Origin of the sequence: Luteibacter sp. Sphag1AF, from assembly GCF_014192715.1 — a bacterium.
Classification (GTDB): Bacteria; Pseudomonadota; Gammaproteobacteria; order Xanthomonadales; family Rhodanobacteraceae; genus Luteibacter.
On sequence record NZ_JACHYH010000003.1, the window covers coordinates 114308 to 169352 of the forward strand.

Below are 55045 nucleotides of genomic sequence, written 5' to 3' on the forward strand. Positions count from 1 at the left end.
GCTCTTCGCGCACGCCCAGGCTCAGCCGTGACTGGCTGTTGGACATCGGCCATGACGCGGCGGCAGCCGCCGGCTGCGGCCGGTGCTCGAAACTTCCGCTGCCCGCCATCGGTGCGGCGTGCACGGATTCCGGGACGGCGATGCCCGCGCGCGTCTGCGCCAGTGCTTCGTGCAGCGTGCGGAACAGGAAATCGTGGACGAGGCGCTGCTCACGGAAGCGCACTTCGTTTTTCGCCGGGTGCACGTTGACGTCCACGCCGGTGGGGTCCAGCTCCAGGAACAGCACAAACGCCGGATGGCGACCGTGGAACAATACGTCGGCATACGCCTGACGCACCGCATGAGCAACGACGCGGTCGCGCACCAGACGGCCATTCACGTAGAAATACTGCTGATCGGCCTGCGCGCGCGACGCGGTGGGCAGACCCACCCAGCCAGACAGGCGCAGGCCCGCTGCCGCATGCTCCACGCGCAGACTCTGTGCCGGAAAATCAGGGCCCAGCACTTCGGCCACACGACCGAGTGCGGCGGCTTCGTCACGCGCCGGTTTCAGCAGGCGCACCGGACGACCGTTGTGGCTGAGCCGGATATCAACGCCTTCACGGGCGAGTGCCAGCGACTTCAGCAGATCGTCGATATGGGCGAATTCGGTGCGCTCGGCACGAAGGAATTTCCGGCGGGCGGGCACGTTGTAAAACAGGTCGCGCACTTCGATGGTGGTGCCGGGCGGATGCTGCGCGGGACGCGCTTCCTGCAACTTGCCACCATCCACTTCGATGCGGAACGCGGCGTCCTGGCCCTCGTATCGGGAAGTCAGCGAGAAACGCGCCACAGAGGAAACGGACGCCAGCGCTTCGCCACGGAAGCCCATGCTGGCCACGCGCTCCAGATCATCGAAGCTGCCAATCTTGCTGGTGGCGTGCGAGGCAACGGCCAGCACGAGTTCGTCGCGGGCAATGCCGCAGCCATCGTCACGCACGCGGATGAGACGCGAGCCGCCCATTTCGATGTCGACTTCGATACGCCGGGCGCCTGCGTCGATGCTGTTCTCGACAAGCTCTTTCACCACCGAAGCGGGACGCTCGATGACCTCGCCCGCAGCGATCTGGTTGATCAGCTCAGGCGGCAGAGGACGGATAGACGGCATGATTGAAGACCTTCGTACGCAAGGTCCAAGAATAACGGAAAGGCCCCGGGGGCCGCGAATCAGCCGGACGGGATGGCGAGCACTGCGCCAATGCGCACGGTGTTCTCGCTCATGTTGTTGGCCGTCTTGATCGCATTGACGCTCACCCCGTACTGCTGGGCGATGCCGGTCAGCGTCTCGCCGCGGTTGACCCGGTGCAGGTCACGGACGTTTTCATCAGCACGCCCGGCATTTGCCTTGGTCCTGGGGACGTCCTTCGCCGGCGTCGGAGGCTTATCGACCTTCGCGACCGTGATTTCGCTGGACGCGGGCCGCTTGTTACCGGCTGCGTCAGGGTTGGACGCCGAGATTTCCCTGACGGCCGGCTTTACCGGTGCCTTGCGCGCAGGCTCAGGCGCCGCATCGTCGTTGTCGGTATCACGCATGGCCAGACGCGTCACCGGCTTGGGCGGCGGCGTCCTGGAGGCGGCTTTCACGGCATCGGCAGCAATGGCCGTGGCATCCGATGCCACGGCGGGCGCGACCGGCGCAGCGGCGGCCGTCGTGGCAAGCGCCGTACCGTTGCGGCGCGCGGCCTGCGCGGCAAACCAGGTGCCCGGAGGTGGCATGGATTCAAAGTAGTTGCGGACACCGCCCAGCACCGCAGAGGCGAGCTGGCGCCGATGCGCATCGTCGCGCAGGCGGCGCTCTTCTGCCGGATTGGTGATGAAGGCGGTTTCGACCAGGATCGACGGGACGTCCGGCGAGCGCAGCACAACGAAGTTGGCACGCTCTACATAACCGCGATGCGTGGGGCCGAGCACGCCCAACGCTTTCAACACGTTACCAGCGATGGACTCGCTGGCCTGCATGGCATAGCCCTGCTGGAGGTCCAGCAGCACGGCAGCAAGCGTGTCGTCCTTGTCGTCCAGGGAAACGCCGCCGACCAGATCGGCCCGGTTTTCGCGATCAGCCAGCCAGCGGGAAGCCTCGCTGGTCTTTCCGCGCGGCGAAAGCACCCATACGGACGATCCCTTTGCGTCGCCGTTCTTGAAGGCGTCGGCGTGAATCGACACGAACATGTCGGCATTGTGCTCGCGCGCAATCTGATAACGGCGCTTGAGCGGAATGAAGTAATCACCGTTTCGGGTCAGCACGGCCTGCATGCCCGGCTGGCGGTTGATCTGGTCGGCCAGTTCGCGGGCCACCTGCAAGGTGACGTCCTTTTCGCGCAAACCGGTGGGACCACGCGCACCCGGATCTTCGCCACCATGACCGGCGTCGATGGCCACCACGACCTTGCGGTCGCCGCCCGGCAACGCTGGCGCTGAAGCTGCCGCGGAGCCACGACGGTTGCGCGAACCACGGGCAGGCGTGACGACCGCCGCGCTGGCTGTTGCGGACGCCGACGCACCACCGTCGTCGGACGACGCCACTTCATCGCCGGGATCAGCGCCGTTGCCCGGGTAAAGATCGAGGACCAGGCGATAGCCGTAGTCACCGGCAGGCTTCAGCAGGAAGCTCTTGGGTTTGGCTTTGGCGTCCACGGAAGCAACGATGCGGGCACGATCACCCTGCTTCTCGGTACGCATGGACTTGAACAGACCCTGCCCGCCAGGTGCGGCGAAGCCGCCCACCACCACGCTCTTGTCCAGGTCGAGGACTACGCTGCCCGGGGTGTCGCCCTGGGACAGCTTGTAGCCCGCCGGGCCGGACAAATCGAATACCACTCGGGTGTACTCGGGGCCGGCCCAGACGCGCGCAGCCTTGACGTCCGCAGCGCTGGCGAGCGGCGCGCAGAGGCCCGCGGCGGTTGCCGCGAGCGCGAGAAGGCCATGTTTAAAAGAGATTCCCCTCATAAGGCACGGATTGAACTGCAATCGCCCCTTGAATGCAAGGCAAATGCCTTGTTAATCCATAACCTGCGAAGACTTCGTCAAGATTCGTACAGGTTTGGTCAGCCAGCGGAGGACGCGTCTGGCACATTGACCGCGCCGCTCAATCCGTCCAGCACACGGCGACCGCGATCGCCATGGGCCTGCCAGGAGGCCGAACGGCCCGATCCCTCGCGGGTCAGATTCAGCACGAGGTCGGCTGCAGGCAGGGCGCCGGTACCTCGTTCGGGCCACTCCACAAGCACGATGGCGCCCGGCTCGGCCAGCGCGTCCAGGCCCAGCCATTCCAGCTCGCCGGGGTCAGCGATGCGGTAAAGGTCGAGATGAAACGCCGGACGACCATCCACCTCGTAGCCTTCCACCAGGCTGTATGTGGGGCTTTTGATGCGCTCACCGACACCGATGGCCCCAAGGAACGCACGCGCGAACGTGGTCTTCCCCGCACCCAGATCGCCATGCAGATAGAGCACGAGGCCGCCGGGGACGAGCGTTGCGAGCTGGCGCCCCAGCGCCATGGTGGCCGCTTCGTCGGCCAGTGGAACCGTCAATGTGGTCATACGGGAAGTCCATTGATGAGGCGGCGCAACGGCACCAGAAGATCCATGGCGAGCAGGCCGCGCTCCCCATCGCGGGCCGCGACATCGGCCGCACGGGCATGCAGGCCAACGCCGAGGCAGGCCGCGTCCCATGCGCTCAGCTGCTGAGCCATCAGGCCCGCCAGAATGCCGGTCAAGGTATCGCCCATGCCGCCACTGGCCATGCCCGGATTACCCCAGGGGCACACCATGACGCAGCCATCCGGTCGTGCAACGAGGCTGCCATTGCCCTTCAGCACCACCACCGACCGGTACTGCCGGGCCAGCGCCCGGGCCGAATCGAAGCGATCCGCCTGAATATCTGCCGTCGTCACACCAAGCAGTCGAGCGGCCTCACCCGGATGAGGCGTCAGGATGGTCTGGGACGGAAGCTCGCGCTGCTCCTTCGCGAGCAGGTTCAGGCCATCCGCATCAAGAACCAGGGGAAGGCCAGCGTCCAGAGCCGTGGTCCACAATGCGTGGCCCCAGGCACCCTGCCCCAGTCCTGGCCCCACGGCAAGAACGCTGGCGCGAGCCAGCAAGGGCTCCAGCGCCTGTGGGCCGTTGACGCCATGCGCCATCAACTCAGGGCGCACGGTGTTGATGGACGGCACGTTTTCGTCGCGGGTGGCGACACTGACCAGCCCGGCGCCAGTACGCGCCGCCGCCTCGCTGGCCATACAGATCGCCCCGGCCGTGCCGTGGTCGCCGCCCACGGCCAGCACGTGGCCGTTGTCACCCTTGTACGAGTCACGCGGCCGCGGCGGCAAGGCGGATTCACTGAGCAGGCGAGCATCCGGCTCCATGGAAGACACCATCGCGTCAGGCAGGCCCAGACGGGCAAGCTCGACGGTGCCGGCCAGCCCGCAGCGCCCCGTGAAAAGGCCGCGCTTGTACGCAATGAACGTGACGGTCACTGACGCCTGCACAGCGACGCCCGGCGCCGTACCGTTGTCTGCGGTCAGGCCCGAAGGGATATCCAGCGCGAGCACCGGACGTCCTGCCGCATTCAAAAGACGGATGAGTTCGGCCGCCACGCCCTCGGGCGCCCGATTGAGGCCGGTGCCATAGAGCGCATCCACCACGACGTCGGCATCGTTCCAGGCGTTCTGACCCTGCGACGCATCGCGAACGGGGCCACCGGATGCCTCAAAGTGGCGGCGTGCTGCTCGCGCGTCATCCCCCGCCGGCGGCCCCAACGCCAGTACATCCACCTGCCAGCCGGCCTCGCGGGCGAGCGCCGCCAGCAGGTAGCCATCGCCACCGTTATTCCCGGTACCGCACAGAACGGCAATGCGTCGCGCATCGGGCCAATGACGGCCCAGCGTGCTGAAAGCCGCATGCGAGGCGCGCTGCATCAGCTCATAGCCGGACAGACCGCCATCACGACTGGCACGAACATCAAGTTCGCGCGATTGCGCGGCGGTGAACAGGGCGGTATCGACGAGGGAGGCGGTCATCTGCCGATTATAGGAGTCACCCGTAGAATAGAGACATGTCCACGCCCCCTTCCCCGCCCATCGACTACGATGCGCTCGCCCTCGACATCAAACGCTGGGGGCGTGAGCTCGGCTTTGCCGACGTCGGCATTTCGGGCACGGACCTCGGCAGCGACGAGGCTTACCTGGAACGCTGGCTCGCCGATGGCCATCACGGCGAAATGGACTACATGGCCAGGCATGGCACCCGCCGCAGCCGCCCTGCCGAACTGGAACCGGGCACGCTGCGCATCGTGTCGGTGCGCATGGATTACATCCCGCCCGGCACGCGCGATGCGTGGGACGTCATCAACGACGGTGACGCCGCTTATGTGGCGCGGTACGCGCTGGGGCGCGATTACCACAAGGTGATGCGCAACCGCCTTCAGAAATTGGCCGGCCGCATCGCCGAGGTGGTGGGTGATTTCGGTTATCGCGCGTACGTGGACTCGGCTCCCGTGCTTGAGAAGGCCCTGGCCAGAAACGCCGGACTCGGGTGGATCGGCAAGCATACGGTCGTCATCAACAAGCGGGCGGGCTCCTATTTCTTTCTTGGCGAGCTCTACACGGATCTGCCGCTGCCTGTGGACACGCCCGCCACCGCGCACTGCGGCAGTTGCCGGCGATGCATCGACATCTGCCCGACCCAGGCCATTGTGGCGCCGTACCGGCTGGACGCACGTCGCTGCATCTCGTACCTGACGATCGAACTGCGCGGCAGCATTCCGGAAGAGTTTCGCGCCCCGATGGGCAACCGCATTTTCGGTTGCGACGACTGCCAGCTGATTTGTCCGTGGAACAAGTTTGCCCAGGACGCCAGCGAGCCGGACTTCGCACCCCGCCACAGCCTGGACGGGCCACGACTGGTGGACCTGTTCGCATGGAGCGAGGAGGAGTTCATGAAGCGGACGGAAGGCATGGCCATTCGCCGAACCGGCTACGAGGGCTGGCTGCGCAATCTGGCGGTGGGCCTTGGCAATGCACCGACCTCGGAGGTCGTGATGGCGGCACTGCACGCACGCGCGGATTATCCGTCGGAAATTGTCCGCGAGCACGTGGCATGGGCCCTCGGCCAGCATGCCACGCGCGGATGACATGGACGTCCATTCGGCAAACGCGAATGGACATCCGGATGATTTACACCATGCCGCCCGACTTGCGAACGATGAGCATGGCCAGCTCCAGCGACTGCTCGTAGTTCAGGCGTGGATCGACCATCGACTTGTACGCACGATTCAGGTCCTGCTCGACCAGATCGCGTGCACCACCGAGGCATTCGGTCACGTCTTCGCCGGTCAGTTCGAGATGCACGCCACCCAGACGCGTGCCTGCCGCGGCATGAATATCGAATGCCTGGTCCAGCTCGCCTGAGATATTTTCAAAGCGGCGCGTCTTGAAGCCATTGGATGTGCTTTCCGTGTTGCCGTGCATCGGATCGGCTACCCACAGCACGCGACGACCTTCCCGCTTCACCGCTTCCAGAAGCGGCTGCAACGCGGTGCCGATCTGGCCATTACCCATGCGATGAATCAGCGTGAGGCGGCCGGGTTCTTCGTGCGGATTCAGCACGTCGATCAGACGAAGGAGGTCATCGGCCTTTACCGTCGGACCCACCTTCACGGCGATGGGATTGCGGATGCCACGGAAATATTCCGTGTGCGCGCCATCCAGCGCGGCCGTGCGCATGCCGATCCACGGGAAGTGGGTAGACAGGTTGAACCAGCCATCCTGCCGCGGCACGCGGCGCGTCAGCGCTTCTTCGTAATGAAGCAGCAGCGCTTCGTGCGACGTGTAGAAATCAACGCGCGAATAGCTCGAGATCGACTGGCCCGCCAGCGTTTCCATGAAACGCAGCGAATCGCCGATGCTGGCCACCATGCGACGGTATTCGGCGGCGAGCGGGGAGTGCTCCACCCACGCCAGATCCCAGTATTCCGGGTGATGCAGATCGGCGAAGCCGCCATCGATCAGCGCACGCACGAAGTTCATGGTCATGGCCGACCGGGCGTGCGCCTTGATGAGGCGTGCCGGATCGGGACGACGAGCTTCGGGAGTGAATTCCGGGCTGTTGACCAGATCGCCTCGAAACGCCGGCAGCGTGACGTCACCGCGCGTTTCTGTATCCGCCGAGCGAGGCTTCGCGTACTGGCCGGCAAAGCGGCCCACGCGCAGCACAGGCTTCTTCATGCCGTGCACGAGCACGAGGCTCATCTGCAGAAGCACCTTGAGGCGGTTGGAGATGATCGGGCTGGTGCAGTCCGCAAAACTCTCTGCGCAATCGCCACCCTGCAACAGGAAGCGCTCACCATTCTGCGCTTCAGCAATGCGCTCTTTCAGTGCAAGCACTTCCCAGGAGGTCACCAGCGGGGGCAAGGCGCCCAGGCGGTCGAGCGACTCGCGCAGCTCGGCCGCGTCCGTATACGTGGGCTGCTGCAAAGCGGTCTTGCCCTGCCACGAACCGGGAGCCCAATCGGAGGCTTCGTGATGTACCGCTTTGAGAGAGTGCTGCATGACTTTACTTACCTTCGGGAGGCGCCTTCGGCGCGATGAATCAACGAACGGAACGGCGGGCGGCCAGGATGGCCCATATGCCGAGAACAACGAACCAGATCAGCGTCCATGCGGGCATGGGAAGACCAAGCACCGGCTCGATCTTTGCGCATTCGCCTGATCCAGTGAATGCGAGCTTCAACATTTTGAGGAACGGGAAGGCATCCCACAGATAGTTGAGGCCGGGACCGCAGGCAGGCACCTGGTCGGGCGGCAACGTCTGCAACCACAAATGTCGACCCGCCACGACGATGCCGGCGATGGCACCCACGGTGGCGAGCACCGCGCCAGTGATCCGGCCACCGCGCTTGCGAGGCCCGATGAGGCCCACGATGAGAAAAACCAGACCCATGAAACAGACGGCCACACGCTGGAAAATGCACAGCGGGCACGGATCGAGATACATCTCGTATTGCGCGTAGAGGGCAAAGCCCATCAGCCCGGCGCATACGAGGAAGCCGGCAAGAAAACGCGTACGGAACGACCAGGAGAACGGGTTCATAGGGCGCTGCTGCAATGCGGGACAACCACGTTAACGCTTTGTGTAACGCGTGTCAGCCTGTAGATCAGGAAAATCGGCGTTTCCTCACAGGCTCGGGGGGCAACGCCGTAAAGGCCTCCCCTGGATGGGGGAGTTCGTTTGGCCGCCAAAACGAGAAAGCCCCGGCCGGTGAGGGCCAGGGCTTCTCGAATCACGCGATGAACTGCGCTTATTCGGCGTCGACTGCCGCGGCAGTTGCCGGGCGATCCACCAGTTCGACATACGCCATCGGCGCGTTGTCGCCCGGACGGAAGCCGCACTTGAGGATACGCAGGTAACCGCCGGGACGCTCGCGGTAGCGAGGACCCAGCTCGACGAAGAGCTTACCGACGGCCTGCTTGTCACGCAGACGCGCGAAAGCGAGACGACGATTGGCAACGCCATCGGTCTTGGCGAGCGTGATAAGCGGCTCGGCGACGCGACGCAGTTCCTTGGCCTTCGGCAGGGTCGTGCGGATCAGCTCGTGCTTCACCAGCGACGATGCCATGTTGCGAAACATAGCTTCGCGATGGCTGCTGGTGCGGTTGAGTTTGCGTCCGGATTTTTGGTGGCGCATGGTCTTATTCCAGTTCTATAAAGGGCGGAGCGGGGCTCAGCCCAGCTGCATGCCGTGCGAAAGGCCCGGCGGCGGCCAGTTTTCGAGTTTCATGCCGAGTGCGAGACCACGCCCGCCCAGCACATCCTTGATTTCGGTCAGCGACTTCTTGCCAAGGTTAGGCGTCTTCAGCAGCTCAACTTCGGTTTTCTGAACCAGATCACCGATGTAGTAAATGCTTTCAGCCTTCAGGCAGTTCGCCGAACGCACCGTCAGTTCGAGGTCATCGATCGGACGAAGCAGAAGCGGATCAAACCCACCCTTCTCAGCCTTGGTCGAATCGCTCTCACGGCGCGAGAAATCGCCGAAGACCGACAGCTGATCGTTGATGATCTCAGCGGCTTTGCGGACTGCGTCCTCAGCGCCGATGGTGCCGTTCGTTTCGATGTCGAGCACGAGCTTGTCGAGGTTGGTGCGCTGCTCGACACGAGCTGCGTCCACTTCGTAAGCCACGCGCAACACCGGCGCGAACGATGCATCCAGCTGCAGACGGCCGATGGGGCGCGTCTCGTCGTCAGGATGCTGGCGCGCGCTGGCCGGCTGGTAGCCGACACCACGACGCACCTTCAGGCGCATGTTCAGGGCCACATCCTTGGTGAGGTGGCAAATCACATGCTCGGGGTTCACGATTTCCACGGAGTGATCAACCGCGATATCGCCCGCGGTGACCACGCCTTTACCTTTCTTCGACAGCGTCAGGGTGACTTCGTCACCACTGTGCTGGCGAATGGCCACATCTTTCAGGTTCAGCAGGACTTCGATCACGTCCTCCTGCAGACCCTCAAGGGTGGTGTATTCGTGCAGGACACCGTCGATTTCTACTTCGACGATGGCGCTGCCGGGAATCGACGAGAGCAGCACGCGGCGCAGCGCGTTGCCCAGGGTGTGGCCGAAACCACGCTCGAGCGGCTCGACCACCACCTTCGCGCGGTTCGATCCAAGCTGCTCGACGCTGAGGCCGCGAGGCCGCAGCACGCTAGTTGACGAAACTGCCATGCAAGGCTCCGATGGATTACTTCGAGTAAAGCTCGACGATCAGGGCTTCGTTGATGTCGGCCGGCAGGTCGCCGCGATCCGGCACTGCCTTGAACGTACCAGCGAATTTCTTGCTGTCGACTTCGACCCAGGACGGACGGAGGTCCATCGTGTCGTAGACGGTAGCGGCTTCCTGAACGCGCAGCTGGGCGCGGGCCTTCTCGGTCAGCGAAACTTCGTCGCCCGGACGGACGTTGTACGAAGGAACGTTGACCTTCTTGCCGTTGACCGTCACTGCCTTGTGGGCAACGAGCTGGCGAGCCTGGGCGCGGGTGACCGCAAAACCCATACGGTAGACGACGTTGTCAAGGCGGCACTCCAGGAGGCGCAGCAGGTTTTCACCCGTGTTGCCCTTCTGGGTCGATGCCTTGGTGTAGTAGTTGCTGAACTGACGCTCAAGCACGCCGTAGATGCGCTTGACCTTCTGCTTCTCACGCAGCTGAACGGCGTAGTCGGACAGACGGGCGCGCTTGTTGGCGCCATGCTGGCCGGGCTTGTTCTCCAGCTTGCACTTGGAATCCAGCGCGCGCGCCGGGCTCTTCAGGCCAAGGTCGGCACCCTCACGACGCGCAAGTTTGCAGGTAGCTCCACGATAACGGGCCATGGTTAACTCCTTAGACTCGACGCTTCTTGGGGGGACGGCAGCCGTTGTGCGGAATCGGCGTGACGTCAATGATGTTGAGCACTTTGTAGCCCAACGCATTCAGGGAACGCACGGCCGACTCACGGCCCGGGCCAGGGCCCTTGATGCGAACTTCAACGGTCTTCACACCGTAATCGCCTGCAGCGCGGCCAGCCTTTTCGGCGGCAACCTGGGCAGCGAACGGCGTCGACTTGCGCGAACCGCGGAAACCCGCGCCGCCAGCCGTCGCCCACGACAGGGCGTTGCCCTGACGGTCGGTGATCGTAACGATGGTGTTATTGAAAGAAGCCTGCACGTGGGCCACGGCATCCGTGACGACGCGCTTGATCTTCTTCTTAGTCTTAACCGGCTTAGCCATAATCGGTATCCGTTACTTCTTGATCGGACGACGCGGACCCTTGCGGGTACGGGCGTTGGTACGCGTGCGCTGACCGCGCACCGGCAAGCCACGACGGTGGCGAAGGCCACGGTAGCAACCGAGATCCATCAGACGCTTGACGGCCATGCCGACTTCGCGGCGGAGGTCGCCTTCCACGGTGTACTTAGCGATTTCGGCGCGGATTTTCTCCACCTCGCCTTCGCTCAGCGACTTGATGGGAGTGGTCGGAACCACGCCAGCATCGACACAAACCTGCTTCGCCCGCGAACGGCCGATACCGAAAATGCTCTGCAAACCAACCCAGACATGCTTCTGGACCGGCAAATTGACACCCGCGATGCGCGCCATGATGTACTGTCTCCGATGCGTTTCGTGCGCGGTAAACGCGCAATTCTAACCTGAATTAACCTAAACGGAAAGCCCTGCGGCGCCAGGCGCCGCGGCCTCCCCTACCTGGGGCATGCGCCGGGGTCATCCCCGACGCAAGTTGGACTTCTTAAGCAGACTCTCGTACTGGTGGCTGACAAGATGGGCCTGGACCTGAGCCGTAAAGTCCATCACCACCACCACCACGATCAGCAGCGAAGTGCCGCCGAAATAGAACGGTACGTGCCAAGCGTTCTGCATGAACGACGGGACAAGGCAGACCAGCACGATGTAGAGCGCGCCAACACCGGTAAGCCGGGTCATTACGCCATCAATGTAGTCTGCGGTAGCCCGACCCGGACGGATGCCCGGAATCAGCGCGCCCGAACGTTTGAGGTTGTCGGCCGTTTCCTGCGCGTTGAACACGATCGCCGTATAGAAGAAGGCGAACGAGATCACCAGCACTGCGAACACCAGGTCGTACACGGGCTCACCCGGAGTCAACGCCGTGGTCAACCACTGAAGCCAGCGCGACTGGTGTGCACTGCCGAACCACGTAGCAGCCGTTGCCGGGAACAGCAGCAGACTGCTTGCGAAGATCGGCGGAATGACGCCCGCCATGTTGATCTTGAGCGGCAGATGCGAGGTCTGGTTCATGTACTGACGCTGGCCACCCTGCTTCCGCGCATAGTTCACGGTGATGCGCCGCTGGGCGCGCTCCATGAACACCACGAAAGCCGTAACCGCCAGAATCAGCGCAGTTACCATGAGCAGCTTCAACACCGAGAGCTCGCCGTTGTTCGCCATGGTCAGCGTGTGCGCGATGGCACCCGGCAGACCCGCGACGATACCGGCAAAGATCAGCATCGAGATACCGTTACCGATACCGCGCTCCGTGATCTGCTCACCCAGCCACATCAGGAACATCGTGCCAGCCGTGAGGCCAACCACCGACGCCATGACGAAGCCGGCACCCGGCATGTAGACCACCGGCGCACCACCCGCTGCGACCTGCTTCTGCAGGGCCACCGCGATGCCGAAGGCCTGGAAGGCCGCGAGACCCACCGTGCCGAAGCGCGTGTACATGGTCATCTTGCGACGACCCGACTCGCCTTCCTTGCGAAGCTGCTGAAGGCTGGGAATCACCGAGCCCATCATCTGTACGACGATGGACGCGGAAATGTACGGAACCACGCCGAGCGCGAATACCGAGAAGCGCGACAGCGAACCGCCCGAGAACATGTTGACCATGTTCAGGAGGCCACCGCCCTGCTCGATCAGGCTGGTCATCGCTTCCGGGTTGACACCCGGAACAGGGATGAACGAACCGAGGCGGAAGACAATCAGCGCACCAATAAGGAAAAAGATGCGCTGGCGGAGTTCCGTCAGTTTGCCCAGCGAGCCGAGCGTATTGCCCTGCGCTGCTGCCACCTGATTACTCCACGCTGCCGCCGGCAGCTTCAATAGCTGCCTTGGCGCCGGCGGTGGCGAGGAGGCCCGAGAGCTTCACCGCACGAGTGATTTCGCCCTTGAGAACAATCTTCACCTTCTTCGCGCGGCTGGTCACGAGACCGGCTGCATGAAGAGTAACGAGGTCGATCGTGTCAGCCTTGAGGGCAGCCAGCTGGTACAGCATGACCTGCTGCGTGTCGGCCTTCTTCAGCGAGCGGAAGCCCACCTTCGGAAGACGACGCTGCAGCGGCATCTGACCGCCTTCGAAACCAACGCGGTGCGTGTTGCCCGCGCGAGCATGCTGACCCTTGTGACCACGACCGGCAGTCTTGCCGAGGCCGGAGCCGATACCGCGACCAACGCGAAGCTTGGTCTTGCGGGCGCCCTTACCGGGACGAAGTGAATTAAGACGCATGATGCTTACTCCTCGACCCGAACCAGGTAGTAAACCGTGTTGATAAGACCACGGACCTGGGGGCTATCTTTCAGTTCGCGCACATCGTTGAGCTTGCTCAGGCCAAGGGCCTTCACGCTCAGACGATGACGACCCTGCACACCGCGGAGGCCCTTGACGAGGCGAACCTTGACGGTGGCGTTAGCAGCGGTTTCGTTCTTCTTAGCCATTGCCGAGAACCTCTTCGATCGTCTTGCCACGCTTGGCGGCGATGCGCTTCGGCGAAGCGACGGCCTGCAGGCCCTTGATCGTGGCGCGAACCAGATTGATCGGGTTACGCGAACCGACGGCCTTGGCGAGGACGTTCTTCACGCCGACCACTTCGAGAACAGCGCGCATCGCGCCGCCGGCGATAACGCCGGTACCCTCGGAAGCGGGCTGCATGTAAACACGGGCTGCGCCGTGGTTAGCCTTGATGGCGTACCAGAGCGTGCCGTTGTTGAGTTCGATGGTGACCATGTTGCGGCGAGCGCGCTCCATCGCCTTGGAGATGGCAACCGGCACTTCGCGTGCCTTGCCATAACCGAAGCCGACGCGGCCTTCGCCGTCGCCAACAACCGTCAGCGCGGTGAAGCTCATCTGGCGGCCACCCTTGACGGTCTTGGCCACGCGGTTGACGGCGATCAGCTTTTCAAGCATGCCGTCCGAATTTTCGCGATCTGTCGAGGACATCTCTTTTCCTGTTACGCCCGGACTTCCGGGACTTCAATTACGGCTTGAGCCGCTTGGAGTTGTAGGTACATCGGGTGACGCCGGCCGTAGCCGGCATCACGGCCAGATCTCTTAGAACTTGAGACCGGCCTCACGAGCCGCTTCGGCCAAAGCCTTGATGCGACCGTGGTAACGGAAACCCGAGCGATCAAACGCGACGGACTGGACGCCCGCTGCGATGGCGCGCTCGGCAACGATCTTGCCAACGGCAGTCGCTGCTTCGAGGTTCTTCGTGCTCTTCAGACCTTCAGCAACGGACTTCTGCAGCGTGGAAGCCGCAGCGAGAACCTTGCCATCCGCCGCAAAGACCTGGGCGTAAAGGTGCTGACCGGTGCGATGCACGCTCAGGCGGGACACCGCGAGCTCACGGATGTGGGCACGGGTGGACTTGGCGCGGCGCAGACGGGATTCGTTCTTGTTCATCGTGTCATCTCCAGGAAGCGGATAGGCCGATTAGGCCTTCTTGGCTTCCTTCAGCAGGATCTTCTCGCCGCTGTAACGCACGCCCTTGCCCTTGTACGGCTCCGGCTTGCGGTACTGACGGATCTTCGCGGCAACCTGACCCACCAGCTGCTTGTCGGCGCCCTTGACAAGGACTTCCGTCTGCGTCGGCACTTCGAGGGTGATGCCTTCCGGCGCCTCGAAGACGATCGGGTGCGAGAACCCGAGCGACAGGTTCAGGGACTTGCCCGTGATAGCAGCGCGGTAGCCGACGCCGACGAGCTCGAGCTTGCGCTCAAAGCCTTCGGAAACACCGACAACCATGTTGGCGATCAGAGCGCGGGCCGTACCACCGAACTTGTCGTCAGCGCCTTCGGCGACAACGATGTTCACGATACCGGCATCCTGCTGCAGGCTGACGCCCGGCAGCGCGTGGGTCGTCAGGGTGCCCTTCGGGCCCTTGACCGTGGTCGTGCCATCAGCACCGACCGAGACTTCAACGCCCTTGGGCAGGGAAATCTGTTTCTTGGCAACGCGGGACATAGCGGGCTCCTTATGCCACCTGGCCGATGACTTCGCCGCCGAGGCCGCGCGAGCGGGCCTGTGCGTCGGTCAGCAGACCAGCGGAAGTGGAGATGATCGAGATACCCAGGCCACCAAGGACCTTCGGCAGCTCGTCCTTGCCGCGGTAAACGCGGAGACCCGAACGGCTGACACGGGAAATCGATTCGATGGCCGGGCGGCCTTCAAAATACTTGAGCTTGATTTCGAGTACCGGCTTGCCCGCTTCGTCGGCGGACTTGGCATCGAGGATGAAGCCTTCATTCTGGAGAAGCTTGGCCAGGGCCAGCTTCATTTTCGACGACGGCATACGTACAACCTGCTTGCCCGAAGCCTGGGCATTGCGGATGCGCGTAAACAGATCGGCGATGGGATCAGTCATGCTCATAGAAAAAAACCCTTGAGAGTGCACCGATATCCGAATTACCGGAGTATCAAATTGTATTTTTCAGCCGACAGTCGCCGGCCTGCATTGCGCAGACCGACGACTATAACAGCTTGTTTCGCCAAAGGCGAATTATTACCAGCTAGCCTTACGCAGACCCGGCACGTCACCGCGCATGGTTGCTTCACGCAGCTTGTTACGGCCGAGGCCGAACTTGCTGTAGACGCCGCGCGGACGACCAGTCAGTGCGCAGCGGTTACGCTGGCGAGACGGGCTGGCATCGCGGGGCAGCTTCTGCAGCTTGCCCTGCGCTTCCATCTTCTCTTCGAACGACGCCGTGGCGCTCAGAACAATCGCCTTCAGTTCAGCGCGCTTGGCGGCGAACTTCTTGACGAGCTTGGTGCGCTTGAGGTCGCGCTCGACCATAGAGGTCTTAGCCATGTTCTACCTGTAATCAGTTGCGGAACGGGAAGCTGAAAGCTTCCAGCAGCGCTTTGGCTTCTTCGTCGGACTTGGCGGTCGTGGTGATGGAGATATCCATACCGCGCAGCGCGTCAACCTGATCGAAGTCGATTTCCGGGAAGATGATCTGCTCTTTGATACCGAAGTTGTAGTTACCACGGCCATCAAAAGCGCGACCCGAGACGCCACGGAAGTCGCGCGTACGCGGCAACGAGACGTTGATCAGGCGATCCAGGAATTCCCACATCTGTGCACGGCGCAGGGTGACCTTGCAACCGATCGGCCAGCCGTCGCGGATCTTGAAGGAGGCGACGGAAACGCGCGCCTTCGTCGTGATCGGCTTCTGACCGGCGATCTTCGCCATGTCGGCCACGGCATTTTCAAGAATCTTCTTGTTGCCGGCAGCTTCACCCACGCCCATGTTCAGCGTGATCTTCGTGATGCGCGGAACCTGCATCACATTCTGGTAACCGAAGCGCTCAGTGAGCTTCTGCATTACCGACTCTTTGTAAAACGTTTCAAGGCGGGTCATGACTTCGATTCCTTACGCGTCGACCACTTCGCCAGAGACGAACACGCGCACCTTGCGCCCGTCCTCGAGCGTCTTGGTAGCTACGCGCTCGCCCTTGTTCGTGGCGGAGTTGAAGAGCTGTACGTTGGAGATGTGGATCGAAGCTTCACGCTCGACGATCCCACCCGGCTGGTTGGCCTGGGGGTTCGGCTTGGTGTGACGCTTGATCAGGTTGACGTTCTGCACGACAACGCGATCGCCATCCACGCGCAGCACGTCGCCGCGCTGCCCCTTGTTTTTACCGGTGATCACGACGACGTGGTCACCCTTGCGGATACGGTTCATGGTCTGGTCTCCGCTCAGAGCACTTCGGGCGCGAGCGAGACGATCTTCATGAACTTCTCGGTGCGCAGCTCGCGAGTGACCGGCCCGAAAATACGGGTGCCAATCGGCTCGAGCTTGTTGTTGAGGAGAACGGCCGCGTTGCCGTCGAAACGGATCAGCGAACCATCAGCGCGGCGCACACCCTTGGCGGTACGAACCACCACGGCGTTGTACACCTCACCTTTTTTCACCTTACCGCGGGGAATTGCATCCTTCACGGTGACCTTGATGACATCGCCGACGCTGGCGTAACGGCGCTTGGAGCCGCCCAGCACCTTGATGCACATCAGTTCTTTAGCGCCGCTGTTGTCCGCCGCGGAGAGCGTGCTTTGCATCTGAATCATGGCTGCACCTCCTCTTAGACTTCAGCGCGCGTGATGATTTCGACCACGCGGTGATGCTTGGTCTTCGACAGCGGACGGCACTCGGCGATACGCACCAGGTCACCTTCGTTCGCACCCGTTTCATCGTGTGCGTGAAGCTTCGTGGAGCGGCGGATGATCTTGCCGAGCAGCGGATGCTGCACCTGACGCTCGATCAGAACCGTTACCGTGTGGTCCATCTTGTTGCTGATGACGCGGCCCGTCAGGGTGCGCGCCGTCTTCGTGTTATCGCTCATCTTCGCCGTCCTTACTTCTTGCCGCCGAGCACAAACTTCGTGCGGGCGATGTCACGCCGAACGCGGCGTAGCTGGTGCGGCTGCGTAAGCTGACCGGAGCCCTTCTGCATGCGCAGATTGAACTGCTCCTTGCGAAGGTCCAGCAGGTGCTGTTTCAGCTCTTCCGCCGACTTCTCTTTGATTTCTTTCGTGGCCATTACATCACCGCCCTGGAGACGAACTGGGTCTGCACGGACAGTTTGGCTGCTGCCAGACGGAACGCTTCGCGTGCCGTCGTCTCGTCGACACCTTCGATTTCATAAAGCATGCGGCCGGGCTGGATCGGAGCGACCCAGAACTCGACGCCACCCTTACCTGCACCCATTCGAACTTCGATGGGCTTACGGGTGATCGGCTTGTCCGGGAACACGCGAATCCAGAGCTTGCCACCACGCTTCACGAAGCGCGTGATGCAACGACGGGCGGCCTCGATCTGACGTGCGGTCAGCTGACCGTGCGTCGTCGCCTTCAGGCCGAACTCGCCAAAGCTCACGAGATTGGAGTTGAATGCCAGGCCGTCATTACGGCCCTTATGCATCTTGCGGTACTTGGTACGCTTGGGTTGCAACATGGCAACGCTCCTTACTTGGCAGTCCGCTCGCGGCGGTTTTCACCACCCTCGCGACGCGGCTGCTGAGGCTGCTGTTCTTCCTTCGATTCCTGCGACACTGCCGCAAGGTCAAAGATCTCGCCCTTATAGACCCACACCTTGACACCGATGATGCCGTAGGTGGTCTTGGCTTCGGCGGTGCCGTAGTCGATATCCGCACGCAGGGTATGCAGCGGCACGCGACCTTCACGGCTCCACTCGGAGCGGGCGATTTCAGCACCGTTCAAGCGACCGGAAACGTTGATCTTGATGCCCAGTGCGCCGAGGCGCATGGCATTGCCGACCGAACGCTTCATAGCGCGACGGAACATGATGCGACGCTCAAGCTGCTGAGCAATCGACTCGGCGACAAGCTGGGCATCGAGCTCCGGCTTACGGACTTCGCTGACGTTGATGTGCGTCGGAACGCCCATCATGTCGGTGACTTCCTTACGCAGCTTCTCGATGTCCTCGCCCTTCTTGCCGATCACAACGCCCGGACGGGCGGTATGGATCGTGACACGGGCGGTCTTGGCCGGGCGCTCGATCTGAATCTTCGAGATACCGGCGGCGGCGAGCTTCTTGCGCAGCATCTCGCGGACCTTCAGGTCTGCAGCGAGGTACTGTGCATATTCGCCCTTATTGGCGTACCACTTCGAGTTCCAGTCCTTGGCAATGCCGAGGCGGATACCGGTGGGATGAACTTTATGACCCATCGTTTCTTACCCCAGTCAGTTGCCAACAACCACAGTGATGTGGCTGGTGCGCTTCAGGATGCGCGAACCGCGGCCTTTGGCGCGGGCGGACATACGCTTCATCGCCGGACCTTCGTCCACGAAGATGCGGGCCACCTTCAGCTCATCCACGTCGGCGCCGAGATTGTTTTCGGCGTTGGCGACAGCAGACAGCAGAACCTTGCGAACAAGGAGAGCGGCTTTCTTGTTGGTAAAGGCAAGCACGTCGCTGGCCCGGCCCACGGGGAGACCGCGGACGAGGTCGGCCACCAGGCGTGCCTTCTGCGCCGAGATGCGGGCGCTACGCAGGATCGCTTTGGCTTCAGTGCTCATCACTTGCCCTTCTTGTCGGCAGCGTGGCCCTTATACGTGCGGGTCACCGCGAACTCGCCGAGCTTGTGCCCGACCATGTTCTCGTTGATCAACACGGGGACGTGCTGGCGCCCGTTATGGATGGCGATCGTCAGACCGACCATCTCCGGGATAATCATCGAACGGCGCGACCAGGTCTTGATCGGACGCTTGTTATTGGCGGAAACGGCGGCTTCCACCTTCTTATTAAGGTGCAGGTCGACGAACGGACCTTTTTTTAGAGAGCGCGGCATAATCGTTTCCTAATTACTTGCGACGACGCACGATGAACTGCTGAGTGCGCTTGTTGTTGCGCGTCTTGTAACCCTTGGTCGGCGTGCCCCACGGGCTGACCGGGTGACGGCCGCCGGAGGTACGGCCTTCACCACCGCCATGCGGATGGTCGACCGGGTTCATGACCACACCGCGAACGGTCGGACGGATGCCCTTCCAACGCTTGGCGCCGGCCTTGCCGAGCTTGCGCAGGCTGTGCTCCGAATTACCGACTTCACCGATGGTGGCGCGGCATTCGACCGGCACGCGACGCATTTCGCCGGAGCGAAGACGCAGCGTGGCGTAACCCTGTTCGCGTGCGACGAGCTGGACCGAGGCACCGGCGGAGCGTGCGATCTGCGCACCCTTGCCCGGCTTCATCTCGATGCAGTGAATCGTCGAACCCACCGGGATCGCACGAAGCGGCAGGCAGTTGCCAGCCTTGATGGGAGCATCTGCGCCCGACACCAGACGATCACCAACCGCCACGCCCTTGGGCGCGATGATGTAGCGACGCTCGCCGTCGGCGTAGCACAGCAGCGCGATGTGCGCCGTGCGGTTCGGATCGTACTCAAGACGCTCGACGACAGCAGCAATGCTCTCTTTGTCGCGCTTGAAATCGATGATGCGATACGCCTGCTTATGACCGCCGCCGCGATGACGCGTGGTGATGCGACCGTAGTGGTTGCGGCCACCCGTCTTCGACTGCGATTCGGTCAGGGGTGCGTACGGTGCGCCCTTGTGCAGACCTTCGGTACGTACGCTGACAGCGTCGCGACGTCCCGGAGAGGTCGGCTTGTGAGTGATCAGTGCCATCTCAATTCAACTCCTGGCTCAGGCCTTGGCCGACACGTCGATCGTGTGACCGTCGGCGAGGCGCACGTAGGCCTTGCGCTTACCCTGGCGGCTGCCAGCGCGGAAGCGGAACGACTTGACCTTGCCCTTGGTGTTCACCAGGTTCACGTTTTCAACCTTGACGGAGAAAAGGTGTTCCACAGCGGCACGGACATCAGCCTTCGTCGCCTCGGGGGCTACTACGAAAACATACTGGTTGTTTTCCGCAAGGCGTGCTGCCTTTTCGGAAATGTGCGGCGCGCGCAGCGTAGTAAGGGTGCGTTCGTTGCTCATGCCAGCCACTCCTCGACCTTCTTCACCGCATCCACCGTCATGACGACGTAGTCGGAACCGACGAGGCTGACCGGGTTCAGGGCCAGCACGTCAACGACGTGGATATACGGAATGTTGCGTGCAGAAAGGTAGAGCGCTTCGGTGGAGTCTTCCGACACCAGCAGCACGCGACCCTTCACTTCGAGCTCGGCCAGCTTCGCGATCATGCCCTTGGTGCTCGGGGCTTCCATCGACAGCTCGGAGACGACCTTCAGGCGATCCTGACGGTTCAGCTCGGCAATGATGGAACGGATCGCGACGCGGTAAGCCTTGCGATTGACTTTCTGTTCAAAGCTGCGCGGCTTCGCGGCAAAGGTGACACCACCGCCGACGAAGATCGGAGCGCGGTAATCGCCGTGACGAGCGCCGCCGCCCTTCTGCTTCTTGAACTTCTTGGTCGTACCGGACATCTCACCACGCGACAGCTGTGCCTTGGTACCGGCACGGCCAGCCGCCTGGTAGGCAGTCACGACCTGGTGAACGAGGGCCTTCTTGTACTCACCGCCGAACACTTCGTCCGACACGTTGAGCGACTTGGCGCCAATAACATTGAGTTCCATGGCGTCTCTCCTCAGCCCTTGGTCGTCGGACGGATGACAACGTCACCGCCAGGCGCACCCGGGACAGCACCCTTGACAGCAATCAGGTGACGCTCGGCGTCGACCTTGACCACTTCCAGGCCCTGCGCGGTGCGGTTAACGGCACCCATGTGACCCGACATCTTCTTGCCGGGAAACACGCGACCCGGGGTCTGACGCTGACCGATCGAGCCAGGGGCGCGATGCGACAGCGAGTTACCGTGGGTAGCGTCGCCCATCTTGAAGTGATGGCGCTTGATGGTGCCCTGGAAGCCCTTACCCTTCGACACACCGGCGACGTCAACCGTCTGCCCGACGGAGAAAACATCGTCCGCCTTGATTTCAGTGCCGATGGGGTACTTGCCAGCGTCGTCCGCGGTGACGCGGAATTCCCACAGGCCACGGCCCGGCTCAACCTTAGCCTTGGCGTAGTGACCCTTTGCCGGCTGCGTGAGAAGCGAGGCACGCTTCACACCGGTGGTGACCTGCACCGCCGAGTAGCCGTCGTTTTCTTCGGTCTTCACCTGCGTCACACGATTCGGGGTCGCTTCAATCAGCGTCACCGGAATCGAGCGGCCGTCTTCGGTGAAGAGCCGGCTCATGCCGCACTTGCGGCCAACCAGTCCGATACTCATCTTCGTATCCTGTAATTCGCTCAACCGAGCTTGATCTGCACGTCAACACCGGCAGCAAGATCGAGCTTCATGAGCGCGTCCACGGTCTTGTCGTTGGGGTCAATGATGTCCAAAACGCGCTTGTGAGTACGGGTCTCGTACTGGTCGCGGGCATCTTTGTCGACGTGCGGCGACACCAGAATGGTGTAGCGCTCAATCTTGGTCGGCAGGGGGATCGGGCCGAGAACCGTTGCGCCAGTGCGCTTGGCCGTCTCGACGATCTCGCTGGCCGAACGGTCGATCAAACGATGATCGAACGCCTTGAGCCGAATGCGAATTTTTTGGTTCGCCATAAAAACCGTGTCCTGTTATCGAAAGAACATTCTGTAATCGGAGTGGCTTCTCACCGCTCCGTACAACCATTGCACAGCACTTACAACAACGGACCAGCTTCAAATGCGATGTTTCGCACCGAGGCCAGCCCTAAAATGCTGGGCAGACCGCGAAAACGGTCTGCCCAGACAGAAAAGTATAAAATACGCGAACGCCATGGTCAACAGAGCTCACGCCCTGTCAACACAGTCATTCCCGTAACGTCCATGTAAGCGAACTCGAAGCACATTCCGTGCGCCTCATTTCGCGGTGTGGCCACTCATGCCACTTAAGGCTGGTGACACATAACCCGTCGACTATACCCAATCCACATTCAAATTGGAAGCCCTTTCTTCCAAAAAAAACGGAGGCCGAAGCCTCCGTTTTTTTCAGCCGTTAAACTGGCTAATTACTTGGTGATCTTGGAGACCACGCCGGCGCCGACGGTACGGCCACCTTCGCGAATGGCGAAGCGCAGACCTTCGTCCATGGCGATCGGGAAGCCCAGGGTGACCGAGAACTTCACGTTGTCGCCCGGCATCACCATCTCGACACCGTCCGGCAGCTTGATCGAACCGGTCACGTCCGTGGTACGGAAGTAGAACTGCGGGCGATAGTTGCTGAAGAACGGCGTGTGACGGCCACCCTCGTCCTTCGACAGGATGTAAACCTCACCCTCGAACTCGGTGTGCGGCTTCACGGTACCCGGCTTGGCCAGAACCTGGCCACGCTCCACGTCTTCACGCTTCAGACCGCGGACCAGCACGCCGACGTTGTCGCCAGCCTGACCCTGATCCAGCAGCTTGCGGAACATTTCCACGCCCGTGACGGTCGTGTTCTGCGTGTCCTTCAGGCCCACGACTTCAGCAGCGTCGCCAACCTTGATGACGCCGCGCTCAACGCGACCGGTCAGAACCGTGCCGCGACCCGAGATCGAGAACACGTCTTCGACGGGCAGCAGGAACGGCTTGTCGACTTCACGAACCGGCTCCGGGATCCAGCTGTCGAGCGCGTCGACGAGCTTGATGACGGCGGGGACGCCGATGTCGGACTGGTCGCCGTCGAGGGCCAGACGAGCCGAACCCGCGATGATCGGGGTGTCGTCGCCCGGGAACTCGTACTTCGACAGCAGTTCGCGAACTTCCATCTCGACGAGCTCAAGGAGCTCGGCGTCGTCGACCATGTCGGCCTTGTTCAGGAACACGACGATGTACGGCACGCCGACCTGGCGCGAGAGCAGGATGTGCTCACGCGTCTGCGGCATCGGGCCATCAGCAGCCGAGCAAACCAGGATCGCGCCGTCCATCTGCGCCGCACCCGTGATCATGTTCTTCACATAGTCAGCGTGGCCCGGGCAATCGACGTGACCGTAGTGGCGGGTCGGCGACTCATATTCAACGTGCGCGGTCGAGATCGTGATACCACGAGCCTTCTCTTCCGGAGCAGCGTCGATCGCGCTGTAATCCTTGAATTCGCCACCGAAGCGCTCTGCGCCGATCTTGGTCAGCGCTGCGGTCAGGGTGGTCTTGCCGTGGTCGACGTGACCGATGGTGCCGACGTTGACGTGCGGCTTGGTGCGCTCGAAAGTCTTCTTTGCCATGACTCTTAAAAAACCTCTGAATATCTGATGCTTAGACTAGTAAAGAGGGGCCGATCAGCCCTTCTTCATGACCTGTTCGGCGATGTTGGACGGCGCCGGCTCGTAATGATCGAATTCCATCGTGAACGTTGCGCGACCCTGAGTCTGCGAACGCAGCGAGGTAGCGTAACCGAACATTTCGCCAAGCGGGATCATCGCATTGACGGTTTTACCCGACGGCGTTTCTTCCTGACCGGTCAGCATGCCACGACGACGACTGATGTCGCCCATGACGTCACCGACGTAGTCTTCCGGCGTCACGACCTCAACCTTCATGATCGGCTCGAGCAGAACCGGCTTCGCCTTGCTAAAGCCCTGCTTGAATGCCATGGAAGCGGCGAGCTTGAACGCCATTTCCGACGAGTCGACGTCATGGTACGAACCGAAGACAAGCTTCACCTTGACGTTGACGACCGGGAAGCCAGCCAGCGGGCCGCTGGTGATGGTTTCGCGCAGACCCTTTTCGACTGACGGGATGAATTCCTTCGGAATCACACCGCCGGTGATGTCGTTGATGAACAGGAAGTCGTCCTTGATCGTCGGCCCGATCTTCGGGTCGTTACGATCCTCATCGGTGATCGGCGACAGCTCGATCACAACGTGACCGTACTGACCCTTACCACCCGACTGCTTGGCGTGCTTGTAGTCCGACTTGACGTCCGCGAGCTGAATCGTTTCGCGGTAAGCCACCTGCGGCTTGCCCACGTTGGCTTCAACGTTGAATTCGCGACGCATGCGATCAACCAGGATGTCGAGATGAAGCTCGCCCATGCCCGAGATGATCGTCTGACCCGACTCTTCGTCCGTCTTGACGCGGAAGGACGGATCTTCGCCAGCCAGACGGCCGAGCGCGATACCCATCTTCTCCTGATCCGACTTGGTCTTCGGCTCGACCGCCATCGAGATCACCGGCTCCGGGAACGTCATGCGCTCCAGGGTGATGATCTTGTCCTGCGAGCACAGCGTGTCACCGGTCGTCACGTCCTTCAGGCCGACAGCAGCGGCGATATCGCCGGCGCAGACTTCCTTCAGTTCCTGACGGTCGTTGGCGTGCATCTGCAGAATACGGCCGATACGCTCTTTCTTGCCCTTGACCGGGTTGAACACCTGGTCGCCAGCGTTGAGCATGCCCGAGTACACACGGAAGAACGTCAGCGCACCAACGAACGGGTCGGTCATGATCTTGAACGCAAGCGCCGAGAACGGAGCCGCGTCGCTCGCCTGACGGGTGTCCGGCTTCTCGTCTTCGTCCACACCCTCAACCGGCGGACGATCCGCAGGCGACGGCAGCAGTTCGACGACGGCGTCGAGCATGGCCTGCACGCCCTTGTTCTTGAACGCCGTACCGCAGTAGACCGGGATCACGTCGTTGGCCAGCACACGCGAGCGCATGCCAGAGATGATCTCTTCTTCGGAGAGGTCGCCCTCTTCGAGGTACTTGTTCATCAGGTCTTCGTTGGCTTCCGCGGCGGACTCAACCATGAAGCTGCGAGCTTCCTGGGCGATTTCCTGCAGGTTGGCCGGGATGTCCTGGTATTCGAACTTCATACCCTGGGACGGCATGTCCCAGATGACAGCCTTCATCTTCAGCAGGTCGACAACACCTTCAAAGTTGTCTTCGGCGCCAATCGGCACCTGCATCGGGACAGCCTTAGCACCCAGACGGGCCTTCAGCTGCTCGACAACCTTGTTGAAGTTGGCGCCGGTGCGATCCATCTTGTTGACGAACGCAAGACGGGGCACCTTGTACTTGTTGGCCTGGCGCCAGACAGTCTCAGACTGCGGCTGGACGCCACCGACGGCGCAAAGCACGAACACCGCACCATCGAGCACGCGCAGCGAACGCTCGACTTCGATCGTGAAGTCGACGTGTCCCGGGGTGTCGATGATGTTGAAGCGGTGCTGCGGCTTCGAGCCATCCATGCCCTTCCAGAAGCACGTGGTCGCAGCGGACGTGATGGTGATACCACGCTCCTGCTCCTGCTCCATCCAGTCCATCGTGGCCGCACCGTCGTGCACTTCGCCGATCTTATGGCTGACACCGGTGTAGAACAGGATGCGCTCGGTGGTCGTGGTCTTGCCGGCATCAATGTGAGCCATGATGCCGAAGTTACGATAAAGCTCGATGGGCGTAGTGCGTGCCACGGTCTTTCCTCGAAATCTAAGCTGGTATTACCAGCGGTAATGCGAGAAGGCCTTGTTGGCCTCCGCCATGCGGTGCGTCTCTTCGCGCTTCTTGACTGCGCCGCCGCGGCTTTCGGAAGCCTCGAGCAGTTCAGCGGCAAGCTTGCGCGGCATGGACGTCTCACCACGCTTGCGCGCGGAATCGATCACCCAGCGCATGGCAAGAGCCATACGACGACCGGGACGAACTTCGACGGGCACCTGGTAGGTGGCACCACCGACGCGGCGGGACTTGACCTCAACCGCCGGAGCGATATTGGCCAGAGCCTTCTCAACGAGCTGCACCGGCTCGGCGTGCTTTTCGCCGATGTGCTGCAGAGCGCCGTAGACAATGCTTTCGGCAACGGACTTCTTGCCGCTCTTCATCACCATATTGATGAAGCGGGCAATCAGCTGGCTTCCGTGCTTCGGGTCCGGGAGGACCACACGGGCGGGATGGGAACCTTTACGCGACATAATTCTTGTCCTTTACTCAGCTCTTCGGGCGCTTGGCGCCGTACTTCGAGCGCGACTTGCGACGCTTGGTCACGCCGGCGCAGTCGAGACTGCCGCGAACCGTGTGGTAACGCACACCCGGAAGATCCTTGACGCGACCGCCACGGATCAGAACAACCGAGTGCTCCTGCAGATTGTGACCTTCGCCACCGATGTAGCTGATGACCTCGAAACCATTCGTCAGGCGCACCTTGGCAACCTTACGCAGGGCCGAGTTCGGCTTCTTCGGGGTGGTCGTGTATACGCGCGTGCAAACACCGCGGCGCTGCGGGCTGCTCTGCAGGGCCGGGGAAGCGCTCTTATACGCCTTCGGGCTGCGGGATTTGCGCACCAACTGGTTGACTGTCGTCATGCGAAGCTATTCCTGAGAAACATAAAGGCAGACCGAGGGTTCGGTCTGCCAGGAAACGGGTTGTTAACATGGGCCGTCTGCCAGGCAGACCGACACCCATCATCCATGAACCGAACACGAGGCGCCTCCGTGCGCCTCATTTCGTATGTACGAGCATTGCCCTTGGCGGGCGTTACTCGGCGCTATCGTTGGAGCCGGCAGGAGCCTCTTCGAAGCTTGCGACCGAAGCCGAACCCGAAAGGGTTTCAAGCTCCGAAGCGGTCAGACCGCCCTGGTTACGACGCGCAGCGTGGTAAGCCAGACCCGTACCTGCAGGGATTAGCCGCCCAACAATAACATTTTCTTTCAGGCCACGCAACGTATCGCGCGTACCACGGACTGCCGCTTCGGTAAGGACGCGGGTGGTCTCCTGGAACGAGGCTGCCGAGATGAACGACTCGGTGGCCAGCGATGCCTTGGTGATGCCCAGCAGCACCGAATCGAATTCCGCACGACGCTCACCACGAGCCTCGGCACGGTCATTCTCTTCGTTTATGCGAACGCGCTCGACCTGTTCACCGCGCAGGTACGTGCTGTCACCCGCCTCGGCAATTTCGACCTTGCGCAGCATCTGACGAATGATCGCCTCGATGTGCTTGTCGTTGATCTTCACGCCCTGCAGGCGATAGACGTCCTGAATCTCCTTGACCAGGTAGGAAGCCAGCGGCTCCACACCCAGCAGACGCAGGATGTCATGCGGATTCGGCTCGCCGTCGACGACGGTTTCGCCCTTCTCCACGTGTTCGCCTTCGAACACGATGACCTGACGCCACTTCGGAATCAGCTCTTCGTGCTCGTTGCCGTCCAGATCCTTGATGATCAGACGCTGCTTGCCCTTGGTGTCCTTGCCGAAGCTCACAATGCCCGAACGCTCGGCGAGAATCGCCGGTTCCTTCGGCTTGCGGGCTTCAAACAGATCGGCAACGCGCGGAAGACCACCGGTGATGTCACGGGTCTTCGACGTTTCCTGCGGGATACGGGCGACGACGTCACCCACGCCCACTTCGGCGCCGTTCTGGATCGAGACGATCGCACCGGCCGGCAGGAAGTACTGCGCAGCGATGTCGGTGCCCGGCAGCTTGAGCTCACGGCCCTTGCTGTCTTCCAGGCGCACGATCGGGCGCAGATCCTTCGCCTGCGTACCGCGACGCTTCGGATCGGTAACGACAGCGCTTTCCAGACCCGTAAGTTCGTCGGTCTGCGACTGGACGGTCACGCCATCAATGAAGTCGATGAAGCGAACCACACCGGCCACTTCCGTGACGATCGGATGGGTATGCGGATCCCAGTTGGCAACCGTCTGGCCAGCCTTGACCGGATCACCATCCTTTACAGCGATGGTTGCACCGTACGGCACCTTGTAACGCTCGCGCTCGCGACCGTTGACGTCGATGACGCTGACTTCGCCGGAACGCGACACGGCCACGAGGTGACCCTGCGAGTGCTGTACCGACTTCAGGTTGTTGAACTTCAGGGCACCGGTCGTGCGGACGGTGACGTTATCCACGGCGGCAGCACGGGAAGCCGCACCACCGATATGGAACGTACGCATCGTCAGCTGGGTACCCGGCTCACCGATGGACTGCGCGGCGACCACGCCCACAGCCTCACCCATGTTCACCAGGTGACCACGGGCCAGATCGCGGCCGTAGCACAGGGCGCACACGCCGTGGCTTGCACGGCAGGTGATCGGCGAACGGACCTTGATCAGCTGCACGCCAGCCTTGTCGAGCTTGTCGACCAGGCCTTCGTCCAGCAGCGTGTCGCGGGTGACGATGGCCTGGTCGTCGTCGCCGGGGGCGTAGACGTCCTCGACCACAACGCGACCCAGCACGCGCTCGCGCAGCGGCTCGACCACGTCACCGCCTTCAACGATCGGCGACATCATGACGCCGTCTTCCGTGCCGCAATCGTGCTCGGTGATGACAACGTCCTGCGCCACGTCAACGAGACGACGGGTCAGGTAACCGGAGTTCGCGGTCTTCAACGCCGTATCCGCCAGACCCTTACGGGCACCGTGGGTCGAGTTGAAGTACTGCAGAACGTTCAGACCTTCGCGGAAGTTCGCCTTGATGGGCGTCTCGATGATCGAGCCATCCGGGCGAGCCATCAGGCCGCGCATACCAGCCAGCTGACGAATCTGAGCCGCACTGCCTCGGGCACCGGAGTCAGCCATGATGTACAGCGAGTTCATGGACTTCTGGTTGACCGTCTTGCCGTCGGCATCGACCACCTTCTCGGTGCCGATACCGTCGATCATGGCCTTGGCGACCAGTTCGTTGGTACGCGACCAGATGTCGACGACCTTGTTGTAGCGCTCACCAGCGGTCACGAGACCCGACTGGTACTGCTCCTGGATCTCGACGACTTCCTTCTCGGCTTCCTCAAGGATGCCCTTCTTCTCAGCCGGGATCTTCATGTCGTCGATGCCGATGGAGATACCGGCACGCGTAGCGAAGCGGAAACCCGTGTACATCAGCTTGTCGGCGAACACGACGGTCTCTTTCAGACCGAGCAGACGGTAGCTCTGGTTGATCAGGCGCGAGATGTTCTTCTTGGTCAGCTCGGTGTTGACCAGCGCGAACGGCAAGCCGCTCGGGATGATCTCCATGAGCAGCGCGCGACCGACCGTCGTGTCGACGATGGCCATGCGCTCGGAGAGCTGGCCGCCCTCCTCCGCCAGTTCGACGAGGCGAACGCGGACCTTGACCTTGGCATGCAGCTCGACAGCGCGGTTGTCGTACGCACGGCGCACTTCAGCCACGTTCGCGAACACCATGCCGGTGCCCTTCGCATTGATGAGCTCGCGGGTCATGTAGTACAGACCCAGCACCACGTCCTGCGACGGAACGATGATCGGCTCACCGTTCGCGGGCGACAGGATGTTGTTCGAGGACATCATCAGTGCGCGGGCTTCGAGCTGAGCTTCGATCGACAGCGGCACATGGACGGCCATCTGGTCACCGTCGAAGTCGGCGTTGAATGCCGTACAGACGAGCGGATGCAGCTGGATGGCCTTGCCTTCGATCAGCACCGGCTCGAATGCCTGGATGCCCAGACGGTGAAGCGTCGGCGCACGGTTCAGCATAACCGGGTGCTCGCGGATCACGTCCTCGAGGATGTCCCAGACCTGCGCTTCTTCGCGCTCAACGAGCTTCTTCGCGGCCTTGATGGTGGTGGCTTCGCCACGCGCCTGCAGCTTGGCGAAGATGAAGGGCTTGAACAGCTCAAGCGCCATCTTCTTCGGCAGACCGCACTGGTGCAGCTTCAGCGTCGGGCCGACCACGATGACCGAACGGCCGGAGTAGTCGACGCGCTTGCCGAGCAGGTTCTGACGGAAGCGACCCTGCTTGCCCTTGATCATGTCGGCCAGCGACTTCAGCGCGCGCTTGTTCGTGCCGGTGATGGCACGACCGCGACGGCCGTTGTCGAGCAGCGCATCGACCGATTCCTGCAGCATGCGCTTTTCGTTGCGCACGATGATGTCGGGCGCAGCGAGTTCAAGCAGACGCTTCAGGCGGTTGTTGCGGTTGATGACGCGGCGATACAGGTCGTTCAGATCGGACGTGGCAAAACGGCCACCGTCCAGCGGAACGAGCGGACGCAGATCGGGCGGCAGCACCGGAAGGACGGTCATGACCATCCATTCGGGCTTGTTGCCCGATTCCAGGAACGCTTCGATCAGCTTCACGCGCTTGGTGAGGCGCTTGAGCTTGGTTTCCGAATTGGTCGAAGTGATCTCTTCCTTGAGGCGAATGACTTCGCCCGGCAGGTCGAGGCTCTTCAGCAGCTCGTAGACGGCCTCGGCACCCATGCGGGCATCGAACTCGTCGCCGTGCTCTTCGGTGGCTTCCAGGTACTGGTCTTCGCTGAGCAGCTGGCCGCGCTCAAGCGCGGTCAGGCCCGGATCAATCACGACGAAGGCTTCGAAGTACAGGATGCGCTCGATGTCACGCAGCGTCATGTCCAGCATGAGGCCGATGCGCGACGGCAGCGACTTCAGGAACCAGATGTGCGCGGTCGGGCTGGCGAGCTCGATGTGGCCCATGCGCTCACGGCGCACCTTGGCCAGCGTCACTTCCGTGCCGCACTTCTCGCACACCACACCACGATGCTTCATGCGCTTGTACTTGCCGCACAGGCACTCGTAGTCCTTGACCGGACCAAAGATCGCGGCGCAGAACAGACCGTCACGCTCAGGCTTGAACGTGCGGTAGTTGATGGTTTCCGGCTTTTTGACTTCACCGAACGACCACGAGCGGATCAGCTCTGGCGAAGCCAGAGCGATCTTGATCGCGTCGAAGTCCAGCGTCTGTCGCTGCTGGTTAAACAGATTGAGCAGGTCTTTCATGCGTAATCTCCGGTAGCCGCGACGATCACTTGATCTCTTCCAGCTCGATGTCGATAGCGAGCGAACGGATTTCCTTCACGAGCACGTTGAAGGATTCCGGCATGCCCGCCGCCATCTCATGGTTGCCGTCGACAATGTTCTTGTACATCTGGTTGCGGCCCTGAACGTCATCGGACTTGACGGTCAGCATTTCCTGCAGCGTGTACGCCGCGCCGTATGCCTCGAGCGCCCAGACTTCCATTTCGCCGAAGCGCTGGCCACCGAACTGCGCCTTACCACCCAGCGGCTGCTGCGTGACGAGCGAGTACGGGCCGGTCGAACGGGCGTGCATCTTGTCGTCGACCAGGTGGTTCAGCTTCAGCATGTGCATGTAGCCAACGGTGACCGGACGATCAAACGCTTCACCGGTACGACCGTCGAACAGGATCGTCTGACCCGATTCCGGCAGGTCTGCCAGCTTCAGCATGTGCTTGATCTCGGACTCTTCCGCACCGTCGAACACGGGCGTTGCCATCGGCACGCCGTCACGCAGGTTGTTGGAGAGCTCCACGATTTCGCGATCGGTCATCGACTTCAGGTCCACGTGACGCACCGCGCCTTCGGCACCGGCATTACCGTGGTTGTAGACCTCGTCGAGGAACTCGCGCAGCTGCGCAGGCTTCTCATTGGCTTCGATCATGCGCTGGATCTTGTGGCCCAGGCCCTTGGCGGCCCAACCCAGATGCACTTCCAGAATCTGACCGATGTTCATACGCGAAGGCACGCCCAGCGGGTTCAGCACGATGTCCACCGGACGACCGTCCGCGGAGAACGGCATGTCCTCGACCGGAACGATCATGGACACCACACCCTTGTTACCGTGGCGACCGGCCATCTTGTCACCGGGCTGGATGCGGCGTTTGACGGCAAGGTAAACCTTGACCATCTTGAGCACGCCCGGAGCGAGGTCGTCGCCCTGGGTGATCTTGCCCTGCTTTTCCTTGAAGCGCTTCTCGAAGGCTTCCTTGTGGCGACGGACCTGATCGGCCGCGCGCTCGAGGAACTCGGCAACGTCTTCTTCCTTGACGTTGACCTTGAACCAGTCGTCCTTCTTCAGCGTGTCCAGATACGCATCGTCGATGACTGCACCGCGCTTCAGGCCACCCGGACCACTCATGGCCGTCTTGCCGTTCAGCTGGCTGCGCATACGCGCATAGATAGCGCCTTCGAGGATGCGGAACTGGTCGTCAAGATCCTTGCGGATACGCTTCAGTTCGGTTTCTTCGATCTGCTTGGCACGCTTGTCTTTCTCGATACCGTCGCGGGTGAAGACCTGCACGTCGATGACATTGCCGTCCATGCCCGGGGGCACTCGCAGCGAGCTGTCCTTAACGTCGGAAGCCTTCTCACCGAAGATGGCGCGCAGGAGCTTTTCTTCCGGCGTCAGCTGGCTCTCGCCCTTGGGCGTGACCTTGCCGACCAGGATGTCGCCTGCCTTCACTTCGGCACCGATGTACACGATGCCCGATTCGTCCAGACGCGCGAGCGCCTGCTCGCCGACGTTCGGAATATCCGCGGTGATTTCTTCGGCACCCAGCTTCGTGTCACGGGCGATGCAGGTCATTTCCTCGATGTGGATCGAGGTGTAACGATCTTCCTGCACGACGCGCTCGGAGATGAGGATCGAGTCTTCGAAGTTGTAGCCGTTCCACGGCATGAACGCGACCAGCATGTTCTGACCGAGCGCGAGCTCGCCCAGATCGGTCGACGAACCGTCGGCCAGCGTGTCACCCACCGCCACGATGTCACCCACATTCACCAGCGGACGCTGATTGAGGTTGGTGTTCTGGTTGGAACGGGTGTACTTGGTCAGCGTGTAGATATCGACGCCGGCGTCGTTATCACCCACTTCTTCCTCGTTCACGCGCACGACGATACGTGCGGCATCGACCTGGTCGATAACGCCGCCGCGCTTCGCGGACACAGTGACGCCCGAGTCACGGGCCACTGCACGCTCAATGCCGGTGCCGACAAGCGGCTTCTGGCTGCGCAGGGTCGGAACGGCCTGGCGCTGCATGTTCGCACCCATGAGTGCGCGGTTCGCGTCATCGTGCTCCAGGAACGGAACAAGCGCCGCTGCGACCGACACCGTCTGCATGGGCGAAACGTCCATGTAGTTGATCTCGGCGGACGGACGAAGTTCGGACTCACCGCGGAAGCGGCAGGACACGAAATCTTCGATGAACTTGCCTTCCTTCGTCAGGGGCGAGTTCGCCTGCGCGATGACGTGATCACCCTCTTCGATGGCGGACAGGTAATCGACCTTGTCGGTCACCTTGCCGTTCTCGACCTTGCGGTACGGCGTCTCAAGGAAGCCGTAAGCGTTGGTGCGGGCGTACACAGCCAGCGAGTTGATCAGGCCGATGTTCGGGCCTTCCGGCGTTTCAATGGTGCAGACGCGGCCGTAATGGGTCGGATGAACGTCGCGCACTTCGAAGCCTGCGCGCTCACGCGTCAGACCGCCCGGTCCAAGAGCCGAAACACGGCGCTTGTGGGTCACTTCGGAGAGCGGGTTGTTCTGATCCATGAACTGCGAAAGCTGCGACGAACCGAAGAACTCCTTCACCGCGGCCGCAACGGGCTTCGCGTTGATGAGTTCCTGCGGGGTCAGGCCTTCCGATTCAGCCAGCGACAGACGCTCGCGCACGGCACGTTCCACACGGACCAGGCCAATGCGGAAGGTGTTCTCAGCCATTTCACCGACCGAACGGACGCGACGGTTACCGAGGTGATCGATGTCATCGACCGTTCCGATACCGTTGCGGATGTCGATCAGCACGCGCAGCACGTCGAGGATGTCGGAGGTCTCGCCCTGCTCGGCGACCAGACGCTGCGACTCTTCTTCCTTGCGCTCGCTGAAGTACTTGTGGTCGTAGAGCACGCCCGGACCAATGACGTCCTTGCGGCCCACGCGGCGATTGAACTTCATGCGACCCACGGCCGACAGGTCGTAACGGTCAAACGTGAAGAACAGGTTGAAGAACAGGTTCTGCGCGGCATCCTTGGTCGGCGGCTCGCCCGGACGCATCATCCGGTAGATTTCGACCAGGGCTTCGAGCTGCGTGCGCGTGTTGTCGATGCGCAGCGTGTTCGAGATGTACGCACCACGATCCAGATCGTTGACGTACAGCGTCGGCACCGTCTCGATACCGCCCTTGCGGAACTTCTCGAGGTGCTCGGCCGTCAGTTCGTCGTTGGCCGCGGCGATGATTTCGCCCGTGTCCTTGTCGATCATGTCGATGGCCACGATGCGGCCTACCGGGTAATCGTCCGGCACTTCGAGCGTGGCAATCTTTTCGCTGGCCAGCTGACGCACATGGCGCGCCGTGATGCGCTTGCCGGCTTCCACCAGCACCTTGCCATCGACCACGAGGTCGAACGACAGGGTTTCACCACGCAGACGCTCGGCAACGAGATCCAGGGTAGTGCCGCCCTTGCGGCCGAGGTGGAAGGTGTTGTGCTCGAAGAAGATCCGCAGGATTTCTTCGTTTTGATAGCCGAGCGCGCGCAGCAGTACCGTCACCGGCAACTTGCGGCGACGGTCAATACGCGTGAACAGCGCATCCTTCGGGTCGAACTCGAAATCGAGCCACGAACCACGGTAAGGAATGACGCGCGCGGAGAACAGCAGCTTGCCCGAGCTGTGCGTCTTGCCACGGTCGTGGTCAAAGAACACGCCCGGCGAGCGGTGCAGCTGCGAGACGATGACGCGCTCGGTGCCGTTGATGATGAAGGTGCCGGTGTCGGTCATGAGCGGAATTTCGCCCATGTAGACTTCCTGCTCCTTCACGTACTTCACGGCCTTCTTCGACGCCGGGCTGTCCTTGTCGTAAATGACAAGGCGCACGGTCGTACGCAGCGGCGCGCCGAACGTCATGCCGCGGTTGCGGCATTCGCGTTCGTCAAAAGCAGGTTCGCCCAGGCGGTACTCAACGTACTCAAGGGCAGCGTTGCCGGAATAGCTGGAAATCGGGAACACAGACTTCAGGGCAGCATGCAGCCCCTTGTCTTCGCGCTGCTTGGGCGCGGTCTGTTCCTGGAGGAATTCCTTATACGAGTCGGTCTGGATCGTCAGCAGATTGGGCACGCCCAGTACGGGGGGCCGCTTGCCGAAATCCTTACGGATGCGCTTCTTCTCGGTAAACGAGTAGGTCATGGTGGGAGCCGCCTCGGTTCGCAGTGACGCCGGTGGTGCACACACCGGCTAATGGTGGTTCGGTAATCGGAGATCGGGAATCGGCGTGAATCCCGATGTCCCATTACCGACGGACAAAAACACAAACTTGGCTTTGGAACAGGCAAAGCCCGGGGGCTTACGCCCCCAGGCTTGCTTGACGCTAGATCGAATAAGCGACGCGCAAGGCGTCGATTACTTCAGTTCGACCTGGGCGCCTGCGTCTTCCAGATCCTTCTTGAACTTGGCAGCGTCTTCCTTGCTGGCAGCTTCCTTGACGGTGCCGCCGGCTTCGGTCAGATCCTTCGCTTCCTTCAGGCCGAGACCCGTGATGGCGCGGACAACCTTGATGACGTCGATCTTCTTGGCGCCAGCATTCTTCAGGATGACGTCGAACTCGGTCTGCTCTTCAGCAGCAGCAGCCGGGCCAGCAGCAGCAGCGGCAGCAACCGGAGCAGCGGCCGAAACGCCGAACTTCTCTTCGATAGCCTTCACCAGCTCCATCACTTCCATGAGCGACTTGGCGGCAACTGCTTCAACGATCTCGTTGGTCGAAAGGGACATTTGATTTACCTCTGGAAATTGATTCGGTTAGAAAGTCGGCGAACTTAGGCGGGCTCGGCTTCAGCCGGGGCTTCGGCGGCAACTTCGCCACCACCCTGCTGATCGGCCACGGCCTTGACGGCGCGTGCGAACATCGCAGCCGGTTCGGACAGCACACGGGCCAGCATAGCCAGCGCTTCTTCGCGGGTCGGCAACGAGGCGAGCACGTCGACGTGAGCAGCGGGAAGGAGCTTGCCTTCCACCGACACGACCTTCGGGATCAACTTATCGTTGGTCTTCGCGAATTCCTTGATCAGGCGCCCGGCTGCACCGGGTTCCTCGAGCGAGAACGCATACAGGAGGGGACCGACCAGCGCATCTTTGACGACGGCGAAATCGGAGCCTTCCACAGCGCGCGCTGCCAGGGTGTTCTTGACAACTTTCAAGAACACGCCGGATTCGCGAGCCTTCTTACGCATCGCGGTCATCTGAGAGACCGTGGTGCCAGCGTACTCGGCGGCGATCAAGGAGTGCGCCTTAGCTGCGACTTCTGTCAGCTCGGCGACTACTTCTTTCTTCTGAGACAGATTTAGAGCCATTGCACTCCTCCAAATGAACTCCGCTTACGGCTCCTGCCGCTTGCGGTCCTGAGCGACGCCGTCCATGACGTCGGGGACACGGGGTGCCCCGGGTGGTGGCCTTTCCAGAAAACAAACACTTCCAGAAGGGGCAGCACCATCTGCGCAGGCCGGATTTACAAGAAACCCGATTAAGCGAACCCGTTGGCGATGACGGCGTTTCCTTGCCTACACGAGCTCCCTGCTCGTCGTCGTCGCGCGCTGTTCGCGCCTGCGGTCTTTGACGGCGGCTACGGTCGTCTGACCGTTGCTGCCTTCAAAAACGTGCCCACGCTGGTTTGCACCAGCGTGGGGCTTAATACTTACTTGGTGTTGACAGTCGAGTTATCGACAACAACGCCCACGCCCATCGTGCTCGACAGCGAGATCTTCTGCAGGTACTGGCCCTTGGCAGCAGCCGGCTTGGCCTTCAGCAGATCGGCAATCAGGGCATTCAGGTTGTCGGCCAGCTGGGCAGCCTCGAAGCTGGCCTTGCCGATCGTGGCGTGAATGATGCCGCCCTTGTCGTTACGGAACTTGACCTGACCTGCCTTGGCGTTCTTGACTGCCGTGGCAACGTCGGCCGTGACCGAGCCGTCCTTCGGGTTCGGCATCAGGCCACGGGGGCCGAGCACCTGACCGAGCTTACCGACAACGCGCATCGCGTCCGGCGTAGCAATGACGCGGCCGTAGTTCAGATCGCCAGCGGCCATCTTCTCGGCGAGGTCGTCCATACCAACGGCGTCGGCACCAGCGGCGAGCGCTGCATCAGCCTTTTCGCCAGCCGGCACGAACACGGCAACGCGGATGGTCTTGCCGGTGCCGTGGGGCAGCAGCGAGGAACCACGGACGCCCTGGTCGGACTTCTTCGCGTCGATGCCGAGGCGGATGGCAACATCCACCGACTCAGCGAACTTCGCCTTGGCGTTGTCCTTGACGATCTTCAGAGCTTCGTCAAGACCGTAGATCTTGCCGTGCTGCACAGCAGCCGTAGCTGCCTTCATACGCTTCGTGAGCTTTGCCATGTCTTAACCCTCCACTACCAGACCCATGCTGCGCGCGCTGCCGGCGATCGTACGCACGGCGGCATCCAGATCAGCAGCCGTGAGATCCGGCTCCTTCTGCTTCGCAACATCTTCCAGCTGGGCACGGGTGACCTTGCCCACCTTATCGGTGTTCGGCTTCGACGAACCCTTCGCAACGCCCGTGATCTTCTTAAGAAGAATCGTGGCCGGCGGGGTCTTCGTGATGAAGGTGAAAGTACGGTCGGAGTACGCCGTGATGATCACGGGAATCGGGAGACCCGGCTCCAGCTTCTGCGTGGCGGCATTGAACGCCTTGCAGAATTCCATGATGTTCAGGCCGCGCTGACCGAGGGCAGGACCCACCGGCGGCGACGGGTTGGCCTGACCGGCCTTGACCTGCAACTTGATGTAACCAATGACTTTCTTTGCCATTCGACTTTCCTCGCGAGTTCAGGCGCCTCTCGGCTCCTCGCTGTTAAGACTTCCCTGAATTTTTCGGATTCGCAGCCTGCGAACCCCTTAAACACGGACACGCCGGGCCCAAAGGCGCCAGCGTGAACCGAGCATTATAGGCATCCGGCCGGGGTTAAGCAAACCCTGTGCCGGAGGGGAGGCCGTCAGGCCTTCTCCACCTGGCCGAAGTCGAGTTCGACCGGAGTCGAGCGACCAAAGATGAGCACCGCAACGCGCAGACGGCTCTTCTCGTAGTTCACTTCCTCAACCACACCATTGAAATCGTTGAACGGGCCATCCGTGACGCGGACCATTTCGCCCGGCTCGAAAAGCACCTTCGGACGCGGCTTTTCCACACCCTCGCGAACGCGACTCAGGATATTCTCAGCCTCGGTATCACGGATCGGCAGCGGACGATCCGCCGTACCACCAATGAAGCCCATGACCTTAGGCGTTTCCTTGACCAGATGCCAGGATTCGTCGTCGATTCGCGGGGTCTTGCCCTCGGTGTTCGTCTCGATCTGAACCAGGACGTAGCCCGGAAAGAACTTGCGCTCACTGCGACGCTTCTGGCCGCCGCGCATTTCGATGACTTCCTCGGTCGGAACCAGGATTTCACCAAAGCGATCTTCCATGCCCTCACGCTTGACGCGATCGTCAAGGGCACGCTTTACCTGATGCTCAAAACCCGAATAGGCGTGAACGACGTACCAGCGCTTGCTCATGCCTTACCTCAATGTCCGATCTTAAGCAGCCAATCGAGCACGATCGTCTTCAGCAGGAAGTCGATCAGCCCCATCAGCAGCGAGAGAATGATGACGACCACGATAATGATACCGGTGGTCTTCAGCGTTTCGTCGCGCGACGGCCAGACGACCTTGCGCAGTTCAAACTGGGATTCAGCGAAGAAGCCGCGCAGCTTGCGGCCGGGCTGGGTAAATGCACCAATCGCGAAAGCAGCGGCAATGGCCGCGATGACGCCAATAACACGCACCGCCTGGGGCACGTTGGGGTCGTTGCTGAAGTAGTAGAAGCCGACGATGCCGACAACAAGCACGATAGCCGCAAGCGCAAGCTTGCCGATGTCGGCCGGACCCATACCCTTGGCTTGTTCTGCCTTAGTGTTCATACGCACTGGGCGGGATTCGGCGGGACGCCGTGGGCCACGAGGCCTCACTTCCGTCCGTCGTCACCCACCCTTGGTCCTCTGGAATGGCACGCCAGGAGGGACTCGAACCCCCAACCTGCGGTTTTGGAGACCGCTGCTCTGCCAATTGAGCTACTGGCGTACTGATAAAACGGTAAACGCGGTAGCGGGCAGGCTTGGCGCCTGTCCGCCCCGCGATCGGTATTTTTTACTTGAGAATCTTTGAGACCACGCCGGCGCCGACGGTACGGCCACCTTCGCGAATGGCGAAACGCAGACCTTCGTCCATGGCGATCGGGAAGCCCAGGGTGACCGAGAACTTCACGTTGTCGCCCGGCATCACCATCTCGACACCGTCCGGCAGCTTGATCGAACCGGTCACGTCCGTGGTACGGAAGTAGAACTGCGGGCGATAGTTGCTGAAGAACGGCGTGTGACGGCCACCCTCGTCCTTCGACAGGATGTAAACCTCACCCTCGAACTCGGTGTGCGGGGTCACGCTGCCCGGCTTGGCAACGACCTGACCACGCTCCACGTCTTCACGCTTCAGACCGCGGACCAGCACGCCGACGTTGTCGCCAGCCTGACCCTGATCCAGCAGCTTGCGGAACATTTCGACGCCCGTAATGGTCGTCTTCTGCGTAGCCTTCAGGCCAACAACTTCAGCTTCGTCGCCAACCTTGATGACGCCACGCTCAACGCGACCGGTCAGAACCGTGCCGCGACCCGAGATCGAGAACACGTCTTCGACGGGCAGCAGGAACGGCTTGTCGACTTCACGCATCGGCTCCGGGATCCAGCTGTCGAGCGCGTCGACCAGCTTGATGATAGACGGGACGCCGACGTCGGACTGGTCGCCCTCAAGGGCCTTACGAGCCGAACCCGAAATGATCGGCGTGTCGTCGCCCGGGAAGTCGTACTTCGACAGCAGTTCGCGAACTTCCATCTCGACGAGCTCAAGGAGCTCGGCGTCGTCGACCAGGTCGGCCTTGTTCAGGTACACGACGATATACGGCACGCCGACCTGGCGCGAGAGCAGGATGTGCTCACGCGTCTGCGGCATCGGGCCGTCAGCAGCCGAGCAAACCAGGATCGCGCCGTCCATCTGCGCCGCACCCGTGATCATGTTCTTCACATAGTCAGCATGGCCCGGGCAATCGACGTGGCCGTAATGACGCTTCGGCGATTCATATTCCACGTGCGCGGTCGAGATCGTGATACCACGAGCCTTCTCTTCCGGAGCAGCGTCGATCGCGCCGTAATCCTTGAATTCACCACCGAAGCGCTCTGCACCGACCTTGGTCAGCGCGGCGGTCAGGGTAGTCTTGCCATGGTCGACGTGACCAATGGTGCCGACATTGACGTGCGGCTTGGTGCGTTCGAAAGTCTTCTTTGCCATGCGCGCTAACCCCGGTGGAGTCAAACAAGGAGAGGATTACAACGAGAATCGGAATCTTTTAGAGATGGTGCTCATGACTGGAATCGAACCAGCGACCTCTTCCTTACCAAGGAAGTGCTCTACCGACTGAGCTACATGAGCAACGAACACAACGCGCGAGATATCAATGGAGCGGGAGACGGGAATCGAACCCGCACAATCAGCTTGGAAGGCTGAAGTTCTACCATTGAACTACTCCCGCACTGCGCGGAACTCGTCTGGTGGAGGAAGGTGGATTCGAACCACCGAAGGCGTAAGCCAGCAGATTTACAGTCTGCCCCCGTTGGCCGCTTGGGTATTCCTCCAACATAGAACGCCTATTGTCGCGAGCGCCTCACAAACTGTCAACAGCTCTGCACATGTTCTGAACGTGCTGATGACGAGGCCAAACCACGACAACTGCCTGACGGACGGGTGGACCGTCGGGCGGCCGCGAAGTGTAGCGGCGCTTTAACGAATTGGGAAGCTCAAGCTGACGGTTTTTGCCGAATGGCCGTCACCAGGGGCTCGGTGGCCCGGGTCATTTCCAGCAGCTTCAATGCATATTCCTGAAGGCGCCGATCGGAATCGTCTACCGGCAGCCACGGCGGAACCGGCGTGGGCTTGCCCCCGTCCGGACGATCCAGCGCCACGAACACCATGACGCAGCTGGTCGCCAGGCGCTCATCCCCGCTGCGCAGATCGCGTGCCAGGACGTCCACCGCAAGGTGCATGCTGGAGGTGCCGGTGTGGATCAGGCGGGCGCGCACCGTTACCAGGTCGCCAATGAGGATGGGCGCCAGGAACTGGATGCCGCTGACCGAGGCCGTGACGCAGTACGCCCCGCTCCAGCCCACGGCACAGGCGTAACCGGCCTGATCCAGCCACTTCATGGCCATGCCGCCGTGGACCTTGCCACCAAAATTCACATCCGTTGGCTGGGCGAGGAAGCGGAAATTCACCTCGCGTTGCGTACCCGGCATGTTTCGATCCTTAAGTATCGACAAACCCCCATTATGCCTCGCGTCGCTGCTTGCCGAGCGACCACAGCTCGCTTAGATTCGGCCAAAGGCCGCAGGGAACCTCTCATGGTGTTGCGCAGTGTGGCGTCTCGACTGGCGATGGGCGTCGTGCTCGGGTCAGCGATTGTCCTGCTGACCACTGGCGGACTGCTGCTGATCCACACCCGCGAGCAGGTACTGGACCAGACCCAGCAGGAATACCTCGCCCTGGCCTCCTCCGCCGCCCAGCGCATCCAGAACCGCATCGACGGCGTCGGCGGCGTAGCACGCGTCCTGGCTGGCGCACTGGAGTCACGCCGGGCAGAGGCTCCTGCACTCATTCGCGACGTCCTTGCCACCAACGCCGACATCGTGAATATCACGGCCGCCTTCGTACCTCGCGACAGCGGCGCGCTCGTTCCCGCCGACGCGCCCGTGGCCCGACGGGACCGCGAGGGCCACATCGAGCTCACCAGCCGCGTCGGGGAGCCGGAAATCTACTGGTCCGCCCCGTGGTTCATCCGTGGCCTCAATTGCGACCGCGGGTGCTGGCAGCCCCCATTCCGCCCGACCGACCGCGACGAGCGCCTGATGGGCTATTCGGTCGCCATCCCCGGCACCACGGTCCCCGTCCAGGGCGTGGTTGACGTCACTGTCAGCATGGCCTGGCTGCAGACGGTGCTCACCGAGTTGGAAAAGACCCCGCACGCCTACGCATTTGTTCTGGACGGCCACGGCAACTTCCTGGCCCACGAATGGATGACCTATATCAACACCCAGGCCAGCCCGGCACTGCTCAAGGCCATGGCCGGCAGCCGTGGGCGGCCCGTCCGGATCACACCGGAAGACGGGGCGCGCATCAGCGAGCCGGTATGGGTGTATTTCGTGCCCGTGAAGGGCACGGACTGGACCTTTGGCCTCACCGTGCCAGAACAGCAGATCTACGCTGGCGTGCGCCGCAATTTCATGGTCGACGTCGGACTTGGCATGGTCACGCTGCTTGGCGTGTTTCTCATCGCCATCGTGGCCGCGCGGCGCCTGATGGCACCGCTTGGCGTACTGGCCGACCGCGCCGAACACGTGGCGCGCGGTGAACTGGATTTTGCGCTGCCCACGTTGCGCGGCGACGATGAAGTGGCACGACTCAACCGCGCGTTCGACGACATGCGCCGGCAATTGGCCGTCCATATCGACGGCGCCAAACGCATCGCGCGCGATCAGGCACGCATGGCCAGCGAACTTGAAATTGCCCGGCAAATCCAGCTTGCGCTGCTGCCGGATGCTCATTACGTGGCCGATAACGGCCAGCTCGAACTGTACGCCACACTGCGTCCGGCAAGCGCTGTCGGCGGCGATCTCTACGCCTATTTCGCGCTCGGCGCCCAGCACCTTTGCGTCATGGTGGGTGACGTTTCGGACAAAGGCATTCCCGCTGCCCTCTTCATGGCGCGCACGATCACCCTGGCCCGCACGATGGCCACCCATGCACGCTCCCCGAAAGACATCCTCGCCGTCCTCAACCGCGAACTGTGCAAGGGCAACGACACCTGCATGTTCGTCACCCTGCTTTGCGGCGTGATCGAAACCGGCACAGGCATGCTGACGCTGGCCAGCGCCGGCCACGAGCAGCCGGTGCTGCATGCCGGCGGCACGGCGATACTGGTGGACGTGGAAACCGGGCCTGCGCTCGGGCTGGACCCGGAAGCGAGTTATCCTGTGCGCGTACTCACCCTGCTGGAGGGAGATACGCTCCTCATGTACACGGATGGCGTAAGCGAGGCACACAACGATACTCAGCGCCTCTATGGCGCTCAGGCGCTGCTGGACAGCGTGGCACGGGTCGAGGGAGGGGCAACCCCTGAGGCCTATGTGGAACGCATCCTGAGTGACGTGGACAGCTACGTGGACGGTCAGGCGCCCTACGACGATATTGCGCTTCTGGCCCTCACCTGGCGGGAAGCACGCAGCGAAGGGGTCCGCATCCATGCGGTTGCACATTCGTAATCGTTTGCACGAAGTTTTCGACGCGCTGGACCGCGCCGACGACGCTCTGGACGTCGACTCGCTGGACCCGTCATTCCGCGCCGACATCCGGCTGGTACTTGAGGAACTGATGGTCAATACCGTTCGCCATGGCTATCCGGACGGCCGCGAAGGCTCCATCGTGATCCACCTCGACATCTCTCCGCCGCGCGTCAAGGTGGAACTGCGCGATGACGCCATGCCGTTCGATCCCTTAAGCACCGAGGCACCCGACCTCCCCGGCGACCTCGCCTGGCGCGAGACGGTAGGTGGGTTGGGCGTGCACCTCGCCCGCAGCATCGCCAGCGACATTCAGTACGCACGCGACGGTGACAGAAACCACGTCACCCTCCTCTTCGACCAATCCCAATCTGAAGAATCCCCCGCATGAGCCTGAACCTTCGCAGCGAAAGCCCCACACCCCAGCGAAGCATGGTCTGGATGGACGGCCGGCTGGACGCGGAAACCTATGCCCAGTTCGACGAAGCCATGCGCGATGTCACGCCCATGGTGGACAACGGCGGCACGCTGGTACTGGATCTTTCCGGCCTTGAATACATCAGCAGCGCCGGCCTGCGCAGCCTCGCCCAACTGCGCAAGGCGATGCACGACCGCGCGGGCCGCACACTGCTTCTCAATCCCACGCCACAAGTGCGCAAGGTGTTTGAAATCGTGAAGGCCGTGCCCATCGCGGAAGTGTTCGCAGATGTGGCAGAACTGGATCAGTATCTGGACCTGATGCAGAAGCAGGTCACGGCACAGCAGGCGGAACTGCCCAAGCCCTGACGCGACCGGGTTGTCAGACAAAAAAATGGCCCGTTTCCGGGCCATTTTTTTTATACGTTGAAGCGGAAGTGGAGAACGTCGCCTTCTTTCACGATGTACTCTTTGCCTTCCAGCCGGAGGCGCCCCGCTTCCTTGGCGCCGGCCTCACCCTTGAACTTGATGAAGTCGTCATAGCCGATCGTTTCCGCGCGAATGAAGCCGCGCTCGAAGTCGGTGTGGATGACGCCAGCCGCCTGCGGCGCGGTGGAGCCTGCGCGCAGCTGCCATGCGCGCACTTCCTGCACGCCAGCGGTGAAGTAGGTCTGCATGCCCAGCAGGCGATAGCCCGCGCGGATCACGCGATTGAGGCCCGGCTCTTCAATGCCCAGCGAGGCAAGGAATTCGTCGCGGTCGGCATCTTCAAGCTGCGAAAGCTCTTCTTCGATGGACGCACACACCGGCACCACTTCCGCGCCTTCGGTCTGCGCGCGCGAACGCACGGCATCGAGATGCGGATTGTTTTCAAAACCGTCTTCGGCCACGTTGGCGATGTACATCACCGGCTTGAGCGTGATGAGGAACAGGTCGCGAACAAGCGCCTTTTCTTCCGCATCCAGGCCCAGCGAACGCGCGGAACGGCCCTGGTCGAGGCCCGCCTGCAGCTTTTCGAGCACGGGCTTGCGGGCCATCGCTTCCTTGTCGTTGGCTTTGGCCGCGCGGGTGGCACGATCCAGCGCCTTTGCCACCGACTCAAGATCCGCCAGCGCCAGTTCGGTATCAATGGTGTCGATATCAGCGAGGGGATCGACCTTGTTGGCCACGTGGATGACATTGCCATCCTCGAAGCAACGCACCACGTGGGCGATGGCATCCACTTCGCGAATGTGCGCGAGGAACTTGTTGCCCAGGCCCTCACCCTTCGATGCGCCAGCCACCAGACCCGCAATATCCACGAACTCCATCGTGGTGGGAATGATGCGCTGCGGCTTCACGATGTCCGACAGCGCATTCAGGCGCGGATCGGGCACGGGCACGATGCCGGTATTCGGCTCGATGGTGCAGAAGGGAAAATTCGCCGCGGCGATACCGGCCTTGGTGAGCGCGTTGAACAGGGTGGACTTGCCGACGTTAGGCAGGCCGACGATGCCGCATTTGATGCCCATGAGGTGCTTCCGGTGATTTGACGGGTAAAGGGGCACGATGGCCCCGATGTATCGACCGTCGCACGCAACAAGCAGCGCCCGCCGATACAGGTTGTGAGGAAATCAGGCTTTAGTGTGCAAGCGTTTCATCGCTTCGTCGAAGCGCCCATCCACCGCAAGCGGCAGCACATCAAAGGCGCGGCCAATGCCGTGCATGATGGCGTCCTCATCGGTGGCCGACGGGCGACCAAGCACCCAGGAAGTGACTTTGTCCTTGTGTCCCGGATGGCCGATACCGACACGCAGCCGGTGAAATTTGCCGTGCCCCAGGTGCGCCATGATATCGCGCAGGCCATTCTGGCCGCCGTGGCCGCCATCGAACTTCAGGCGGATGGTGCCCGGATCGAGATCAAGCTCGTCGTGGGCCACCAGGCATTCTTCGGGTTCGATCTTGTAGTACCGCAGCGCCGAGGCGACAGCGATGCCACTTTTATTCATGAAGGTGGACGGCTTCAACAGCCAGACCATTTCGCCATTCAGACGCAGCTTGCAGGTTTCCCCGTGCAGCTTGCCGTCGAAGCCAAAACGCTCCCCCTGATCCATTGCCAGGGCGTCAACAAACCAGAACCCGGCGTTATGCCGGGTTCTGATGTATTCGGCCCCGGGGTTGCCGAGGCCGACGATGAGACGAAGTCCCGCCATGCGTGACGAAGATCGTTGGTGGCCCGCCGTGCCGTGAGGCGAAGCGGGCCACCGCGGATTACTTCTTGTCCGCCGGCTTGTCTTCGGCAGGAGCAGCGTCGGCCGGAGCCGCGTCCACTTCTTCCTGCACCGAAGCCACGGTGACAACCGCGACGTCGTGTTCCTTGCCCAGCGCCAGTTCGGGAACCGTCACGCCCTTGGGCAGCTTCACTTCCGACAGGTGAACGATGTCGCCAGCCTTCAGCTTGGCCAGGTCCAGCTCCAGGAATTCCGGGAGGTCCTTCGGCAGGCACGACACGACGATTTCCGTCAGGTTGTGCGAGATAACCAGACCAGCGGTCTTGGCGGCCGGCGACTTTTCCTGGTTCAGGAAGTGAACCGGAACAGCAACCTTGACGGCTGCGTTTTCGTCAACGCGCAGGAAATCCATGTGCAGCATCTGCTGCTTGAACGGATGCTTCTGGAATGCCTTGATGAGAACCTTCTCAACCTTGCCTTCCAGGTGCAGGTCCAGGACCGACGAACCAAAAGCTTCGTTGTCGTAGCCGCGCAGGATGGAGTTGTGCAGGATCTGGATGCTTACGGGAGCCTTGCCGGCGCCGTAAACGACCGCAGGAACGTAAGCCGCACGACGCAGGCGGCGGCTCGCACCTTTCCCCTCGTCATTGCGGAGTTCCGCTTCAATTTTGATGTTAGCCATGGTGTTGCCTCACTGAAAAAGACCACCTCACGGTGATCGGTCGACTCCCCCGCGACCAGGGAAGTCGTTGAAATCAATCAATATATAGCGAACTGACCGACTCGCCGAATGCAATGCGCCGAATGGTCTCGGCAAGCAGTTCGGCAACGGACAACTGGCGGATTTTCGCACAACCCAGGGCATCAGCGCGCAGGGGGAGCGTATTGGTCACGATCAGCTGGTCGAGTCGGGAGTTCTCGATATTGGAAATCGCGGCGCCCGAAAGCACCGGATGGACACAGTATGCCACGACCTTGCGGGCGCCCTTGTCTTTCAGGGCAGCGGCGGCGGCGCACAGGGTGCCGGCCGTGTCCACGATGTCGTCCACGAGGATGCAGGTTTTGCCTTCCACGTCACCGATGATGTTCATGACCGTGGCCACATTCGCCTTCGGGCGGCGCTTGTCGATGATGGCCAGATCGGCGTCATCCAGGCGCTTGGCCAGTGCGCGGGCGCGCACCACGCCACCCACGTCCGGGCTGACCACGATCAGGTCATCCATGCTGTGATGGCGCCAGATGTCGGCCAGCAGCACGGGCGAGGCGTACACGTTGTCCACCGGGATATCGAAGAAGCCCTGAATCTGGTCGGCGTGCAGGTCAACCGTCAGCACGCGGTCCACACCGGCCGTGGCGATCATCTTCGCGGCCAGCTTGGCCGTGATGGGCACACGGGCCGAACGCGGGCGACGATCCTGGCGCGCATAGCCGAAGTACGGCATCACGGCCGTGACGCTGCCGGCCGACGCACGCTTGAGCGCATCCACCAGCACCAGCAGGTCGAACAGGTTTTCCGCGCTGGGCGCACCCGTCGGCTGAATGACGAAAACTTCCTGTTTACGTACGTTTTCTTCGATCTCAATCTGAGCTTCGCCGTCGCTGAAGCGACCGATCAGCGCCTTGCCAAGCGGAACGCCAAGGCGCTGGGCGACATCTTCGGCAAGCACGCGATGAGCATTGCCGGTGAAGAGCATCGGGGTGGACGTATCCACAGGTAACCTCTTGGAATCAGTTGAAGGGGGTGTGTAAGCCACCTCGTGTGAAGTGGCTGGGGCGGCAGGATTCGAACCTGCGTATGCGGGAATCAAAATCCCGTGCCTTAACCAGCTTGGCGACGCCCCAACATGGCACTCGGCGAAACCTTTTTCGCCGTTACTCACCGCCAACCGCGGCTGACTTCCTCTTCGTTAACCTTTGGCCATCCGGTGCGCGACGATGCGTTGCCGCGCAGAATGCAGCGGCGACGGATCCACGCCTGCCGCCACATGGGCGACAAAGGGTTCCGGACAGCGCAAGGCGACGGCAAGCGCCGCCTCGTATGTTCGTGTTTCCAGAAAAACACAGCCGCCGCTGCCTGAAAGGCGCGCGCGACCATGTCGACCCAGCCAGTCCAGAGCCGCTGCCACCCGGGGGTGACGCGCGCGGACAACCGGCTCGAAGGCATTTTCAGCCGAATCGCCGGAAACAAAGGACGAAATTGTCGCTGGCGGCGCATTTCGTGTCAATTCGGGAGATTGGAAAAGAGCAGCCGTCGGCACGTGTTCGCGAGGGTCCAGCACCACGTACCAACGCTTCGGGAGCTTGATCGGCGACAATTTTTCGCCCACCCCTTCCGCCCATGCCGAGCGGCCACGGACGAAAACAGGCACGTCCGCACCCAGCGAAAGACCCAGACCGGCCAGATCATTCTCACTGAGATTCGTTTCCCACAACGCATTCAGGGCCACCAGCACCGTGGCCGCGTCAGAACTGCCCCCGCCCAGACCGCCGCCCATGGGAATGCGCTTGCGTACTTCGATATCGGCGCCCAGGGGCGTGCCCGTGTGCCTGGCAAGCAATCGGGCCGCGCGCACGGTCAGGTCGTCATCTTCCGAAACGCCGGGCACTGGAATCGGACGCGAAATGACGCCATCCGCCCGCACCCGGATGCGGACTTCATCACCCCAGTCCAGCAGCCGGAAAACGGTTTGCAACTCGTGATAACCATCCGGACGCCGGCCGGTGATCCGCAGGAACAGATTGAGCTTGGCCGGCGCGGGCCAGACCGTGCCATCGCCGGGCGCCAGAGGCGCCAGCGCACGACTCATGAACACACGCAGGTGATCGGGAAAGCCGTTTTCCCGGTCGCGCTCCAGCGCGAAGGCAAACTCAGGCAGGCTTTTGTCCATTTCGACAAAACCGTGCTTCGCATAGAACGGCGCATTCCAGGGCACGTCAGCCAGCGTGCCCAGATCCACACGACGATAACCCGCCTCGCGCGCCCACTCGCAGGCATGCTCAAGCAATGCCGCACCAATGCCGCGGCGACCATGTGATGGCAGCACGTCGATCTCGGCGATGCCCAGCGTGTCGCCGCCGTTTTCCACGTCCAGGCACACAAAGCCGACAACCGCGTCGCCATCCACCGCCACCCACACGAAACCGCGCGTGATGAGATGACGAACAACGTCCACCGGCAGGGTCACCGCCGAGTACGACGCCCACGCTGCGTGTCCGCGAAACAGCTGCACCGCTTCGCGCTCGATGGCACAAAGCAGCTCAGCCTGGGACGGATCGGCGCGTTCGATTCGGATAGACATGTCGGGGCCGGGCAAAGACGCCGATTATAGGGCGCCGATCCAATGTCAGTCAGACGTCCAGTTGTCGATCGACAGGCGCACCTTGTACGGCGGATGTTCGGCAAACACCTTTGTGGGAAGCGCAGGCTCGAGCGTGGCATTCCACGCGCGGTACTCCACCTGCCAGCCATCCTGCTCGATGCGCGACGGCAAGCCGTCAGCGCCGAATGCGATGTCGGCCGGACCACTGTCGGCGCGCAGGCCGCGCACCCAGGCTTGCAGATCGCGCATGGGAAGTTTCCAGCCCAGCGCACGCTCCATCAGCGACTCGGCGTCGGCGCCCCGCTGGGGACCGCCATCAAGCCCTTCCAGCGTCGCACCGGCGGGACCGCCGCTCAGGCGGAAACTCTTGCCGGTGACAGGACCACGCACGGTGAAGTCGTAATCGTCACCCGACTGACGCCAGGTGAGCGTGCCGCTGCCGCCATCCTGCCCGTTCGATACAGAGAGCTTGCCCTGCACCGTCCAGTGGTCCTTGCCCGAAAGCGCGCGTTCGCGGCTCTCCTGCGCCCCCAGCGTGGCGGCGTCGCCCTGCTGGCGGATGAGCGGTTTGGTGGTACAGGCGGTCATGAGCGCAAGCGGCAACAGCAGAAAACAAAGCCGCATCCTCATGGTTTCAGCCTCTGCTCGGTACTGCGAAGAGACGCGTTGTCCGGATCAAGCTTGCGGACCTCGTCCAGCACGCGCTTTGCTTCGCCGTGCTCGCCCCGCTTCCAGAGCACTTCGGCCAGGTGAACGCCGACGTCGGCGTCTTTGCGGGCGCCCCAGGCGCCACGAAGCGTCTGCTCCGCGCCGTCGAGCTGGCCCTTGCGGTATTGCAGCCAGCCCCAGGAATCGGCGATGGCCGGGTCGTTGGGACGTGCCTTTCGGGCCGCCTGAATAAGCGACGCGGCCTCGTCCAGATCACGATCACTGTCGGCCAACGTGTAGCCCAGCGCATTGCTGGCCTCGATATCGCCGGGCTTGAGTTCCAGTACGCGGCGGAAATCGGCTACCGCCAGATCAATCTTGTTCGCCTGCGAATAAGCCAGGCCGCGACCGTAAAGCATCTCCGGGTCGTCAGCCTTCACCCGCAGCGCGCGGGAATAGGATTCGGCTGCCTGATCGTAGTCACCGTCGCGCATGTACAGTTCGGCATCCAGACCGAACGCCTTGAGCAGGAACTCCGGCTGGTCGGCGTAGGCGGTTTGCAGGTCGGCCACCAGCGAGTGGGCATCGTCTTTCTTGCCCTGCCCGTCGAGGATCACCGCGCTGCGAACGGACGCGTCAAACGCATGCGGGCTTTCGTCTGCCACATCGCCGTACCAGTCCAGCGCTTCGGCGGGCTTGTCGAGCATTTCGGCGAGCTGGCCCATCGTGAACGCGTTGTCCGCCTGCTGATCGTCCGGCAGGCGCTGAATCTGCGCGTAAAGCCGCTGCATGCCTGCCTTGTCGTTGGCGCGGGCTGCCAGCGTCGTACGCAGCGTGTAGGTGTCAGCGTCCTGTGCGCCCGTGGAAAGGAAACGGGCCGCACCGGCCTCGTCCCCGCCCTGTGCCAGCAGCGTGGCGTAAGCCAGCCGCAGGTGGGCGTTCTTCGGGTCTTTGGCAATCGCCTTCTGGAACAGCGCCTTCGCGCCAGCCGGATCTTTGGCCCGATAACGCTGTTGAGCAGCCCAGGCGTAGGTCTCGGCGCTATGGAAACGCGCCATGGCTGCCTGCCCCGTACGGGTGGCGTAGTCATGTCGGCCCAGGCCCTCGCCCAGCTCCGCCATGGCCAGCCAGGCGCCGGCATCGTTCGGCAAGCGATCCGGGGTCGCCACCTGTTCGAGCAACTGGCCAGCCTGAGCGGCGTCCCGGGCAGACAGGATGATCCGGCCAAAATCGCGCCAGGCGTCCGTGTCGCCGCTGGAGACAAGGATTTCGAGCTGGCGCTTCGCTTCGGCGGTGTCGCCGCGATCCAGAGCCAGTCGGGCACGCGTACCGGCCAGCTGCCCCGGGGTTGCCCCCAGGGCCTGCCAGCGCGTCAGCGCGGCCTGCGTGGCGGCGCCATCACGAATGGCCAGGGCCAACTCCACAGCTCGCTGAGCGACCTTCGGGTCATCGGTCAGGCCGGCGGCCCGGCCATAGGCGGCCGAGGCACCCGGCAGGTCATTGCGGGCCAGGGCGAAATCCCCTTCCAGCAATTGCGCCGTAAGATCACGCTCAGGTGGCAGAATGGCTACCTGCAGATGATCCAGCGGCTGGGCGCTGGCCGGGGTGCGGGAAACCGGACGCTCCGGCGCCGTGGCGCAGCCCGCCAGGGCGGCCAAAGCGATGAGCCCCGCCACAAAATGCCGCACTTGCTTGAACTTGGACCGGCCGCTCCGCACAATTGTTCTCCGTAACCTGTTTATTGCCCATCTGTTCGTTGGGTGGCATCCCGTTCAAGACGGGTACCGCGCTCACAGCTTAGCCTACGTCACACCGACCCCAAGCATCCGCCGACAACCGCGCACGTCATGCCACTCATCGCCCTCGGGCTCAATCACCTCACCGCGCCGGTCAGCCTGCGCGAACAGGTGGCATTCGACGCCACGGCAGCTCCGGAGGCGCTGGGCGACCTCGCCCGGCAACCGGGTGTGGAAGAGGCGATGATCCTCTCCACCTGCAACCGTACCGAGTTGTATGTCAGCGTGGCGGAAGGCGCCGAAGCGGTTCCTCAGGCATGGCTTTCACGTCAACACCGATTGACCCCACAACGCCTGGACGAGTTCCTTTACAGGCACGATGAAGGCGACGCCGTTCGTCACATGTTCCGTGTGGCCACCGGGCTGGATTCGATGGTGCTGGGCGAGCCGCAAATTCTTGGTCAGGTGAAAGACGCCTACCAGCAGGCACGCAGCGCACAGGTGCTTCGCGCCCCCATGGAACGCCTGCTTCAGCACACCTTTGCCGTGGCCAAGCGCGTACGCACCGACACGCGCATCGGAGCGCACACCGTCTCGGTGGCCTACACCGCCGTACGCCTCGCCGAGCAAGTGTTCACCGACCTCAAGCAGGCGTGCGTCCTGCTCATCGGCGCAGGCGAGACCATCGAGCTTGCCGCACGCCATCTGGCAGACAAAGGCGTTCGCCGCCTGATCGTCGCCAACCGCACACTCGAAAACGCCCAGGAACTGGCCTCCCGCTACAGTGGCTACGCCATCGCACTGGCTGATCTCCCTCAGCACCTGGCCGAGGCCGACATCGTCATCACGTCCACGGCGTCTCGCTCCCCTGTGGTCACCCGTGACATGGTGTCTCGCGCCATCACGGCGCGTCGTCGCCGCCCGATGTTCATGGTCGACATCGCCGTGCCCCGCGACATCGAGCCTGACGTGGCGAAGCTGGACGACGTGTTCCTGTACGGAATCGACGATCTGAAGCAGGTAATCGACGAAAACCGCCGCTCGCGGGAAACCGCCGCCCGCGAAGCCGAAGCCATCATCGACCTCCAGGTGGACCGCTACATGTCCTGGCGCCGCGCGCTCACCCTGCGCAACCCCGCCGTGGATATGCGCCAGGCGGCCGAAGCGCATCGCGACGAAGTGCTGAGCAAGGCGCAGGCCATGCTGGCTCGTGGCCGCAGCCCTGATGAAGCCTTGGCATTCCTGGCCAACACGCTCACCAACAAGCTGCTGCACGTGCCCAGCGCACGCCTTCGCGACGCCGCCCTGTCGGGCGATCTGGACCTGCTGCATGCGGCAGGCCGGCTCTACGGACTGGACGCGGAAGACGACGTTTCCGCATGATGGCGGGTCCGCGCACGTACGCACCCGGTCGATAAGACCCGCGCACGCGCCCCACACGCCTCCCCCGATTGCGAGACGCATGACGCCCTCGATCCGCCGCAAACTCGAAGCCCTCGCCGAACGACACGAGGAAATCGGCCTGCTGCTTGGCCAGCCCGATGTGCTGGCCGACAACAACCGTTTCCGCGAGCTGTCGCGCGAATACGCGCAACTGGAGCCCGTGGCCCTGTCGTTGCGCGAACACGACCAGGCCGAGCGCGAACTGACCGATTCGCGTGCCATGCTCGACGACCCCGAAATGCGCGACATGGCCGCCGACGACATCAGCCGGATCGAGGCTCGCCTCACCGAACTGGATGCAGAGCTTCAGGTACTGCTGCTGCCGAAAGATCCGCGCGACGAAGGCAACGTGTTCCTTGAAGTGCGTGCCGGTACCGGTGGGGATGAAGCCGCCCTGTTCGCGGGCGATCTTTTCCGCATGTACGCCCGTTACGCGGAGCGTCAGCGCTGGCACGTGGAAATCCTGAGCGCCAGCGAAGGCGAGCACGGCGGCTACAAGGAAGTGGTCGCCCGCATCGAAGGCCGCGGCGCCTATTCGCGCCTGAAATTCGAGTCGGGCACCCATCGCGTGCAGCGCGTGCCGGACACCGAGTCGCAGGGCCGAATCCATACGTCCGCCGCCACCGTCGCGATTCTTCCGGAGGTGGAGGAAATCGACGACATCGAACTGCGCGACGCGGACCTGAAGGTAGACACTTTCCGCGCCTCGGGTGCTGGCGGTCAGCACGTCAACAAGACCGACTCGGCCATCCGCATCACGCACCTGCCCACGGGCACGGTGGTGGAATGCCAGGACGAGCGCAGCCAGCACAAGAATCGTGCCCGCGCCATGAGCCTCCTGAAAGCCCGCCTGCTGGACGTGGAGCGCAGCAAGCAAAGCGCGGCCCAGGCAGAGTCGCGCCGCCTCCAGGTGGGCAGCGGTGACCGCAGCCAGCGCATCCGCACCTATAACTTCCCGCAGGGTCGCATTACGGACCACCGCATCAATCTCACCATCTACCAGCTGGCCGAGACCATGCAGGGCGATCTGGCCGAACTGATCGACACCCTCACCCGCGAATATCAGGCCGACGAGCTGAAGTCGCTCACCGCATCGTCCTGACGTCCTCACTCCCCACCCACGCGGGGAAGTGCTAAACAGTGCGCATCCCGCCGGAGGAATACGCACGTGGCCCATTCGCGCAAGAAAGAATACGAAAAGACGCTCGAAGCCCTGCAGATCGAGCTGGTCGGTCTCACGCGATGGCTGCGATCTACCGGAAAGCGCCTGATCGTGCTGTTCGAGGGCCGTGATGCCGCTGGCAAGGGCGGCACCATCAAGGCCATCACCGACAAGCTGGACACTCGCGCCGCCCGCGTCGTGGCCCTGGGCAAGCCCAGCAGCGAGCAGGAAACCCAATGGTATTTCCAGCGCTACGTGGAGCATTTTCCTGCGGCCGGCGAGTTCGTGCTGTTCGACCGCAGCTGGTACAACCGTGCCGTGGTCGAGCCGGCCATGGGCTTTTGTACCGACAAACAGGCAGAGGCTTTCCTTGAGGCCTGCCCCACTTTCGAAAAGCTGATTACCGACGACGGCATCATCCTCATCAAGTACTGGCTGACGGTCGATCAGCAAGAGCAGGAAAAGCGCTTTGCCGAACGCGCCGATGACCCGCTCAAGCGCTGGAAGCTGTCACCCGTCGACATGCGGATGCGCGAGAAATACGGCAAAGTCGGCAAGCTTCGCAATACGATGATCGAGCGTACACATCGCGAGAACGCTCCGTGGTTTGTGGCCGATTTCAACGACCAGAAAGTTGGCCGGCTGAACCTGATCCGCCATCTTCTGGATCAGATCCCCGACCGCCACTGCGATGACAAGGCCGTGAAGTTGCCGAAGCTGAAAGAAAAGCC

The 55045-nt window shown here is 62.2% G+C and carries 61 protein-coding genes and 5 tRNA genes (2 of these 66 cut by a window edge); 7 read left to right on the forward strand and 59 right to left on the reverse strand.

Translation table 11 applies throughout. The features are described 5' to 3' along the window. The 4 genes from mutL to FHW69_RS09970 form a co-directional block, all read right to left on the reverse strand. A protein-coding gene (gene mutL / locus FHW69_RS09950; protein ID WP_183422913.1) for a DNA mismatch repair endonuclease MutL crosses the window boundary here: on the reverse strand, positions 1–1147 show its 5' portion. Its footprint begins 680 nt before the window's first position; only the first 1147 of its 1827 coding nucleotides appear in the window; the start codon lies at positions 1145–1147; the stop codon falls past the left edge of the window. A gap of 59 nt (positions 1148–1206) precedes the next feature. Continuing rightward, positions 1207–2985 (reverse strand): N-acetylmuramoyl-L-alanine amidase, encoded by a 1779-nt coding sequence (locus FHW69_RS09960; protein ID WP_343204006.1) that lies wholly within the window; start codon positions 2983–2985, stop codon positions 1207–1209. A gap of 98 nt (positions 2986–3083) precedes the next feature. Further along, on the reverse strand, positions 3084–3578 hold the full coding sequence (gene tsaE / locus FHW69_RS09965) for a tRNA (adenosine(37)-N6)-threonylcarbamoyltransferase complex ATPase subunit type 1 TsaE (protein WP_183422914.1): 495 nt from the start codon (positions 3576–3578) through the stop codon (positions 3084–3086). Beyond that, positions 3575–5056: an NAD(P)H-hydrate dehydratase gene (locus FHW69_RS09970; RefSeq protein WP_183422915.1), complete on the reverse strand. Its 1482-nt coding sequence runs from the start codon at positions 5054–5056 to the stop codon at positions 3575–3577. Before FHW69_RS09970 ends, tsaE begins: the two co-directional genes overlap by 4 nt. A gap of 35 nt (positions 5057–5091) precedes the next feature. Between FHW69_RS09970 and queG the strand changes: the two genes are divergently transcribed. Next, the gene (gene queG / locus FHW69_RS09975) at positions 5092–6168 is read left to right on the forward strand and encodes a tRNA epoxyqueuosine(34) reductase QueG (RefSeq protein ID WP_183422916.1); all 1077 of its coding nucleotides are present in this window, start codon (positions 5092–5094) and stop codon (positions 6166–6168) included. Between the two features lie 43 nt (positions 6169–6211). Here the strand turns inward: queG and FHW69_RS09980 are convergent, their stop codons facing one another. From FHW69_RS09980 to FHW69_RS10210, 47 genes are all read right to left on the reverse strand, one after another. Further along, the gene (locus FHW69_RS09980) at positions 6212–7585 is read right to left on the reverse strand and encodes a 3-deoxy-7-phosphoheptulonate synthase class II (protein WP_183422917.1); all 1374 of its coding nucleotides are present in this window, start codon (positions 7583–7585) and stop codon (positions 6212–6214) included. 40 nt (positions 7586–7625) lie between these two features. Beyond that, a complete protein-coding gene (locus FHW69_RS09985; protein WP_183422918.1) occupies positions 7626–8126 on the reverse strand; it encodes a disulfide bond formation protein B in 501 nt (166 codons plus the stop codon). Positions 8127–8334: 208 nt separating this feature from the next. Then, entirely contained in the window at positions 8335–8721 is a 387-nt protein-coding gene (gene rplQ / locus FHW69_RS09990) for a 50S ribosomal protein L17 (RefSeq protein ID WP_183422919.1), read from the reverse strand. A gap of 36 nt (positions 8722–8757) precedes the next feature. Further along, a complete protein-coding gene (gene rpoA, locus FHW69_RS09995) occupies positions 8758–9756 on the reverse strand; it encodes a DNA-directed RNA polymerase subunit alpha (RefSeq protein WP_183422920.1) in 999 nt (332 codons plus the stop codon). Between the two features lie 16 nt (positions 9757–9772). Beyond that, complete coding sequence (gene rpsD / locus FHW69_RS10000; RefSeq protein WP_183422921.1) at positions 9773–10399, reverse strand: 30S ribosomal protein S4; 627 nt, start codon at positions 10397–10399, stop codon at positions 9773–9775. Between the two features lie 10 nt (positions 10400–10409). After that, on the reverse strand, positions 10410–10796 hold the full coding sequence (rpsK, locus tag FHW69_RS10005; protein ID WP_007513384.1) for a 30S ribosomal protein S11: 387 nt from the start codon (positions 10794–10796) through the stop codon (positions 10410–10412). Positions 10797–10808: 12 nt separating this feature from the next. After that, positions 10809–11165, reverse strand: a complete 357-nt coding sequence (gene rpsM / locus FHW69_RS10010) for a 30S ribosomal protein S13 (protein WP_036115440.1) — start codon at positions 11163–11165, stop codon at positions 10809–10811. A gap of 123 nt (positions 11166–11288) precedes the next feature. Next, on the reverse strand, positions 11289–12614 hold the full coding sequence (gene secY / locus FHW69_RS10015) for a preprotein translocase subunit SecY (protein ID WP_183422922.1): 1326 nt from the start codon (positions 12612–12614) through the stop codon (positions 11289–11291). A 4-nt stretch (positions 12615–12618) separates the two neighbouring features. Continuing rightward, positions 12619–13050, reverse strand: a complete 432-nt coding sequence (gene rplO / locus FHW69_RS10020; protein WP_183422923.1) for a 50S ribosomal protein L15 — start codon at positions 13048–13050, stop codon at positions 12619–12621. Between the two features lie 5 nt (positions 13051–13055). Further along, complete coding sequence (rpmD, locus tag FHW69_RS10025) at positions 13056–13259, reverse strand: 50S ribosomal protein L30 (protein ID WP_183422924.1); 204 nt, start codon at positions 13257–13259, stop codon at positions 13056–13058. Further along, a complete protein-coding gene (gene rpsE, locus FHW69_RS10030) occupies positions 13252–13761 on the reverse strand; it encodes a 30S ribosomal protein S5 (protein WP_183422925.1) in 510 nt (169 codons plus the stop codon). Before rpsE ends, rpmD begins: the two co-directional genes overlap by 8 nt. A 111-nt stretch (positions 13762–13872) precedes the next feature. Beyond that, a complete protein-coding gene (gene rplR, locus FHW69_RS10035) occupies positions 13873–14223 on the reverse strand; it encodes a 50S ribosomal protein L18 (protein WP_183422926.1) in 351 nt (116 codons plus the stop codon). 30 nt (positions 14224–14253) lie between these two features. Then, positions 14254–14784, reverse strand: coding sequence for a 50S ribosomal protein L6 (rplF, locus tag FHW69_RS10040; RefSeq protein ID WP_183422927.1), 531 nt, complete (start codon positions 14782–14784; stop codon positions 14254–14256). A 10-nt stretch (positions 14785–14794) separates the two neighbouring features. Continuing rightward, positions 14795–15190 carry a 30S ribosomal protein S8 gene (gene rpsH / locus FHW69_RS10045; protein ID WP_183422928.1) on the reverse strand — a complete coding sequence of 132 codons (396 nt, stop codon included), beginning with the start codon at positions 15188–15190 and terminating at the stop codon, positions 14795–14797. A gap of 132 nt (positions 15191–15322) precedes the next feature. Next, entirely contained in the window at positions 15323–15628 is a 306-nt protein-coding gene (gene rpsN, locus FHW69_RS10050) for a 30S ribosomal protein S14 (RefSeq protein ID WP_183422929.1), read from the reverse strand. Between the two features lie 13 nt (positions 15629–15641). Further along, entirely contained in the window at positions 15642–16181 is a 540-nt protein-coding gene (gene rplE, locus FHW69_RS10055; protein ID WP_183422930.1) for a 50S ribosomal protein L5, read from the reverse strand. A 12-nt stretch (positions 16182–16193) separates the two neighbouring features. After that, entirely contained in the window at positions 16194–16505 is a 312-nt protein-coding gene (gene rplX, locus FHW69_RS10060; RefSeq protein ID WP_183422931.1) for a 50S ribosomal protein L24, read from the reverse strand. Between the two features lie 14 nt (positions 16506–16519). After that, positions 16520–16888, reverse strand: a complete 369-nt coding sequence (gene rplN, locus FHW69_RS10065; RefSeq protein ID WP_132146646.1) for a 50S ribosomal protein L14 — start codon at positions 16886–16888, stop codon at positions 16520–16522. Positions 16889–16902: 14 nt separating this feature from the next. Beyond that, positions 16903–17163: a 30S ribosomal protein S17 gene (gene rpsQ / locus FHW69_RS10070; protein WP_183422932.1), complete on the reverse strand. Its 261-nt coding sequence runs from the start codon at positions 17161–17163 to the stop codon at positions 16903–16905. A gap of 11 nt (positions 17164–17174) precedes the next feature. Next, on the reverse strand, positions 17175–17360 hold the full coding sequence (gene rpmC, locus FHW69_RS10075) for a 50S ribosomal protein L29 (protein ID WP_132146652.1): 186 nt from the start codon (positions 17358–17360) through the stop codon (positions 17175–17177). After that, positions 17360–17773: a 50S ribosomal protein L16 gene (gene rplP / locus FHW69_RS10080; RefSeq protein WP_183422933.1), complete on the reverse strand. Its 414-nt coding sequence runs from the start codon at positions 17771–17773 to the stop codon at positions 17360–17362. The genes rpmC and rplP overlap by 1 nt, the downstream gene beginning before the upstream one ends. 11 nt (positions 17774–17784) lie before the next feature. Next, complete coding sequence (gene rpsC / locus FHW69_RS10085) at positions 17785–18507, reverse strand: 30S ribosomal protein S3 (RefSeq protein ID WP_183422934.1); 723 nt, start codon at positions 18505–18507, stop codon at positions 17785–17787. A 15-nt stretch (positions 18508–18522) separates the two neighbouring features. Beyond that, positions 18523–18858, reverse strand: a complete 336-nt coding sequence (rplV, locus tag FHW69_RS10090) for a 50S ribosomal protein L22 (RefSeq protein ID WP_183422935.1) — start codon at positions 18856–18858, stop codon at positions 18523–18525. After that, positions 18858–19130 (reverse strand): 30S ribosomal protein S19, encoded by a 273-nt coding sequence (gene rpsS / locus FHW69_RS10095; RefSeq protein WP_183422936.1) that lies wholly within the window; start codon positions 19128–19130, stop codon positions 18858–18860. Before rpsS ends, rplV begins: the two co-directional genes overlap by 1 nt. A gap of 13 nt (positions 19131–19143) precedes the next feature. Next, positions 19144–19965 carry a 50S ribosomal protein L2 gene (gene rplB, locus FHW69_RS10100; protein WP_183422937.1) on the reverse strand — a complete coding sequence of 274 codons (822 nt, stop codon included), beginning with the start codon at positions 19963–19965 and terminating at the stop codon, positions 19144–19146. An 18-nt stretch (positions 19966–19983) separates the two neighbouring features. Beyond that, the gene (rplW, locus tag FHW69_RS10105; RefSeq protein ID WP_183422938.1) at positions 19984–20277 is read right to left on the reverse strand and encodes a 50S ribosomal protein L23; all 294 of its coding nucleotides are present in this window, start codon (positions 20275–20277) and stop codon (positions 19984–19986) included. Beyond that, positions 20274–20876 (reverse strand): 50S ribosomal protein L4, encoded by a 603-nt coding sequence (gene rplD / locus FHW69_RS10110; RefSeq protein ID WP_183422939.1) that lies wholly within the window; start codon positions 20874–20876, stop codon positions 20274–20276. The genes rplW and rplD overlap by 4 nt, the downstream gene beginning before the upstream one ends. Positions 20877–20887: 11 nt before the next feature. After that, complete coding sequence (gene rplC, locus FHW69_RS10115; protein WP_183422940.1) at positions 20888–21529, reverse strand: 50S ribosomal protein L3; 642 nt, start codon at positions 21527–21529, stop codon at positions 20888–20890. Between the two features lie 20 nt (positions 21530–21549). Beyond that, positions 21550–21861 carry a 30S ribosomal protein S10 gene (gene rpsJ / locus FHW69_RS10120; protein WP_036140140.1) on the reverse strand — a complete coding sequence of 104 codons (312 nt, stop codon included), beginning with the start codon at positions 21859–21861 and terminating at the stop codon, positions 21550–21552. 428 nt (positions 21862–22289) lie between these two features. Beyond that, a complete protein-coding gene (tuf, locus tag FHW69_RS10125) occupies positions 22290–23480 on the reverse strand; it encodes an elongation factor Tu (protein ID WP_183422941.1) in 1191 nt (396 codons plus the stop codon). A 54-nt stretch (positions 23481–23534) separates the two neighbouring features. Next, positions 23535–25664 carry an elongation factor G gene (fusA, locus tag FHW69_RS10130; RefSeq protein WP_183422942.1) on the reverse strand — a complete coding sequence of 710 codons (2130 nt, stop codon included), beginning with the start codon at positions 25662–25664 and terminating at the stop codon, positions 23535–23537. A 27-nt stretch (positions 25665–25691) separates the two neighbouring features. Further along, positions 25692–26159: a 30S ribosomal protein S7 gene (rpsG, locus tag FHW69_RS10135; RefSeq protein WP_183422943.1), complete on the reverse strand. Its 468-nt coding sequence runs from the start codon at positions 26157–26159 to the stop codon at positions 25692–25694. A gap of 16 nt (positions 26160–26175) precedes the next feature. Next, on the reverse strand, positions 26176–26550 hold the full coding sequence (rpsL, locus tag FHW69_RS10140) for a 30S ribosomal protein S12 (protein WP_036115505.1): 375 nt from the start codon (positions 26548–26550) through the stop codon (positions 26176–26178). Positions 26551–26722: 172 nt separating this feature from the next. After that, positions 26723–30940 (reverse strand): DNA-directed RNA polymerase subunit beta', encoded by a 4218-nt coding sequence (rpoC, locus tag FHW69_RS10145; RefSeq protein WP_183422944.1) that lies wholly within the window; start codon positions 30938–30940, stop codon positions 26723–26725. 25 nt (positions 30941–30965) lie between these two features. Then, on the reverse strand, positions 30966–35135 hold the full coding sequence (gene rpoB, locus FHW69_RS10150) for a DNA-directed RNA polymerase subunit beta (RefSeq protein WP_183422945.1): 4170 nt from the start codon (positions 35133–35135) through the stop codon (positions 30966–30968). 213 nt (positions 35136–35348) lie between these two features. After that, positions 35349–35717 carry a 50S ribosomal protein L7/L12 gene (gene rplL / locus FHW69_RS10155; protein ID WP_183422946.1) on the reverse strand — a complete coding sequence of 123 codons (369 nt, stop codon included), beginning with the start codon at positions 35715–35717 and terminating at the stop codon, positions 35349–35351. A gap of 44 nt (positions 35718–35761) precedes the next feature. Next, complete coding sequence (rplJ, locus tag FHW69_RS10160) at positions 35762–36295, reverse strand: 50S ribosomal protein L10 (protein ID WP_183422947.1); 534 nt, start codon at positions 36293–36295, stop codon at positions 35762–35764. A gap of 341 nt (positions 36296–36636) precedes the next feature. Then, positions 36637–37338 carry a 50S ribosomal protein L1 gene (gene rplA, locus FHW69_RS10165; protein ID WP_183422948.1) on the reverse strand — a complete coding sequence of 234 codons (702 nt, stop codon included), beginning with the start codon at positions 37336–37338 and terminating at the stop codon, positions 36637–36639. A gap of 3 nt (positions 37339–37341) precedes the next feature. Further along, the gene (gene rplK / locus FHW69_RS10170) at positions 37342–37770 is read right to left on the reverse strand and encodes a 50S ribosomal protein L11 (RefSeq protein ID WP_183422949.1); all 429 of its coding nucleotides are present in this window, start codon (positions 37768–37770) and stop codon (positions 37342–37344) included. Positions 37771–37955: 185 nt separating this feature from the next. Continuing rightward, on the reverse strand, positions 37956–38516 hold the full coding sequence (gene nusG / locus FHW69_RS10175) for a transcription termination/antitermination protein NusG (RefSeq protein ID WP_183422950.1): 561 nt from the start codon (positions 38514–38516) through the stop codon (positions 37956–37958). Between the two features lie 8 nt (positions 38517–38524). Beyond that, positions 38525–38920: a preprotein translocase subunit SecE gene (gene secE / locus FHW69_RS10180; RefSeq protein ID WP_183423239.1), complete on the reverse strand. Its 396-nt coding sequence runs from the start codon at positions 38918–38920 to the stop codon at positions 38525–38527. 84 nt (positions 38921–39004) lie between these two features. Then, positions 39005–39080 (reverse strand) — tRNA-Trp (locus FHW69_RS10185). Between the two features lie 66 nt (positions 39081–39146). Beyond that, complete coding sequence (tuf, locus tag FHW69_RS10190; protein WP_183422951.1) at positions 39147–40337, reverse strand: elongation factor Tu; 1191 nt, start codon at positions 40335–40337, stop codon at positions 39147–39149. Between the two features lie 65 nt (positions 40338–40402). Then, a tRNA-Thr gene (locus FHW69_RS10195) sits at positions 40403–40478 on the reverse strand. A gap of 26 nt (positions 40479–40504) precedes the next feature. Beyond that, positions 40505–40578: transfer RNA gene (locus tag FHW69_RS10200), tRNA-Gly, on the reverse strand. A gap of 17 nt (positions 40579–40595) precedes the next feature. Further along, positions 40596–40681 (reverse strand) — tRNA-Tyr (locus tag FHW69_RS10205). 162 nt (positions 40682–40843) lie between these two features. Continuing rightward, a complete protein-coding gene (locus tag FHW69_RS10210) occupies positions 40844–41338 on the reverse strand; it encodes an acyl-CoA thioesterase (protein ID WP_183422952.1) in 495 nt (164 codons plus the stop codon). 105 nt (positions 41339–41443) lie between these two features. Between FHW69_RS10210 and FHW69_RS10215 the strand changes: the two genes are divergently transcribed. The 3 genes from FHW69_RS10215 to FHW69_RS10225 are packed head-to-tail and all read left to right on the forward strand — an operon-like array spanning position 41444 to position 44164. Then, a complete protein-coding gene (locus FHW69_RS10215; protein WP_183422953.1) occupies positions 41444–43360 on the forward strand; it encodes a SpoIIE family protein phosphatase in 1917 nt (638 codons plus the stop codon). After that, the gene (locus FHW69_RS10220; protein WP_183422954.1) at positions 43341–43769 is read left to right on the forward strand and encodes an ATP-binding protein; all 429 of its coding nucleotides are present in this window, start codon (positions 43341–43343) and stop codon (positions 43767–43769) included. Before FHW69_RS10215 ends, FHW69_RS10220 begins: the two co-directional genes overlap by 20 nt. Continuing rightward, complete coding sequence (locus FHW69_RS10225) at positions 43766–44164, forward strand: STAS domain-containing protein (protein ID WP_183422955.1); 399 nt, start codon at positions 43766–43768, stop codon at positions 44162–44164. Before FHW69_RS10220 ends, FHW69_RS10225 begins: the two co-directional genes overlap by 4 nt. Before the next feature lie 50 nt (positions 44165–44214). On the opposite strand, the gene ychF is transcribed toward FHW69_RS10225, so the two are convergent. From ychF to FHW69_RS10265, 8 genes are all read right to left on the reverse strand, one after another. Next, positions 44215–45306, reverse strand: a complete 1092-nt coding sequence (ychF, locus tag FHW69_RS10230) for a redox-regulated ATPase YchF (RefSeq protein WP_183422956.1) — start codon at positions 45304–45306, stop codon at positions 44215–44217. A 102-nt stretch (positions 45307–45408) separates the two neighbouring features. Further along, positions 45409–45987, reverse strand: coding sequence for an aminoacyl-tRNA hydrolase (pth, locus tag FHW69_RS10235; protein WP_183422957.1), 579 nt, complete (start codon positions 45985–45987; stop codon positions 45409–45411). 58 nt (positions 45988–46045) lie between these two features. Beyond that, entirely contained in the window at positions 46046–46687 is a 642-nt protein-coding gene (locus FHW69_RS10240) for a 50S ribosomal protein L25/general stress protein Ctc (RefSeq protein WP_183422958.1), read from the reverse strand. A 73-nt stretch (positions 46688–46760) separates the two neighbouring features. Next, the gene (locus FHW69_RS10245; protein ID WP_183423240.1) at positions 46761–47699 is read right to left on the reverse strand and encodes a ribose-phosphate diphosphokinase; all 939 of its coding nucleotides are present in this window, start codon (positions 47697–47699) and stop codon (positions 46761–46763) included. A 71-nt stretch (positions 47700–47770) separates the two neighbouring features. Then, positions 47771–47847: transfer RNA gene (locus FHW69_RS10250), tRNA-Gln, on the reverse strand. Positions 47848–47912: 65 nt separating this feature from the next. After that, entirely contained in the window at positions 47913–49304 is a 1392-nt protein-coding gene (gene ispE, locus FHW69_RS10255; RefSeq protein ID WP_183422959.1) for a 4-(cytidine 5'-diphospho)-2-C-methyl-D-erythritol kinase, read from the reverse strand. Positions 49305–49349: 45 nt separating this feature from the next. After that, positions 49350–49955 carry a lipoprotein insertase outer membrane protein LolB gene (gene lolB / locus FHW69_RS10260; protein ID WP_183422960.1) on the reverse strand — a complete coding sequence of 202 codons (606 nt, stop codon included), beginning with the start codon at positions 49953–49955 and terminating at the stop codon, positions 49350–49352. Continuing rightward, entirely contained in the window at positions 49952–51649 is a 1698-nt protein-coding gene (locus tag FHW69_RS10265; RefSeq protein WP_343204007.1) for a tetratricopeptide repeat protein, read from the reverse strand. Before FHW69_RS10265 ends, lolB begins: the two co-directional genes overlap by 4 nt. Before the next feature lie 171 nt (positions 51650–51820). Between FHW69_RS10265 and hemA the strand changes: the two genes are divergently transcribed. The 3 genes from hemA to ppk2 all read left to right on the forward strand — a co-directional run. Further along, positions 51821–53092, forward strand: coding sequence for a glutamyl-tRNA reductase (gene hemA, locus FHW69_RS10270; RefSeq protein ID WP_183422962.1), 1272 nt, complete (start codon positions 51821–51823; stop codon positions 53090–53092). A 79-nt stretch (positions 53093–53171) separates the two neighbouring features. Next, complete coding sequence (prfA, locus tag FHW69_RS10275; protein WP_183422963.1) at positions 53172–54254, forward strand: peptide chain release factor 1; 1083 nt, start codon at positions 53172–53174, stop codon at positions 54252–54254. A 66-nt stretch (positions 54255–54320) separates the two neighbouring features. Beyond that, positions 54321–55045 carry the 5' portion of a polyphosphate kinase 2 gene (gene ppk2 / locus FHW69_RS10280; RefSeq protein ID WP_183422964.1) on the forward strand. The gene runs 52 nt beyond the window's last position, so the window shows 725 of its 777 coding nt (coding positions 1–725); its start codon is at positions 54321–54323; its stop codon lies off the right edge, out of view.

Coding starts and splice junctions, on each gene's coding strand:
- rplP (WP_183422933.1), bottom strand. CDS start 17,773: ATGTTGCAACCCAAGCGTACCAAGTACCGCAAGATGCATAAGGGCCGT.
- rpmD (WP_183422924.1), bottom strand. CDS start 13,259: ATGGCTAAGAAGAACGAAACCGCTGCTAACGCCACCGTCAAGGTTCGC.
- ispE (WP_183422959.1), bottom strand. CDS start 49,304: ATGTCTATCCGAATCGAACGCGCCGATCCGTCCCAGGCTGAGCTGCTT.
- rpoC (WP_183422944.1), bottom strand. CDS start 30,940: ATGAAAGACCTGCTCAATCTGTTTAACCAGCAGCGACAGACGCTGGAC.
- rpsL (WP_036115505.1), bottom strand. CDS start 26,550: ATGACGACAGTCAACCAGTTGGTGCGCAAATCCCGCAGCCCGAAGGCG.
- rplF (WP_183422927.1), bottom strand. CDS start 14,784: ATGTCCCGCGTTGCCAAGAAACAGATTTCCCTGCCCAAGGGCGTTGAA.
- rpsC (WP_183422934.1), bottom strand. CDS start 18,507: ATGGGTCATAAAGTTCATCCCACCGGTATCCGCCTCGGCATTGCCAAG.
- rplJ (WP_183422947.1), bottom strand. CDS start 36,295: ATGGCTCTAAATCTGTCTCAGAAGAAAGAAGTAGTCGCCGAGCTGACA.
- FHW69_RS10215 (WP_183422953.1), top strand. CDS start 41,444: ATGGTGTTGCGCAGTGTGGCGTCTCGACTGGCGATGGGCGTCGTGCTC.
- tsaE (WP_183422914.1), bottom strand. CDS start 3,578: ATGACCACATTGACGGTTCCACTGGCCGACGAAGCGGCCACCATGGCG.
- FHW69_RS10245 (WP_183423240.1), bottom strand. CDS start 47,699: ATGCTCTTCACCGGCAATGCTCATCGCGTGCTTGCCGAAGATGTCGCC.
- rpmC (WP_132146652.1), bottom strand. CDS start 17,360: ATGGCCACGAAAGAAATCAAAGAGAAGTCGGCGGAAGAGCTGAAACAG.
- rplA (WP_183422948.1), bottom strand. CDS start 37,338: ATGGCAAAGCTCACGAAGCGTATGAAGGCAGCTACGGCTGCTGTGCAG.
- rpsG (WP_183422943.1), bottom strand. CDS start 26,159: ATGTCGCGTAAAGGTTCCCATCCCGCCCGTGTGGTCCTCCCGGACCCG.
- rplE (WP_183422930.1), bottom strand. CDS start 16,181: ATGACCCGCCTTGAAACGTTTTACAAAGAGTCGGTAATGCAGAAGCTC.
- rpsJ (WP_036140140.1), bottom strand. CDS start 21,861: ATGGCGAACCAAAAAATTCGCATTCGGCTCAAGGCGTTCGATCATCGT.
- FHW69_RS10210 (WP_183422952.1), bottom strand. CDS start 41,338: ATGCCGGGTACGCAACGCGAGGTGAATTTCCGCTTCCTCGCCCAGCCA.
- rplX (WP_183422931.1), bottom strand. CDS start 16,505: ATGAACCGTATCCGCAAGGGTGACCACGTCGTCGTGATCACCGGTAAA.
- prfA (WP_183422963.1), top strand. CDS start 53,172: ATGACGCCCTCGATCCGCCGCAAACTCGAAGCCCTCGCCGAACGACAC.
- rpoA (WP_183422920.1), bottom strand. CDS start 9,756: ATGGCAGTTTCGTCAACTAGCGTGCTGCGGCCTCGCGGCCTCAGCGTC.
- secE (WP_183423239.1), bottom strand. CDS start 38,920: ATGAACACTAAGGCAGAACAAGCCAAGGGTATGGGTCCGGCCGACATC.
- nusG (WP_183422950.1), bottom strand. CDS start 38,516: ATGAGCAAGCGCTGGTACGTCGTTCACGCCTATTCGGGTTTTGAGCAT.
- rpsK (WP_007513384.1), bottom strand. CDS start 10,796: ATGGCTAAGCCGGTTAAGACTAAGAAGAAGATCAAGCGCGTCGTCACG.
- FHW69_RS09985 (WP_183422918.1), bottom strand. CDS start 8,126: ATGAACCCGTTCTCCTGGTCGTTCCGTACGCGTTTTCTTGCCGGCTTC.
- rplW (WP_183422938.1), bottom strand. CDS start 20,277: ATGAGCAACGAACGCACCCTTACTACGCTGCGCGCGCCGCACATTTCC.
- lolB (WP_183422960.1), bottom strand. CDS start 49,955: ATGAGGATGCGGCTTTGTTTTCTGCTGTTGCCGCTTGCGCTCATGACC.
- rplK (WP_183422949.1), bottom strand. CDS start 37,770: ATGGCAAAGAAAGTCATTGGTTACATCAAGTTGCAGGTCAAGGCCGGT.
- rpsD (WP_183422921.1), bottom strand. CDS start 10,399: ATGGCCCGTTATCGTGGAGCTACCTGCAAACTTGCGCGTCGTGAGGGT.
- rplV (WP_183422935.1), bottom strand. CDS start 18,858: ATGAGCACTGAAGCCAAAGCGATCCTGCGTAGCGCCCGCATCTCGGCG.
- rplC (WP_183422940.1), bottom strand. CDS start 21,529: ATGAGTATCGGACTGGTTGGCCGCAAGTGCGGCATGAGCCGGCTCTTC.
- rpsQ (WP_183422932.1), bottom strand. CDS start 17,163: ATGAGCGATAACACGAAGACGGCGCGCACCCTGACGGGCCGCGTCATC.
- rplQ (WP_183422919.1), bottom strand. CDS start 8,721: ATGCGCCACCAAAAATCCGGACGCAAACTCAACCGCACCAGCAGCCAT.
- FHW69_RS10240 (WP_183422958.1), bottom strand. CDS start 46,687: ATGGCTAACATCAAAATTGAAGCGGAACTCCGCAATGACGAGGGGAAA.
- FHW69_RS09980 (WP_183422917.1), bottom strand. CDS start 7,585: ATGCAGCACTCTCTCAAAGCGGTACATCACGAAGCCTCCGATTGGGCT.
- tuf (WP_183422941.1), bottom strand. CDS start 23,480: ATGGCAAAGAAGACTTTCGAGCGCACCAAGCCGCACGTCAACGTCGGC.
- tuf (WP_183422951.1), bottom strand. CDS start 40,337: ATGGCAAAGAAGACTTTCGAACGCACCAAGCCGCACGTCAATGTCGGC.
- ychF (WP_183422956.1), bottom strand. CDS start 45,306: ATGGGCATCAAATGCGGCATCGTCGGCCTGCCTAACGTCGGCAAGTCC.
- FHW69_RS10225 (WP_183422955.1), top strand. CDS start 43,766: ATGAGCCTGAACCTTCGCAGCGAAAGCCCCACACCCCAGCGAAGCATG.
- rplR (WP_183422926.1), bottom strand. CDS start 14,223: ATGAACAAGAACGAATCCCGTCTGCGCCGCGCCAAGTCCACCCGTGCC.
- queG (WP_183422916.1), top strand. CDS start 5,092: ATGTCCACGCCCCCTTCCCCGCCCATCGACTACGATGCGCTCGCCCTC.
- rpsN (WP_183422929.1), bottom strand. CDS start 15,628: ATGGCTAAGACCTCTATGGTCGAGCGCGACCTCAAGCGCACCAAGCTC.
- FHW69_RS10220 (WP_183422954.1), top strand. CDS start 43,341: ATGCGGTTGCACATTCGTAATCGTTTGCACGAAGTTTTCGACGCGCTG.
- rplO (WP_183422923.1), bottom strand. CDS start 13,050: ATGCGTCTTAATTCACTTCGTCCCGGTAAGGGCGCCCGCAAGACCAAG.
- pth (WP_183422957.1), bottom strand. CDS start 45,987: ATGGCGGGACTTCGTCTCATCGTCGGCCTCGGCAACCCCGGGGCCGAA.
- rpsS (WP_183422936.1), bottom strand. CDS start 19,130: ATGCCGCGCTCTCTAAAAAAAGGTCCGTTCGTCGACCTGCACCTTAAT.
- FHW69_RS09970 (WP_183422915.1), bottom strand. CDS start 5,056: ATGACCGCCTCCCTCGTCGATACCGCCCTGTTCACCGCCGCGCAATCG.
- FHW69_RS09960 (WP_343204006.1), bottom strand. CDS start 2,985: ATGAGGGGAATCTCTTTTAAACATGGCCTTCTCGCGCTCGCGGCAACC.
- rpsH (WP_183422928.1), bottom strand. CDS start 15,190: ATGAGCATGACTGATCCCATCGCCGATCTGTTTACGCGCATCCGCAAT.
- rpoB (WP_183422945.1), bottom strand. CDS start 35,135: ATGACCTACTCGTTTACCGAGAAGAAGCGCATCCGTAAGGATTTCGGC.
- rplD (WP_183422939.1), bottom strand. CDS start 20,876: ATGGAACTCAATGTTATTGGCGCCAAGTCGCTCAACGTGTCGGACGAA.
- rpsM (WP_036115440.1), bottom strand. CDS start 11,165: ATGGCGCGCATCGCGGGTGTCAATTTGCCGGTCCAGAAGCATGTCTGG.
- rplB (WP_183422937.1), bottom strand. CDS start 19,965: ATGGCACTGATCACTCACAAGCCGACCTCTCCGGGACGTCGCGACGCT.
- rplN (WP_132146646.1), bottom strand. CDS start 16,888: ATGATTCAGATGCAAAGCACGCTCTCCGCGGCGGACAACAGCGGCGCT.
- rpsE (WP_183422925.1), bottom strand. CDS start 13,761: ATGTCCTCGACAGATCGCGAAAATTCGGACGGCATGCTTGAAAAGCTG.
- rplL (WP_183422946.1), bottom strand. CDS start 35,717: ATGTCCCTTTCGACCAACGAGATCGTTGAAGCAGTTGCCGCCAAGTCG.
- hemA (WP_183422962.1), top strand. CDS start 51,821: ATGCCACTCATCGCCCTCGGGCTCAATCACCTCACCGCGCCGGTCAGC.